61 protein-coding genes and 1 pseudogene (1 of these 62 running past the window's edge) are annotated in these 55,112 nt (G+C 60.4%); 36 read left to right on the top strand and 26 right to left on the bottom strand.

The annotated features are described in order from the left end of the window. Positions 1-1,235, top strand: partial view of a TonB-dependent receptor domain-containing protein gene (locus CKW11_RS03750; protein WP_095136454.1) — the 3' portion only. Its footprint begins 895 nt before the window's first position; only the last 1,235 of its 2,130 coding nucleotides appear in the window; its start codon lies off the left edge, out of view; the stop codon is at positions 1,233-1,235. A gap of 31 nt (positions 1,236-1,266) precedes the next feature. On the opposite strand, the gene CKW11_RS03755 is transcribed toward CKW11_RS03750, so the two are convergent. The 3 genes from CKW11_RS03755 to CKW11_RS03765 form a co-directional block, all read right to left on the bottom strand. Further along, positions 1,267-1,647, bottom strand: a complete 381-nt coding sequence (locus CKW11_RS03755; protein ID WP_253150779.1) for a hypothetical protein — start codon at positions 1,645-1,647, stop codon at positions 1,267-1,269. Between the two features lie 50 nt (positions 1,648-1,697). Continuing rightward, a complete protein-coding gene (locus CKW11_RS03760; RefSeq protein ID WP_003225865.1) occupies positions 1,698-1,994 on the bottom strand; it encodes a hypothetical protein in 297 nt (98 codons plus the stop codon). A 74-nt stretch (positions 1,995-2,068) separates the two neighbouring features. After that, positions 2,069-2,437 (bottom strand): lysozyme inhibitor LprI family protein, encoded by a 369-nt coding sequence (locus CKW11_RS03765; RefSeq protein WP_095136456.1) that lies wholly within the window; start codon positions 2,435-2,437, stop codon positions 2,069-2,071. A 41-nt stretch (positions 2,438-2,478) separates the two neighbouring features. On the opposite strand from CKW11_RS03765, the gene CKW11_RS03770 reads away from it, so the two are divergent. The 5 genes from CKW11_RS03770 to argE all read left to right on the top strand — a co-directional run bounded on the left by CKW11_RS03770 (position 2,479) and on the right by argE (position 6,708). After that, positions 2,479-2,709, top strand: coding sequence for a hypothetical protein (locus CKW11_RS03770; RefSeq protein WP_095136457.1), 231 nt, complete (start codon positions 2,479-2,481; stop codon positions 2,707-2,709). Positions 2,710-2,961: 252 nt separating this feature from the next. Continuing rightward, on the top strand, positions 2,962-4,281 hold the full coding sequence (locus tag CKW11_RS03775; protein ID WP_095136458.1) for an NAD(P)/FAD-dependent oxidoreductase: 1,320 nt from the start codon (positions 2,962-2,964) through the stop codon (positions 4,279-4,281). A 58-nt stretch (positions 4,282-4,339) separates the two neighbouring features. After that, complete coding sequence (locus CKW11_RS03780) at positions 4,340-4,756, top strand: RidA family protein (protein WP_095136459.1); 417 nt, start codon at positions 4,340-4,342, stop codon at positions 4,754-4,756. Between the two features lie 129 nt (positions 4,757-4,885). After that, on the top strand, positions 4,886-5,563 hold the full coding sequence (locus tag CKW11_RS03785) for a DUF1028 domain-containing protein (protein WP_095136460.1): 678 nt from the start codon (positions 4,886-4,888) through the stop codon (positions 5,561-5,563). Then, positions 5,560-6,708: an acetylornithine deacetylase gene (gene argE / locus CKW11_RS03790; protein ID WP_095136461.1), complete on the top strand. Its 1,149-nt coding sequence runs from the start codon at positions 5,560-5,562 to the stop codon at positions 6,706-6,708. The genes CKW11_RS03785 and argE overlap by 4 nt, the downstream gene beginning before the upstream one ends. 24 nt (positions 6,709-6,732) lie before the next feature. Here argE and CKW11_RS03795 read toward each other — a convergent pair whose 3' ends face one another. Next, positions 6,733-7,644, bottom strand: a complete 912-nt coding sequence (locus tag CKW11_RS03795; protein ID WP_095136462.1) for a LysR family transcriptional regulator — start codon at positions 7,642-7,644, stop codon at positions 6,733-6,735. Between the two features lie 395 nt (positions 7,645-8,039). Here CKW11_RS03795 and CKW11_RS03800 point away from each other — a divergent pair, with 395 nt between their 5' ends. Both CKW11_RS03800 and CKW11_RS03805 read left to right on the top strand, forming a co-directional pair. Then, positions 8,040-9,455 carry a cytosine permease gene (locus CKW11_RS03800; protein WP_095136463.1) on the top strand — a complete coding sequence of 472 codons (1,416 nt, stop codon included), beginning with the start codon at positions 8,040-8,042 and terminating at the stop codon, positions 9,453-9,455. Between the two features lie 104 nt (positions 9,456-9,559). Then, entirely contained in the window at positions 9,560-10,183 is a 624-nt protein-coding gene (locus CKW11_RS03805) for a glutathione S-transferase family protein (RefSeq protein ID WP_095136464.1), read from the top strand. A 47-nt stretch (positions 10,184-10,230) separates the two neighbouring features. Here the strand turns inward: CKW11_RS03805 and CKW11_RS03810 are convergent, their stop codons facing one another. Further along, positions 10,231-11,109, bottom strand: a complete 879-nt coding sequence (locus CKW11_RS03810) for a LysR family transcriptional regulator (RefSeq protein WP_095136767.1) — start codon at positions 11,107-11,109, stop codon at positions 10,231-10,233. A 103-nt stretch (positions 11,110-11,212) separates the two neighbouring features. Here CKW11_RS03810 and CKW11_RS03815 point away from each other — a divergent pair, with 103 nt between their 5' ends. Then, complete coding sequence (locus CKW11_RS03815) at positions 11,213-12,604, top strand: aldehyde dehydrogenase family protein (RefSeq protein ID WP_095136465.1); 1,392 nt, start codon at positions 11,213-11,215, stop codon at positions 12,602-12,604. A 163-nt stretch (positions 12,605-12,767) separates the two neighbouring features. On the opposite strand, the gene CKW11_RS03820 is transcribed toward CKW11_RS03815, so the two are convergent. After that, positions 12,768-13,937, bottom strand: a complete 1,170-nt coding sequence (locus CKW11_RS03820; RefSeq protein ID WP_095136466.1) for a DUF1624 domain-containing protein — start codon at positions 13,935-13,937, stop codon at positions 12,768-12,770. Between the two features lie 180 nt (positions 13,938-14,117). Between CKW11_RS03820 and CKW11_RS03825 the strand changes: the two genes are divergently transcribed. After that, the gene (locus CKW11_RS03825) at positions 14,118-14,714 is read left to right on the top strand and encodes a paraquat-inducible protein A (RefSeq protein ID WP_095136467.1); all 597 of its coding nucleotides are present in this window, start codon (positions 14,118-14,120) and stop codon (positions 14,712-14,714) included. Continuing rightward, on the top strand, positions 14,711-15,400 hold the full coding sequence (locus CKW11_RS03830; protein ID WP_095136468.1) for a paraquat-inducible protein A: 690 nt from the start codon (positions 14,711-14,713) through the stop codon (positions 15,398-15,400). Before CKW11_RS03825 ends, CKW11_RS03830 begins: the two co-directional genes overlap by 4 nt. Here the strand turns inward: CKW11_RS03830 and CKW11_RS03835 are convergent. Beyond that, the gene (locus CKW11_RS03835; protein WP_095136768.1) at positions 15,333-18,359 is read right to left on the bottom strand and encodes an FAD-binding and (Fe-S)-binding domain-containing protein; all 3,027 of its coding nucleotides are present in this window, start codon (positions 18,357-18,359) and stop codon (positions 15,333-15,335) included. The two genes, CKW11_RS03830 and CKW11_RS03835, sit on opposite strands and share 68 nt — an antisense overlap. 158 nt (positions 18,360-18,517) lie before the next feature. Here CKW11_RS03835 and CKW11_RS03840 point away from each other — a divergent pair, with 158 nt between their 5' ends. Beyond that, a complete protein-coding gene (locus tag CKW11_RS03840; protein ID WP_095136469.1) occupies positions 18,518-19,402 on the top strand; it encodes a LysR substrate-binding domain-containing protein in 885 nt (294 codons plus the stop codon). A 191-nt stretch (positions 19,403-19,593) separates the two neighbouring features. Here the strand turns inward: CKW11_RS03840 and CKW11_RS03845 are convergent, their stop codons facing one another. Together CKW11_RS03845 and CKW11_RS03850 are read right to left on the bottom strand one after the other, a co-directional pair. Further along, positions 19,594-20,199, bottom strand: coding sequence for a DUF6338 family protein (locus CKW11_RS03845; RefSeq protein ID WP_095136470.1), 606 nt, complete (start codon positions 20,197-20,199; stop codon positions 19,594-19,596). Positions 20,200-20,382: 183 nt separating this feature from the next. Continuing rightward, complete coding sequence (locus CKW11_RS03850) at positions 20,383-20,718, bottom strand: hypothetical protein (protein ID WP_047598287.1); 336 nt, start codon at positions 20,716-20,718, stop codon at positions 20,383-20,385. Positions 20,719-20,904: 186 nt separating this feature from the next. On the opposite strand from CKW11_RS03850, the gene CKW11_RS03855 reads away from it, so the two are divergent. Continuing rightward, positions 20,905-21,144: a hypothetical protein gene (locus CKW11_RS03855; protein WP_095136471.1), complete on the top strand. Its 240-nt coding sequence runs from the start codon at positions 20,905-20,907 to the stop codon at positions 21,142-21,144. 61 nt (positions 21,145-21,205) lie between these two features. Here CKW11_RS03855 and CKW11_RS03860 read toward each other — a convergent pair whose 3' ends face one another. Further along, positions 21,206-21,403, bottom strand: coding sequence for a DUF2188 domain-containing protein (locus CKW11_RS03860; RefSeq protein ID WP_095136472.1), 198 nt, complete (start codon positions 21,401-21,403; stop codon positions 21,206-21,208). A gap of 222 nt (positions 21,404-21,625) precedes the next feature. On the opposite strand from CKW11_RS03860, the gene CKW11_RS03865 reads away from it, so the two are divergent. Further along, on the top strand, positions 21,626-21,988 hold the full coding sequence (locus tag CKW11_RS03865) for an NUDIX hydrolase (RefSeq protein WP_007966809.1): 363 nt from the start codon (positions 21,626-21,628) through the stop codon (positions 21,986-21,988). A 4-nt stretch (positions 21,989-21,992) separates the two neighbouring features. Here the strand turns inward: CKW11_RS03865 and CKW11_RS03870 are convergent, their stop codons facing one another. From CKW11_RS03870 to CKW11_RS03880, 3 genes are all read right to left on the bottom strand, one after another. After that, positions 21,993-22,235: a DUF1652 domain-containing protein gene (locus CKW11_RS03870; RefSeq protein WP_095136473.1), complete on the bottom strand. Its 243-nt coding sequence runs from the start codon at positions 22,233-22,235 to the stop codon at positions 21,993-21,995. A 109-nt stretch (positions 22,236-22,344) separates the two neighbouring features. Beyond that, positions 22,345-23,244, bottom strand: coding sequence for a polysaccharide deacetylase family protein (locus tag CKW11_RS03875; RefSeq protein ID WP_095136474.1), 900 nt, complete (start codon positions 23,242-23,244; stop codon positions 22,345-22,347). A gap of 131 nt (positions 23,245-23,375) precedes the next feature. Next, positions 23,376-24,323 carry an ABC transporter substrate-binding protein gene (locus CKW11_RS03880; RefSeq protein ID WP_095136475.1) on the bottom strand — a complete coding sequence of 316 codons (948 nt, stop codon included), beginning with the start codon at positions 24,321-24,323 and terminating at the stop codon, positions 23,376-23,378. Between the two features lie 292 nt (positions 24,324-24,615). Here CKW11_RS03880 and CKW11_RS03885 point away from each other — a divergent pair, with 292 nt between their 5' ends. From CKW11_RS03885 to CKW11_RS03900, 4 genes are all read left to right on the top strand, one after another. Then, positions 24,616-25,602: an aliphatic sulfonate ABC transporter substrate-binding protein gene (locus CKW11_RS03885; protein ID WP_095136476.1), complete on the top strand. Its 987-nt coding sequence runs from the start codon at positions 24,616-24,618 to the stop codon at positions 25,600-25,602. Positions 25,603-25,662: 60 nt separating this feature from the next. Beyond that, positions 25,663-26,508 carry an ABC transporter permease gene (locus CKW11_RS03890; protein ID WP_095136477.1) on the top strand — a complete coding sequence of 282 codons (846 nt, stop codon included), beginning with the start codon at positions 25,663-25,665 and terminating at the stop codon, positions 26,506-26,508. Between the two features lie 48 nt (positions 26,509-26,556). Further along, entirely contained in the window at positions 26,557-27,237 is a 681-nt protein-coding gene (locus CKW11_RS03895; RefSeq protein WP_095136478.1) for an SOS response-associated peptidase, read from the top strand. A gap of 343 nt (positions 27,238-27,580) precedes the next feature. Further along, positions 27,581-27,853: a hypothetical protein gene (locus CKW11_RS03900; RefSeq protein ID WP_095136479.1), complete on the top strand. Its 273-nt coding sequence runs from the start codon at positions 27,581-27,583 to the stop codon at positions 27,851-27,853. A gap of 43 nt (positions 27,854-27,896) precedes the next feature. Here the strand turns inward: CKW11_RS03900 and CKW11_RS28635 are convergent, their stop codons facing one another. The 3 genes from CKW11_RS28635 to CKW11_RS03910 all read right to left on the bottom strand — a co-directional run bounded on the left by CKW11_RS28635 (position 27,897) and on the right by CKW11_RS03910 (position 29,112). Further along, on the bottom strand, positions 27,897-28,040 hold the full coding sequence (locus CKW11_RS28635) for a hypothetical protein (RefSeq protein ID WP_177439969.1): 144 nt from the start codon (positions 28,038-28,040) through the stop codon (positions 27,897-27,899). A 62-nt stretch (positions 28,041-28,102) separates the two neighbouring features. Continuing rightward, positions 28,103-28,414: an AzlD domain-containing protein gene (locus tag CKW11_RS03905; RefSeq protein WP_095136480.1), complete on the bottom strand. Its 312-nt coding sequence runs from the start codon at positions 28,412-28,414 to the stop codon at positions 28,103-28,105. Next, the gene (locus CKW11_RS03910; RefSeq protein ID WP_095136481.1) at positions 28,414-29,112 is read right to left on the bottom strand and encodes an AzlC family ABC transporter permease; all 699 of its coding nucleotides are present in this window, start codon (positions 29,110-29,112) and stop codon (positions 28,414-28,416) included. Before CKW11_RS03910 ends, CKW11_RS03905 begins: the two co-directional genes overlap by 1 nt. Positions 29,113-29,264: 152 nt before the next feature. Here CKW11_RS03910 and CKW11_RS03915 point away from each other — a divergent pair, with 152 nt between their 5' ends. Further along, a complete protein-coding gene (locus tag CKW11_RS03915) occupies positions 29,265-29,651 on the top strand; it encodes a DUF2784 domain-containing protein (protein ID WP_095136482.1) in 387 nt (128 codons plus the stop codon). On the opposite strand, the gene CKW11_RS03920 is transcribed toward CKW11_RS03915, so the two are convergent. Next, on the bottom strand, positions 29,648-30,175 hold the full coding sequence (locus CKW11_RS03920) for a DUF3087 domain-containing protein (protein ID WP_095136483.1): 528 nt from the start codon (positions 30,173-30,175) through the stop codon (positions 29,648-29,650). The two genes, CKW11_RS03915 and CKW11_RS03920, sit on opposite strands and share 4 nt — an antisense overlap. A 222-nt stretch (positions 30,176-30,397) precedes the next feature. Between CKW11_RS03920 and ppnN the strand changes: the two genes are divergently transcribed. After that, positions 30,398-31,771: a nucleotide 5'-monophosphate nucleosidase PpnN gene (ppnN, locus tag CKW11_RS03925; RefSeq protein WP_027612974.1), complete on the top strand. Its 1,374-nt coding sequence runs from the start codon at positions 30,398-30,400 to the stop codon at positions 31,769-31,771. A 190-nt stretch (positions 31,772-31,961) separates the two neighbouring features. On the opposite strand, the gene CKW11_RS03930 is transcribed toward ppnN, so the two are convergent. After that, positions 31,962-33,356 carry an FAD/NAD(P)-binding protein gene (locus CKW11_RS03930; RefSeq protein WP_095136484.1) on the bottom strand — a complete coding sequence of 465 codons (1,395 nt, stop codon included), beginning with the start codon at positions 33,354-33,356 and terminating at the stop codon, positions 31,962-31,964. Further along, positions 33,357-33,920 (bottom strand): helix-turn-helix domain-containing protein, encoded by a 564-nt coding sequence (locus CKW11_RS03935; protein ID WP_095136485.1) that lies wholly within the window; start codon positions 33,918-33,920, stop codon positions 33,357-33,359. A gap of 85 nt (positions 33,921-34,005) precedes the next feature. On the opposite strand from CKW11_RS03935, the gene CKW11_RS03940 reads away from it, so the two are divergent. From CKW11_RS03940 to CKW11_RS03970, 7 genes are all read left to right on the top strand, one after another. After that, entirely contained in the window at positions 34,006-34,941 is a 936-nt protein-coding gene (locus tag CKW11_RS03940) for a DMT family transporter (RefSeq protein WP_095136486.1), read from the top strand. 247 nt (positions 34,942-35,188) lie between these two features. Continuing rightward, positions 35,189-38,107, top strand: coding sequence for a monovalent cation/H+ antiporter subunit A (locus CKW11_RS03945; RefSeq protein ID WP_095136487.1), 2,919 nt, complete (start codon positions 35,189-35,191; stop codon positions 38,105-38,107). Beyond that, positions 38,107-38,451, top strand: coding sequence for a Na+/H+ antiporter subunit C (locus CKW11_RS03950; protein WP_003225953.1), 345 nt, complete (start codon positions 38,107-38,109; stop codon positions 38,449-38,451). Before CKW11_RS03945 ends, CKW11_RS03950 begins: the two co-directional genes overlap by 1 nt. Next, a complete protein-coding gene (locus tag CKW11_RS03955; protein ID WP_095136488.1) occupies positions 38,448-40,127 on the top strand; it encodes a monovalent cation/H+ antiporter subunit D in 1,680 nt (559 codons plus the stop codon). The genes CKW11_RS03950 and CKW11_RS03955 overlap by 4 nt, the downstream gene beginning before the upstream one ends. Continuing rightward, entirely contained in the window at positions 40,124-40,612 is a 489-nt protein-coding gene (locus tag CKW11_RS03960; RefSeq protein WP_095136489.1) for a Na+/H+ antiporter subunit E, read from the top strand. Before CKW11_RS03955 ends, CKW11_RS03960 begins: the two co-directional genes overlap by 4 nt. Beyond that, positions 40,609-40,887, top strand: coding sequence for a K+/H+ antiporter subunit F (locus CKW11_RS03965; protein ID WP_003225959.1), 279 nt, complete (start codon positions 40,609-40,611; stop codon positions 40,885-40,887). The genes CKW11_RS03960 and CKW11_RS03965 overlap by 4 nt, the downstream gene beginning before the upstream one ends. Beyond that, positions 40,884-41,246 carry a Na+/H+ antiporter subunit G gene (locus tag CKW11_RS03970; RefSeq protein ID WP_095136490.1) on the top strand — a complete coding sequence of 121 codons (363 nt, stop codon included), beginning with the start codon at positions 40,884-40,886 and terminating at the stop codon, positions 41,244-41,246. The genes CKW11_RS03965 and CKW11_RS03970 overlap by 4 nt, the downstream gene beginning before the upstream one ends. 127 nt (positions 41,247-41,373) lie before the next feature. On the opposite strand, the gene CKW11_RS03975 is transcribed toward CKW11_RS03970, so the two are convergent. After that, positions 41,374-41,814, bottom strand: coding sequence for a DUF3995 domain-containing protein (locus tag CKW11_RS03975; RefSeq protein ID WP_095136491.1), 441 nt, complete (start codon positions 41,812-41,814; stop codon positions 41,374-41,376). A 94-nt stretch (positions 41,815-41,908) separates the two neighbouring features. On the opposite strand from CKW11_RS03975, the gene CKW11_RS03980 reads away from it, so the two are divergent. Together CKW11_RS03980 and CKW11_RS03985 are read left to right on the top strand one after the other, a co-directional pair. Next, the gene (locus tag CKW11_RS03980) at positions 41,909-42,298 is read left to right on the top strand and encodes a DUF2946 domain-containing protein (RefSeq protein WP_047598254.1); all 390 of its coding nucleotides are present in this window, start codon (positions 41,909-41,911) and stop codon (positions 42,296-42,298) included. Between the two features lie 92 nt (positions 42,299-42,390). Then, positions 42,391-44,523, top strand: a complete 2,133-nt coding sequence (locus tag CKW11_RS03985) for a TonB-dependent siderophore receptor (protein ID WP_095136492.1) — start codon at positions 42,391-42,393, stop codon at positions 44,521-44,523. A 131-nt stretch (positions 44,524-44,654) separates the two neighbouring features. On the opposite strand, the gene CKW11_RS03990 is transcribed toward CKW11_RS03985, so the two are convergent. The 3 genes from CKW11_RS03990 to CKW11_RS04000 form a co-directional block, all read right to left on the bottom strand. Further along, positions 44,655-45,671: an ABC transporter substrate-binding protein gene (locus CKW11_RS03990; protein ID WP_095136493.1), complete on the bottom strand. Its 1,017-nt coding sequence runs from the start codon at positions 45,669-45,671 to the stop codon at positions 44,655-44,657. Between the two features lie 127 nt (positions 45,672-45,798). After that, a complete protein-coding gene (locus CKW11_RS03995; protein WP_027612962.1) occupies positions 45,799-45,996 on the bottom strand; it encodes a hypothetical protein in 198 nt (65 codons plus the stop codon). Between the two features lie 8 nt (positions 45,997-46,004). Continuing rightward, entirely contained in the window at positions 46,005-46,475 is a 471-nt protein-coding gene (locus tag CKW11_RS04000) for a hypothetical protein (RefSeq protein WP_007966910.1), read from the bottom strand. A gap of 402 nt (positions 46,476-46,877) precedes the next feature. Here CKW11_RS04000 and CKW11_RS28760 point away from each other — a divergent pair, with 402 nt between their 5' ends. Continuing rightward, the gene (locus tag CKW11_RS28760; RefSeq protein WP_095136494.1) at positions 46,878-47,153 is read left to right on the top strand and encodes a hypothetical protein; all 276 of its coding nucleotides are present in this window, start codon (positions 46,878-46,880) and stop codon (positions 47,151-47,153) included. 47 nt (positions 47,154-47,200) lie between these two features. After that, positions 47,201-47,437 carry a DUF2789 family protein gene (locus CKW11_RS04010; RefSeq protein ID WP_095136495.1) on the top strand — a complete coding sequence of 79 codons (237 nt, stop codon included), beginning with the start codon at positions 47,201-47,203 and terminating at the stop codon, positions 47,435-47,437. 6 nt (positions 47,438-47,443) lie between these two features. Here the strand turns inward: CKW11_RS04010 and CKW11_RS04015 are convergent, their stop codons facing one another. The 3 genes from CKW11_RS04015 to CKW11_RS04025 all read right to left on the bottom strand — a co-directional run bounded on the left by CKW11_RS04015 (position 47,444) and on the right by CKW11_RS04025 (position 50,002). After that, positions 47,444-47,644: a hypothetical protein gene (locus CKW11_RS04015; protein ID WP_003225978.1), complete on the bottom strand. Its 201-nt coding sequence runs from the start codon at positions 47,642-47,644 to the stop codon at positions 47,444-47,446. Between the two features lie 112 nt (positions 47,645-47,756). Next, on the bottom strand, positions 47,757-49,361 hold the full coding sequence (locus CKW11_RS04020; RefSeq protein ID WP_095136496.1) for a methyl-accepting chemotaxis protein: 1,605 nt from the start codon (positions 49,359-49,361) through the stop codon (positions 47,757-47,759). Positions 49,362-49,597: 236 nt separating this feature from the next. Beyond that, entirely contained in the window at positions 49,598-50,002 is a 405-nt protein-coding gene (locus CKW11_RS04025) for a TraR/DksA family transcriptional regulator (RefSeq protein WP_003225981.1), read from the bottom strand. Between the two features lie 414 nt (positions 50,003-50,416). On the opposite strand from CKW11_RS04025, the gene CKW11_RS04030 reads away from it, so the two are divergent. The 5 genes and pseudogenes from CKW11_RS04030 (at position 50,417) to CKW11_RS04050 (ending at position 54,900) form a co-directional block, all read left to right on the top strand. Then, a complete protein-coding gene (locus tag CKW11_RS04030; RefSeq protein WP_095136497.1) occupies positions 50,417-51,325 on the top strand; it encodes a MurR/RpiR family transcriptional regulator in 909 nt (302 codons plus the stop codon). A 62-nt stretch (positions 51,326-51,387) separates the two neighbouring features. Beyond that, positions 51,388-51,993, top strand: a pseudogene (locus CKW11_RS04035) (glutathione S-transferase). 2 nt (positions 51,994-51,995) lie between these two features. Next, positions 51,996-53,102: a DNA alkylation repair protein gene (locus CKW11_RS04040; protein WP_095136498.1), complete on the top strand. Its 1,107-nt coding sequence runs from the start codon at positions 51,996-51,998 to the stop codon at positions 53,100-53,102. Positions 53,103-53,456: 354 nt separating this feature from the next. Then, a complete protein-coding gene (locus CKW11_RS04045) occupies positions 53,457-53,675 on the top strand; it encodes a hypothetical protein (protein WP_095136499.1) in 219 nt (72 codons plus the stop codon). Position 53,676: 1 nt separating this feature from the next. Continuing rightward, complete coding sequence (locus tag CKW11_RS04050; RefSeq protein ID WP_095136500.1) at positions 53,677-54,900, top strand: YcaO-like family protein; 1,224 nt, start codon at positions 53,677-53,679, stop codon at positions 54,898-54,900. Positions 54,901-55,112: the final 212 nt, after the last annotated feature.

Consider the following 55,112-nt stretch of genomic DNA (forward strand, 5'->3'; position numbering starts at 1 on the left):
ACGACGATTCGAGCATTCAGACCGGGCTGGTCTATCACGACTACCCGATGGACCTGCGCGAAGGCCCGAACCGTCTGAAAGTGGCCTACACCGACGTCAGCGGCACCTTCGATTACAAGCGCCGCGACACCCTGTTCGGCATGGAAAGCCGCAGCACTGTGGGCCTGCGCACCACCAAACACCTGCCCAACGACGGCGCCAGCGAATTCGTGCGTATCCCGTCCGGCAACACCGCCGCGTATGCGCCGGGCACCCGCATGCGCAACTTCACCTATCAGGGTTCGGACACCGTCCTGCATGTGGGCAACGATCTGGAAATCGCCGACGACCTGTGGCTGACCACCGGCCTCGCCGCCATCTACACTCGCCGCGAAAGCGCCGTCACCTACCCGCAAAGCGGCGGCAAGACCAGCCTGAACGACTGGGATTACGCGCCACGACTGGGTCTGCGCTATCAGGTCACGCCGGACCTGCAACTGTTCGGCAACCTCAGCCGTTCGGTCGAAGCACCGCACCCGTGGTCGCTGATCTACAGCTCGAACATCCGCTTCCCGGCCGGCAACGGCGCGGCGACCGGCACCCAGAGCGACCCGATCAAACTGCAGAACCAGACCGCGACCACCCTCGAACTCGGCGGTCGCGGCGACAGCGCGCTCGGCCAGTGGAGCCTGGCGTGGTACTACGCGCAGGTGCGCCACGAGTTGCTGTCGGTACTGCCGGACGCCAACGCCGTCACTCCGTACGAACTCAATGCCAGCCCTACCGTGCATCAAGGTGTGGAAGCCAGTCTGCAGAGCTCGCTGTGGTCAGCCGAAGACGGACGTAAATTGAGCCTGCGTCAGGCCTACACCTTCAGCGACTTCCACTACCGCGACGACCAGCGTTTCGGCGACAACCGCCTGCCCGGCCTGCCGATGCACTACTACCAGGGCGAACTGCGCCACGACTGGCCGCAGGGCTTCTTCGCGGCGATCAACACACAACTGGTGTCCAAAGTCGCGGTGGATTACGCCAACAGCTACTACGCCGATCCCTACGCACTGTTCGGCGCCACCGTCGGCTACAACGCGCCGAAAAACGACTGGCAGACCTGGCTCGACCTGCGCAACCTGACCAACAAGCACTACGCCGCGACGGTCACACCGGGGTATGACGACAAGGGCCTGGATGCGGCGCGGTCTACGCCGGGCGAAGGGCTGGGGGTTTATGTCGGGGTGTCGTGGAGTTTGCTCTGACGGTTTGCATACTCGGCAACCCGCCGGGTTACTACTCCAACGTAGGCAAATGATTACGCAAAATATTCTCCAGCCCCGGCCGCGTATGTTTCTCCCAAGGGCAAACATCCTGCGCATCGCCTGTGTGCAGATACTCGCCGGCATCAAATGCCTGATAGATGTCAAAGGCTGGCTGGGGCATTTCTTCATGCATCGACACATCAACGATGGGGTTGATAAGTGCATTCATCACTTCATCGCCAAACTCAAAATCACGCGTGTTTGACAGGAAATCTCTGGCTACGGCGATCGCGACTTGATTAAGCAGATCGCGACGCTCGATCTGCAGCCGCTCACAAAAGGGTTGCAGATCGATGTTCAAGCCTTCTTCAATCGCTTCCAGCATGACCAGATAAAGATCGGCTTCCCTCATCGGCCTACTCATCACTCATTTTCCTGCTCTGTTCTTGATGCTCGCCCGGTTCACTCATAAAACTTGCCGGCCAGCAAAATGCTCGCACAGCGCTGCCATACGTTGGCCGAAGAGACATCTGCTGCCACCTGCCTGGAACTGTCGATCGCCCAGGCACCTGCGGCCTCAAAAAACGCATCCACAGATCCATTTTCCCAACCCAAGGCGCCCCGACCATAGGGTGACAGCGGTTCGTTCATTGTCCGCTCACGGGCGAAATCGGCACCCAGTGCCTGAATAAACGTAATGAACGATTGCTCGTCGTTCACGCGTTCCAGCAACTCATCAAGATCATCAGGCGCAGACATCGTGGCAAATTCCTGTTGGTGAATGGGTTTGCCCGGGATGCTGCTATGCATCGACCAGAGGGTCAACCCGTCCGTCAAAACGGCCCCTGCGTCATCACCCGCGTCTCGATGATGCTGCGCAGCGCAACGACCCGCTTCTGATACAGATCGGTCAAACAATCGAGCTTCGCGCCACAGGCCTTGCGGCTTTTGAGGAACTCCTGCTGCTCACCGATCAGCGCATCGCGCCCGCCCATCGGCAGCAGGCGTTTATCGAGGCTGAACAGCTCGCCCATGGTGACGTCCAGATCGTTCAGCGTGCGGTTGGCGCAGACGGCTTTTTCGTCTGCGGCTTTGGCCTTGGCGCAGTCGAAACTGGCGGCGTGTGCCGAATTGGCAGCGATCAGCAGCGCACAGCCGAGGGCGGCTGCGCTCACCCGTGAAATTTCTCGAACTCCCATCATGGCGTCGTATCCAACGTTGTAGGTCAATGGAGGTATGAGAAATGAAAAGCACTGACGATATCAAGCCTGCAACACCTCATAACGCGCCACCGCTCGACTCCTCGGGCAAACCGGTGGATGTGGTGCGCCGCGATCTGCAGGACAGCGACGACGACACCCGCGCCGTGGATGAGGTGATTACACCGACGTCCATTCGCGAAAAGGAACAGGACGCCGAGGAACTCAAGCGCAAGACCGATGAAATCGAACGCAAGGTCGCCGACGGCAACTGACGCGACGCTCCCCGTCCTGAATGTAGAGTTTTCTCCTCTCTGTCCCGGGTCTTCCTGCCCGGGACAACTCTCCCCCCTAGCCTGAAACCCTCGGTTTTATTGGGCTTTTCCTGTCTGCTTCAGCAATTTGTATTCACAGCCCAGCTTAATAATATTTTACCGATACACCCCTCCTGCCTAGTCTGACCGCAAGCAAAACAGACAAGCCTGAAGCGATCCGAATCCACTTGCCTTGCCAGGAAGGATGTAGAAATGACCACTGAAATAATAAAAACAGACACGCTTGTCGTGGGCGCCGGACAGGCGGGTGTGGCGATGAGTGAGCACTTGAGCAAACTCGGTGTGCCGCATCTGGTGCTGGAGCGCAGCCGCATTGCCGAACGCTGGCGCACCGGGCGCTGGGACTCGTTGGTAGCCAACGGTCCGGCGTGGCACGACCGCTTTCCGGGGCTGGAATTCGATGATGTCGATCCAGACGGTTTCGCCCCCAAGGAGCGCGTCGCGGACTATTTCGAAGCCTATGCGAAGAAATTCAACGCGCCGATCCGCACCGGGGTCGAGGTCAAAAGCGTGGTGCGCAATGTCGGGCGTCCGGGCTTCACCGTCGAGACCTCCGAAGGGGTGATCGAGGCCAGCCGCGTGGTCGCGGCAACCGGCCCGTTCCAGCGCCCGGTGATCCCGCCGATCGCGCCGCAAGACCCGCGTCTGTTGCAGATCCACTCCGCCGACTATCGCAACCCGCAGCAACTGCCCGCAGGCGCGGTGCTGGTGGTGGGTGCCGGTTCGTCGGGCGTGCAGATCGCCGATGAACTGCAGCGTTCCGGCAAACAGGTGTATCTCTCGGTCGGCGCTCACGACCGTCCACCGCGTGCCTATCGCAACCGTGATTTCTGCTGGTGGCTGGGAGTGCTCGGCGAGTGGGATCAGGCAGCGATGAAACCCGGCCGCGAGCACGTGACCATTGCGGTCAGCGGCGCACATGGCGGGCGCACCATTGACTTCCGTGGCCTGGCGCATCGCGGCATGACCCTGGTCGGCGTGACCGAGTCGTTCAATAACGGCGTGGTGACCTTCAAGCAGGATCTGCGCGACAACCTCAAGCGTGGCGACGAAAACTATCTGGCGCTGCTGGATGCCGCCGATGCCTACATCGAACGCAATGGCCTGGATCTGCCCGAAGAACCCGAGGCACGCGAAACCTATCCGGATCCCGAGTGCGTGAAACATCCGCTGCTCGATCTCGATCTGGCCAAGGCCGGGGTCACCTCGATCATCTGGGCCACCGGGTTCGCCGTGGACTATTCCTGGCTGCAGGTCGCAGCGTTTGACGACAAGGGCAAACCGCAGCACCAGCGCGGCGTGTCCAGCGAGCCGGGGGTGTATTTCCTCGGACTGCCGTGGCAGTCGCGCCGTGGTTCGTCGTTCATCTGGGGCGTGTGGCATGACGCCAAACACGTGGCCGACCACATCGCCACCCAGCGTAAATACCTCGATTACAAGGATGCCGAGCAGCGTGAAGCCGCCCTGCATTCGACCGCCAGCACCAAGGCCGCCCGTACCGTCGACGCTTGATTTCCCTCTTTCGCGGCGGTGCCCGGTGCGCCGCTGAACACCTAGTCTGGAGCTGTACATGAGCAAGCCAACCCACACCCGCATCCGTATGTTCAACACCAAGGACACCTACCCTAACCAGACCCTGGACAACGACCTGTGCCAGGCCGTGCGCGCCGGCAACACCGTGTATGTGCGTGGTCAGGTCGGTACCGATTTCGACGGTAACCTGGTGGGCCTCGGTGATCCGCGTGCACAGGCCGAACAGGCGATGCGCAACGTCAAACAGTTGCTGGAAGAAGCCGGCAGCGACATGAGCCACATCGTCAAGACCACCACCTATCTGATCGACCCGCGCTACCGCGAGCCGGTGTATCAGGAAGTCGGCAAGTGGCTCAAAGGCGTGTTCCCGATTTCCACCGGGCTGGTGGTGTCGGCATTGGGGCAGCCGCAGTGGCTGATGGAGATTGATGTGGTGGCGGTGATTCCCGATTAACCCTGAAAACCGAGTCGCGACATTCGCGAGCAAGCTCGCTCCCACAGGGAAATACATGCCAACTGTGGGAGCGAGCTTGCTCGCGAAGAGGCCCGCAAGGACAACAAATTCCTCGAAAGGAGTTAGACCATGACCTTTTCAATCGCAGCCCGTTGCCCCGAAACCGGCCAGTTCGGTGTCGCCATCAGTTCCTCCAGCATCGCCGTCGGCGCACGCTGCCCGTGGCTGCTGCCAGGGGTTGGCGCGGTGTCGAGCCAGAACATCACCCTGCCGTCCCTCGGCCCGGAAGTCCTCGCGCTGATGGAGCAAGGCCACGCGCCCGACGCGGCGCTGGACCAGGTGCTGACCCGCAACGGCTACAGCCAGTACCGGCAGATCACCGCGATCAACCACCTTGGCCAGACCGCGCACTTCAGCGGCGCACAAACCCTCGGCGTGCACAACGCAGTCTGCGGCGAGCAATGCGTGGCGGCTGGCAACATGCTCGCCGGGCGTGCGGTAATCGAGGCGATGGTCAGTGCCTTTGAGGACGGCGAAGGCCAGTTGGCCGACCGCTTGCTCAAGGCCTTGCACGCTGCACAAGCCCTCGGTGGCGAAGCCGGCCCGGTGCATTCTGCCGCTGTGGTGGTGGTCGGCGAACAGACCTGGCCGATCGTCAATTTGCGGGTCGACTGGGCGGACGCAGACCCGATCGGCCAGTTACAAAAACTCTGGGACGCCTATCAGCCGCAGTTGCAGGACTACATCGACCGCGCGCTCGACCCGGCCAAGGCACCGGGCTATGGCGTTGCCGGTGATGATCGATGAACAGCGTCGCGTTGCTCAGGACGCTGGTGGGCTTCGACACCACCAGCCGCGAATCCAACCTGCAATTGATCGAGTTCGTGCGCGACTACCTCGCTGGCTTCGATGTGCCGTGCGAGCTGATCTACAACACCGAGCGCAGCAAGGCCAATCTGTTCGCGACGATTGGCCCGGCCGAGCAACCGGGCATCGTGCTCTCGGGGCACACCGATGTGGTGCCGGTCGATGGTCAACCATGGACAGTAGCGCCGTTCGAACTCAGCGAACACGACGGCAAGCTGTTCGGGCGCGGCACCGCCGACATGAAGGGCTATATCGCCTGCGTGCTGGCCTTGGTGCCGGCGCTGGTCGCTGCAGACCTGCGCATGCCGGTGCACATCGCCCTGTCCTACGACGAAGAAGTCGGTTGCCTGGGGGTGCGCTCGCTGCTCGCCGAGCTGCAACAGCGCCCGGTCAAACCGCTGCTGTGCATCATCGGTGAACCCACCGAACTGAAACCGGTGCTCGGCCATAAAGGCAAACTGGCGATGCGCTGCGACGTGCACGGGCATCCGTGCCATTCGGCCTACGCACCGCTGGGGGTCAACGCCATCGAATACGCCGCCGAGTTGATCGGTGAGCTGGGGCGCATCGGCCAGCAACTGAAGGCCCCCGAGCATCACGACGCACGTTTCGATCCGCCCTACAGCACAGTACAGACCGGGGTGATCAGCGGCGGCAAAGCGCTGAACATCGTACCCGCCGATTGCCGCTTCGACTTCGAAATCCGTGCCCTGCCCTCGCAGGATCCGACCCTGGTCGCACAGCAGCTGCAAACCTACGCCGAGCAGCAAGTCCTGCCGCGCATGCGGGCAGTGAGTGAGCACAGCGCGATTCGTTTCAGTGAGCTGTCGGCCTATCCGGGCCTGGCCACCGATGCGCAGAGTCAGGCCGCGGAGCTGATCGCGGCGTTTTGCGGTTCACGGGAATTCGGCACCGTGGCGTTCGGCACCGAGGGTGGGCTGTTCGATGCGGCGGGTATTCCCACCGTGGTCTGTGGCCCCGGCAGCATGGATCAGGGGCACAAACCTGACGAGTTTGTCAGTCGTGCGCAACTCGATGCCTGCGATGCGATGCTGCAACGGATGCTGGCCTCGATTCGCGCCTGATCCTTTCGGCCTGACTGCCTGCCTTCAAGCGTGCAGTCGGGCCAATTCCTCACGGCAATGATCAACGAACAACTGCACCGGTTTGGTCAGTTGCACCCGACGCAGCCAGGCTGCCGACAAGCCCGAGCCAGTCACGGTTTCCGCCAGCGGCACGCACACCACTTTCTGCCCGTCGTAGGTGTATTCGCCGAACGGCCGGGTCACCAGAATCGAAAAGCCAAAACCGCGCCCGACCATGCCGCGCACCATCTCGATCGACGGTGAGCTGAAGACGATGTGCGGGGTCAGTCCGCGCTCCTCGAAAATGCTCACGAAGTAGGTGCGGCTGGGCACCACGTCGAGCAGGATCATCGGTTCCAGCACCAGATCGTGCAGCGAGACTTTCGCCTGTTGCGCAAAACGGTGGTCGGCCGGTAGCAACGCGTAAGGCTGCTGCGGCGGCATCAGCGGCGTGGTGTCGATGGTGGTGTCGAGGTCATGTTCGAAGAGCATCGCCACATCGATGCTGCCGGCGGTCAGCGCCTGCACCAGTTCCTGTTGTTCGCCATCGCGAATGCGGATTTCCACCCCTGGCCAGCGCTGCTTGAACCCGGCGATCAGGCGCGGCAGGTACAGCGGTGCCACCGTTTCGAAACAGCCGATATCGATCTGCCCGGAGACCACGTCATTGTCGGCCAGCGCGTTCTGCTCGAACTCATGCGCCACCCGCAGCAATTCCAGCGCCTTGCGATAGAAACGCGAACCACTGGGCGTCAGCGACACGCCTTGGGCGTGATGGCGGATGAACAGCTGCACGCCGAAGCTCTCTTCCAGATGCTTGATCGCGGTGGAGACCGACGGCTGGGCGATATAGAGCTTGCGCGAGGCTTCGGCGACGCTGCCGCAATCGGCGGTGGTGACGAAGTATTTGAGCTGGCGCAGGTTGTAGGCGGCCATATGAACCTCTGCAAGTGAGACGACGCTTTTGTGGTGAGGAGATTTATCTGTGGTCAGGGCATTTGTCTGTAGTCAGGGGTTCTGTGGTGAGGGGATTTATCCCCGATGGGGCGCGAAGCGGCCCCTGTTTCTAAAGTCAAAAGAGGGGCCGCTTCGCAGCCCATCGGGGATAAATCCCCTCACCACAGACAGCGTATATCCAGAAAAGAGAGAAGGTTGAACATACCGGACAGGCCCCCAGCCCGCGGCATATATTTTTTAAGGTCTGAAGCAACAAACTTACTAATTTATCTATCCCGAGCCTTTGCACATGATCGCTTCAACAAGAAATGCGCCGTCCGTGTCGGCGCTTACCGAAGTACGTCCACGTACTCATCCTTGCCTTGGAGTTCGTCATGTCCACCTCTGCAACAACATCCGCGCCGCTCATTGAAAAACACACGATAGGATACGTGCCCCCCGAAGATCGCCACGGAAAGGTCAGGGATCTGTTCACGCTGTGGTTCGGCGGCAACATCGCGCCGCTGCCCATCGTCACCGGCGCGCTGGGCGTGCAGTTATTCCACTTGAATCTGGTGTGGGGCATCGTCGCGATTCTGGTCGGGCATCTGGTCGGCGGCGTGCTGATGGCGCTGCACTCGGCGCAAGGCCCGCAGATGGGCATTCCGCAGATGATCCAGAGCCGCGCGCAGTTCGGCTCCCTCGGCGCGTTGCTGGTGGTGCTGATTGCCGGGGTGATGTACATCGGCTTCTTCGCCTCCAACATTGTGCTGGCCGGCAAGTCGCTGCACGGCGTGGTCGACAGCGTGCCGGTGCCGGTCGGCATCGTCATCGGTGCCCTCGGCTCGGGGATCATCGGCATCATCGGCTACCGCTTCATCCACGTGCTCAACCGCATCGGCACCTGGGTGCTGGGGATCGGCATCGTCGTCGGGTTCGGCTACATCTTCACCCATATTCAAACCGACGACTTCCTCACCCGCGGCAGCTTCAACCTCTCCGGCTGGCTCGCCACCGTGTCGCTCGCCGCGCTGTGGCAGATCGCGTTTGCGCCTTACGTGTCCGACTATTCGCGTTACTTGCCGGCCGACGTCAAAGTCTCCTCGACGTTCTGGGCCACGTATCTGGGATCGGCGCTGGGTTCGAGTCTGGCGTTCATCTTCGGTGCCGTCGCCGTGCTTGCGACACCCGTGGGCATGGACACCATGGATGCGGTCAAACTCGCCACCGGCTCGATCGGCCCGCTGATGCTGGTGCTGTTCCTGCTCAGCGTGATCAGCCACAACGCCCTCAACCTGTACGGCGCGGTGCTGTCGCTGATCACCCTGGTGCAGACCTTCGCCTACCGCTGGATCCCGACCGCCAAAAGCCGTGCGGTGATCTCGATCATCGTGCTGCTGGCCTGCTGCTTCGCCGCCGTCGGCGCGTCGAAGGACTTCATCGGTCACTTCGTCGACATGGTGCTGGTGCTGCTGGTGGTTTTGGTGCCATGGACCGCGATCAACCTGATCGACTTCTACGCCATCCACAAGGGCAAGTACGACATCCAGTCGATCTTCCAGGTCGACGGCGGTATCTACGGGCGCTACAACCCGCAGGCACTGCTGGCCTACGCGATCGGCATTGCGGTGCAGATCCCGTTCATGAACACCCCGCTGTACGTCGGCCCGGTGTCGGCGCACATCAACGGCGCGGACCTGTCGTGGCTGGTTGGGCTGCTGGTGACTTCGCCGCTGTACTTCTGGCTGGCCAATCGTGACAGCGCCTATCGGCGGCGGATGATGGGCGAGAAACTGGTGGGCAGTCTCTGAGATTGATTCGATGTAAAAAGTAGGCCCGCCATACGCGGGCCTTCTGCGTTGTGGTGTGGTATTTCTTGATGCCCCGACAGGCACCCACGAGACAGGGAAAACTCATGCTGCGAATTCTGGGCAAGGCGTCATCGATCAACGTGCGCAAAGTGCTGTGGACCTGCGCTGAACTGCAGATCCCGTTCGAGCGTGAGGATTGGGGCTCGGGCTTCAAATCCACCGACACACCTGAGTTTCTCGCCCTCAATCCCTGCGCCATGGTGCCGGTGATTCAGGACGGCGATTTCACCCTGTGGGAATCGAACACCATCATTCGTTATCTGGCGGGCAACTATGGCGGCGCAGACCTTTACCCCACCGAGGCGCGAACCCGCGCGCGGGTCGATCAGTGGATCGACTGGCAGGCGTCGGAGCTGAACCGCTCCTGGTCGTATGCGCTCATGTCGCTGGTACGCAAGTCAGCGGATTACCAGGACCGCGCCGCGTTGGCCAGCGGCGTCGAACAGTGGTCAAAGACCATGAGCATCCTCGATCAGCAGTTGCAGAAGACTGGCGCCTACGTCAGCGGCGAGCAGTTTTCCCTCGCCGATATCCCCATCGGGCTGTCGGTCAACCGCTGGTTCGAAACGCCGCTCGCGCATCCGGACTATCCCGCCGTCAGGGCGTATTACGAGCGTCTGAGTCAACGCGAAGGCTTCCGTCTCTACGGCAGAAACGGTACGCCGTGAAGCATGACCGTTGCTGCGTTGCGGCATGAGTGAAGTCGTCGACGCAGCTACTCTTCTGCACGCACCACCCCGCGCTCTTCCAGCAAACGCACGAACATGCTCAAGCTGCGCGACACCGTACCCCGGCGCCACACCAGCCAGGTGGTCAGGTAGCGAAAATCCGCCGTCAGCGGCCAGACACTGACCGTGGCGCTGCCGGGCATGCTCTGCAACATTTTGCGCGGCATCAGCGCCAGTCCAGCCCCGGCGCTGACGCAGGCGAGCATGCCGTGGTAGGACTCCATCTCGAAAATCTTGCCCGGCACGGCGGCGTCGGTGCTGAACCATTTTTCGAAGTGATGACGATAGGAGCAGTTGGAGCGAAACGCGTAGATGTTCTCGCCGTTCACATCCGCCGCGCGCTGCACAGGGGCGTGATTGAGTGGCGCGATGATGACCATTTCTTCCTCGAACGCCGGCACGCCTTCCAGCGCCGGGTGCAGCACCGGGCCATCGACGAATGCCGCCGCCAAGCGCCCGGCGAGTACGCCGTCGATCATTGTCCCGGACGGGCCGGTGGACAGATCCAGATCGACCTTGGGATGCAACTGGTTGTACGCCGCGAGCAGTTCAGGAATCCGCACCGCTGCGGTGCTTTCCAGCGAGCCAAGAGGAAACGCGCCCTGCGGCTCTTCACCGGCGACGGTGGCCCGCGCCTCCTGCACCAGATCGAGAATGCGCCGCGCGTATTCGAGAAAACTCCAGCCGGCGGGCGACAGGCGCAGACGGCTTTTCTCGCGAATGAACAGGTCGACGCCCAAGTCCTGCTCCAGCTGTTTGATCCGCGTGGTCAGGTTCGATGGCACGCGATGAATCTGCGCCGCCGCAGCGCTGATGCTGCCGTGCTCGGCAACGGCCTTGAAGATTTCCAGCTGCACCAGATCCACAGTCATTCTCCAATCGTGAAAGAAACGATCTTTATTATTCAGTTTCCAGAAAACAAACGCCACCCTACTCTAGGCCCATCCACTGAACTCGCAGGAGCCAGCCATGAGCCAGATTTCCAGCCAGACCCACGCCATCTCGATCAACCCCGCCAACGGCGAGCAGATCGCTCACTACGCCTTTGAATCCGCCGAAGCCCTCGACGCCGCGCTGACCCGCGCTGCGTTCGGTTTCTCGAAATGGAAACGCAAGCCGCTGCAGGATCGCTCCCGCGCCCTCACCGCCCTCGCCGGCGCCCTGCGCGAAACCGCCGAAGCCATGGCCAGCATGATCACCCTGGAAATGGGTAAGCCGATTACCCAGGCCCGTGGCGAAATCGAGAAATGCGCCAAGCTCTGCGAGTGGTATGCCGAACACGGCCCGGCGATGCTCGACGCCGAACCGACTCAGGTCGAAGGCGGCAAGGCCCGCATCGAGTACCGGCCGCTCGGCCCGATCCTCGCGGTGATGCCGTGGAACTTCCCGATCTGGCAAGTGCTGCGCGGTGCCGTTCCGGCGCTGATCGCCGGCAACACTTACGTGCTCAAACATGCGCCAAACGTGATGGGCAGCGCCTACCTGCTGCGCGACGCCTTTAAACGCGCCGGTTTTGCCGATGGCGTGTTTGAAGTGATCAACGTCACCCCGGAAGGCGTTTCCAGCGCCATTGCCGACCCGCGCATCGCCGCCGTGACTCTGACCGGCAGCGTGCGCGCCGGTATGGCCATCGGTGCTCAGGCCGGCGCCGCGCTGAAGAAGTGCGTGCTGGAGTTGGGCGGTTCCGACCCGTTCATCGTGCTCAATGATGCTGATCTCGACGAAGCCGTGCAGGCCGCCGTGATTGGCCGCTACCAGAACTCCGGCCAGGTCTGCGCCGCCGCCAAGCGTCTGATCATTGAAGAAGGTGTGGTCGAGGAGTTCACCCGCAAATTCGTCGAAGCCACGCGCAAGCTGAAAGTCGGCGATCCGCTGTCCGCCGACACCTACATCGGCCCGATGGCGCGTTTCGATCTGCGTGATGAACTTGATCAGCAAGTGCGCGACACCCTCGAAGAAGGTGCGACCCTGCTGCTCGGCGGTGGCAAGACCCAAGGCCCGGGCAACTACTACGAGCCGACCGTGCTGGCCGATGTCACCGACCGCATGACCTCGTTCAAACAGGAACTGTTCGGCCCGGTGGCGTCGATCATCACCGCCCGCGATTGCGCCCACGCCGTGGCCCTGGCCAACGACAGCGACTTCGGCCTGACCGCGACGATCTACACCGCCAACGTCGCACTGGCCCAGCAACTGACCAGCGAACTGGACACCGGTGGCGTGTTCATCAACGGCTACTCCGCCAGCGACCCGCGCGTGACTTTCGGTGGCGTGAAGAAAAGCGGTTTCGGTCGCGAACTGTCGCACTTCGGCGTGCGCGAGTTCTGCAATGCACAGACCGTGTGGCTGGATCGTAAATAACCCGAGACAACATCGTCCCTGTAGGAGCTGCGGCACGCTGCGATCTTTCGATTTTGATTTTTGAAGATCAAGATCAAAAGATCGCAGCCTCGTTTCACTCGACAGCTCCTACAGGGTGTTAAGTCGCGCATTGATTACGCGCGAGCGCAGTTGCCTTTAGGGCTTACAGATATTTCAGCCAGGCGATGTCACGGCGCCGCGATTTCAGCGCGGAAAACCAGCGCACCGCCGGATACAGCGTCACCGCCAACAGCAGCGACACCAGCCAGATCGTCGGCACCGAGTCGAAGCCGAAATAGCTGCCCTGATTCAGTCCGAACAGCGCCACGGCAATCACATATAGCACCTTCAGCACGTACAGGTGCAGCAGATAGAAGAACATCGGCGCTGAACCGAAGACCGTCAGCCAGCGAATCCAGCGCCGGGTCTGCAGCCGTTCGAACGCCAGCAACAAGAGCAATCCAATACTCACCGTCAGGGTGATGAACAGCAGCGACGGCGGGTACTTGGTGATGTTGAAAAACGCCATCAGCGTTTGCACGGTCGTGTCTTCAACCGCCCAGGGCTTTTCGCCGTATCCGTTGAGCAGCCGCAGCCCGACGAAACCCAGCAGTCCGGCAACACCGCCCAGCAACAGACTCTGCTGACGGCTACCGGCATCGGCCACACGGGCGAACCACGGGCCCAGCGCATAACCCAGACCGATCACGCCGATCCACGGCAACAGCGGATACGAAGTGCGCAAACGCAGACTGTCACCGACGTCGATCCAGCCCCGGTCATGCAGGATCGCCCATGGCACATGCAGTGCCGACTCCGGTGCGAAATGCAGGCCATCCAGCAGGTTATGCCCGGCAATGATCGCGAGGCTCAGCGTCAGCAGCAGCCAGCGCGGCAACCAGACCAGCAGCGACAAGGCGATCATGCTCAGGCCAATCGCCCAGATCACCTGCAGATAGATCACGCTCGGCGGCAACTGAAACGTCCACGCGAAGTTGACCAAGGTGAATTCCAGCACCACCAGAAACAGTCCACGCTTGAACAGGAAGGCACTGACATCGGCCTTGCCTGCGTACTTCTCGCCAAACAGCCACGCGGACAATCCGGTCAGCAACACGAATACCGGTGCGCACAAGTGCGCCAGGGTGCGACTGAAAAACAACGCTGGCTCAGTGCTGGCGATGTCCATCGGGTCGGACACCTGACGGTGCAGCAGAAACGTCTCGCGCACGTGATCCAGCAACATGAACAGGATCACCAGACCTCGTAGCGCATCAATGGACAGCAAACGGCCGGTCGGCGGCGGGTTGGAACGGGCACACGTAATCGTCATGGACATTTCGCCATCGAGTGGATGAATCGGGGATCGCGAACACAGGACCCGCCAAAAATTGGCGTTACTCTATAACATAAAAGGTCGTTTCCCAAGCCAAACGACATTTGCCCAATCACGTCAGGCTTCTATAGTGATCAGGCGCCCCCTGCCCTTTGCGCCTGCTGTCGAGCGTTGGCCATGACCTCAACCGAACACCTGATCATCTGCGAGCACTGCGATTGCGTGTACGAAAAAGTCGTGCTCGGCAAACACCAGAAAACCCTCTGCGTGCGGTGCGGCGGCGTGCTGCAGCGCTATAACGGCCTGACCGTCGAGCAGCGGCTGGCCCTGACGTTTACCGCCGCCATGCTGTGGCTGTTCGCCAATTTCTACCCGGTGATGAGCATCAGCATGAAGGGCCTGAAAAACAGCGCGACGCTGTGGGATTCGGTGCTGGCGCTGAGTCAGGGGCCGATCACCTTCATGGCGATGGTCGCGGCGATTTCGATCATCATCGCCCCGGCGTTTCAACTGGTGCTGCTGATCTGGGTGCTGGGTTTCGCCCTGTCATCGCGCCGGGCACCGGGCTTCAAGCTGTGCATGCGCTGGCTGGAAACCCTGCGCCCGTGGAGCATGCTCGAAGTGTGTCTGCTGGGGGCGATGGTCGCGGTGTTCAAACTCGCCGGGCTGCTCGATGTGTTGCCGGGCATCGGCCTGTTCGCCCTGGCGGTGCTGAGCCTGATGATGATCCGCATTGCCGGCCGCGACATTCGTGATCTGTGGGACATTCTATGAAGCGACCCGCGACCGCCAGCGAACTGAATCTGTGCCTGTGCCACAGCTGTGGGCTGGCTTGTGACATGACCGACGAGCCGCACGAGTGCCCGCGCTGCGATGCACCGCTGCATCGGCGCAAGACCAATTCCCTGACGCGCACTTGGGCCTATCTGTTCGCCGCGCTGGCGTTCTACGTACCGGCCAATCTGCTGCCGGTGATGAACACGGTGATGCTCGGCAACGGCGCCGACAGCACGATCATGAGCGGCGTGCTGGAGTTCTGGGAGGGCGGCGCGTGGGACATCGCGCTGATCATTTTCATCGCCAGCATCGCGGTGCCGGGGATCAAGTTCGTCGCCCTGTCGCTGCTGCTCATCACCGTGCAGCGGGGCAGCGACTGGGCGCGCCGCGAGCGTTCCAGGCTGTTCCGTTTCGTCGAGCTGATCGGCTACTGGTCGATGCTCGACGTGCTGGTGGTCGCACTGGTCGCGGCGCTGGTGAAATTCCAGGCGCTAGGCGATATCGAGCCACGCCCGGGCATCCTGTTTTTCGGCATGGTGGTGGTGTTCACCATGCTCTCGGCGATGAGTTTCGACCCACGGCTAATCTGGGACAACGCCCCGGACGACGAACCGCTCAGCGACGCACCATCTCAAGCAGCACCTGCAACGGATGGCGCAGCGCCCGATCCGACTGGCGCTTGACCTGACTGCGGCACGAATACCCGGTGGCCAGTGCTTCGCCCTGCTCCGCCGGTGCCTCGACCTGCCGCGCCCACGATTGCTCGTAGATCACCGCCGAAGTTTCGCGGTTGCGCGCTTCATGGCCGTAGGTGCCGGACATGCCACAGCAACCGGTGGCCTGCGTCGCCAGTTTCAGCCCGACTCGCTCGAACACTTGCTCCCACTGGCGGGTGGCGGCCGGCGCGTTGGTTTTCTCGGTGCAGTGTGCCAGCAGACGGAATGACCGGGCCGCGTCGGCAGTGGCCTGCTCCGGCATCACCTTGAGCAACCATTCCTGCACCAGCGCGACTTCCGGGCATTGGTCCATGCCGGGCACTTTCAGGTATTCCTGGCGATAGACCAGCGTCATCGCCGGATCCAGCCCCAGCAGCGGCACGCCGAGGTCGGCCAGCTCGCGCAATTGCCGGGCATTGCGCAACGCCGCGCGGTTGAACGCTGACAGGAAGCCCTGCACATGCAACGGCTTGCCGTTGGCACTGAACGGTGCCAAATACACCTGATAGCCGAGCCGCGAAATCAGCTCCAGCAGATCCGCCAGCAGCGGCGCCTCGAAGTAACGGGTAAAGGCGTCCTGCACCAACACCACACTGCGCTCGCGCTGGGTCGGGGTCAGCGCCGACAGATTGGTGACCGTCGCCGGCTGCACGTTCCAGCGGCGCAGCGCAGCGTGGAAATCAAAGCGGCTGAGCAACGGCACATCGACCATGCCACCGAGACGTTCCAACTGTTTGCGCACAAATGTTGCGCCCATCAAACCGTTGTACAGCGCCGGAATCCGCGCCATGTACGGAATGCTGTACTCCAGCGAAGCAATCAGATAATCCCGCGCCGGGCGCAGATAACGACTGTGATACAGCTCCAGAAACCGCGAACGAAACTCCGGCACGTTGACCTTGACCGGGCACTGCCCCGCGCAGGATTTGCACGCCAGGCAACCGGCCATGGCGTCATACACCTCATGGGAAAAGTCTGCGCTCTGCCCACGGCTGTTGCGCCAGCGCGTCAACAGGTTGCGGAAAAACGCCGGACGCCGGATCGCATCGGACAGCACATCCACCCCCGCCTCGCCTTGCAAGCGCAACCATTCGCGGATCAGCGACGCGCGGCCCTTGGGCGATTGCGCACGCTCGCGGGTGGCTTTCCACGACGGGCACATGGCGTCGTCGGGATCGAAGTTGTAGCAGGCGCCGTTGCCGTTGCAATGCAGGGCCGCGCCGTAGCTTTGCCAGACTTTTTCGTCGATCTGCCGGTCGAGTTCGCCGCGCAGGGTCACTTCGTCGATCTTCAACAGCTGCGCATCGGTATTGGCCGGGGTGGCGATCTTGCCCGGGTTGAACTGGTTGAACGGGTCGAACGCGGCTTTGAGTGCCTGCAACGCCGGGTACAACTCACCGAAAAATGCCGGCGCGTATTCCGAGCGCAGCCCCTTGCCGTGTTCGCCCCACAACAGGCCGCCGTAGCGCTGGGTCAGCGCGGCGACACCGTCAGACACCGGACGCACCAGCGCCGCTTGCTGCGGATCCTTCATGTCGAGAATCGGCCGTACGTGCAACACGCCGGCATCGACGTGGCCGAACATGCCGTACTGCAAACCGTGGCTGTCGAGCAGTTCACGCAGTTCGGCGATGTACTCGGCCAGGTGCTGCGGCGGCACTGCGGTGTCTTCGATAAACGGCTGCGGCCGCGCTTCGCCGGCAACGTTGCCGAGCAGGCCGACTGCGCGCTTGCGCATGCCATAGACCTTGTTCACTGCCGCTTGGCCGACCGCCAGCGTATGGCCGAGGCGTTCGACGGTGGTGTCGCTGCTCAAGTGTTCGAGGAAGGCTTCGACCCGGCGTTGCAGATCTTCAGGATCGTCACCGCAGAATTCCACCAGGTTAATCCCCAGTGTTGGCCGCTCGGCGCTTTCCGGGAAGTACTCGGCGACGCCGTGCCAGACGATGTCCTGCATCGCCAGCAGCAACACCTTGGAGTCCACGGTTTCAATCGACAGCGGCTTGAGCGCCATCAACGCCCGGGCATCGCGCAACGCATCCATGAAACCGGCGTAGCGAATGTTCACCAGCATCGTGTGCTTGGGGATCGGCAGTACGTTGAGCTTCGCCTCAACCACAAACCCCAGCGAGCCTTCAGCGCCGCACAGCACGCTATTGAGGTTGAAGCGATTGTCCGCCTCGCGCAGGTGCGCCAGGTCGTAGCCGGTCAGGCAGCGATTGAGATCAGGGAAACGCTGCTTGATCAGCTCACCCTGCTCATCAATGATCTGCCGCGCACAACGATAGACTTCACCCACCCGATCTTCACGGGCACACAACGCTGTCAGGTCGTCTTCCGCCAACGCGGCACCGTGCAGGCGTTCGCCGCCGCGCAGGATCATGTCGAGTTCCAGCACGTGGTCGCGAGTCTTGCCATAGGTGCAACTGCCCTGGCCGCTGGCGTCGGTGTTGATCATGCCGCCGACGGTGGCGCGGTTGGAGGTCGACAGTTCCGGGGCGAAAAACAGTCCGGCGGATTTCAGTGCGGCATTGAGCTGATCCTTGACCACCCCGGCCTGCACCCGCACCCAGCGCTGCTCGGCGTTGATTTCCAGAATACGGTTCATGTGCCGCGACAGGTCAACGACGATGCCATCGGTCAGCGACTGGCCGTTGGTGCCGGTGCCGCCGCCACGGGGAGTGATCACCACTTTCTGATAAGCCGGCTCGGCGATCAGCCGTGCGACCCGCGCCACATCCTCCGCATCCATTGGAAATACCGCTGCTTGCGGCAGACGCTGATAGATCGAGTTATCGGTGGCGAGCACTACGCGACTGGCGTAATCGGCACTGATCTCGCCACGAAAACCACTGGCTTTCAGGGCTTTGAGGAACTGTTGGTAATCGGCGGTCAATGCAGTGGCGGGCGACAGCTGGGCAATCATCGGTCGGGAAATCTCGGTCAAAATCGGGCGTGTGGCGGTGAACAGTTGTGCGCAAGGAATGATTGCGTCACGCTCCCGCCATCTCATGGTGCTTATGTTCATTACTTGGCGCCGTCGGGACAAACGTAAAATCGACCCGCAATCCATGACTAAAACGAATGAATCCGCGAACGCTTACCCCTTCCATGTCGTTGCTGCTGGCTTTCGAGGCCGCCGCACGCCATGAAAGCTACACCCGCGCCGCCCACGAACTGTCGCTGACGCAGAGCGCGGTCAGCCGTCAGGTGCAGATTCTGGAAAAGATGCTCGGCATGCGCCTGTTCAGCCGCGAAGGCCGGCAAGTGGTGCTCACCGATGTCGGGCGCATGTATCAGCGCGAACTGGCCGAAGCCCTCGGACAGATTCGCAGCGCGACGTTGCAGGCCATGGCGTTCGGCTCGGGCATCCACAGTCTGCGCCTGGCGACGCTGCCGACCTTTGGCTCGAAATGGCTGCTGCCGCGACTCAAGGACTTCTACACCGCGCACCCCGGCATGACCGTGCACTTGCATTCGCGCATCGAAGCGATCGACTTCGACACCAGCGAAATCGATGCGGCGATCTGTGTCGGTGCGGGGGACTGGCCGGGCCTGAGCGCCCTGCCCCTGCACACTGAAGAACTGGTGGTGATTGCCAGTGCGCAATTGTCGTTGGCCGAGCGCGATGAAGCGGAACAGCACATCGCCGGGCAGTTACTGCTCAACGTCAGCAGCAATGCCCAGGCCTGGACGGAATGGTTCACGCATCATGGTCTGCCACACCGCAGCATGCGCATCGGGCCGAGCTTTGAAATGACCTCGCACCTGATTCAGGCGGTGCGAGCGAACATTGGCGTGGGTCTGGTGCCACGGATTCTGGTGGAGGATGAACTGCTTAACGGCGAGCTGCTGCAACTGGGGAAGCCGATCACCAGCCGGCGCAGCTATTACCTGGTGTATCCGCCGCGTAATGAGGCGTTACCGTCACTGAAAGCGTTCAGGGACTGGTTGGTGGATACGCTCTGACCGGTGACCCCACAAATGCCAGACATAACGAAACGCCGCTTGATGAGCGGCGTTCAGTCAATCCCGGTACTGGCGCTTTAGCGGTGGCGGCGCACTTGGCCCTTTGACAAGGGGCTTGGCCAGCAGCTTGCCGTCCGGGCCATAAAAGAGGCGCCTGACGCCAGGCGGCATGGGAGTAGGCTCTTTTGCGCTCATGATGAAACCTCTTCGACAGAACTGAATTCGCCCCACTGAACTTTCGAGGAATCTATCACCAATAGTTCGGCGCCAAAAGGCAACGCCACGCCATCCTCCCCCAGCCAGCCTGGATTCAGCATGATGAACTGTCCTTCCAGAGGGCCTGAAGGCCACTCGACGGGCCAGCCGAACAATCGCCTTTCATCCGTCAAATGCAGCGTTACCAGGCGATTGTGCCGGGCAAAGGTGCTGTACCACTCGCTGGGGTATGAGTTTTTATTCGTTACATTTTTACTTCGTAACCATTTGTGCAGTTTGTCATTCGAGGCCAGAGCACACGACAACAAGCCGAGCCCCATGGAAACCATGAACGCCCACACAGCCTGGGCTTTGCCATCCCACTTTCCGACAGAAAAGCCTTTCGAGCCTACCCATAGACCAATAGCCCCGATCCCCAAAACCACCCCATGAATCACAAACGTGAAAATCAACGCCTGCACAATCTGCCCAAACGTATCAGGCCGCTTGAATGAAGTGAGCGTGTAAAAAATCCAGGTCGAGACAAATCCGGGAATCAGATACTGCAACAACGGAATAACTTCTTTGACCAGATCATCCATGATCCGTGGCTCCTTGAAAGGCATGCCCCTCCGGTTACCGGGCGGCACTCAAAAGCCTAGCGCACAGTGGAAAACGCCTCGTGCCGATCTGTCACAGCGCATTTCGCAAAGCAAAAAAAAGCAGAAACCGTTGATCCGGTTTCTGCTTTTTTTACGGCTGACTTTTGCTGCTGAGACTGGGTTTTACAGGCAGTCACGCACCGATTTGCGCAACGACCCGGACTTGGCCCATGGCGGCCCCTGATACAGGGAAACCCGGCTGCCGTCCTTGTATTTGATGATGTCGAGGATCTCGTCGGCGGTGACGAGGCTCGGCGCCTTGATCCGGTAGCCATTGGAAATGGACGTCTGCGTGGTCTTCGGAACGTCCTGCTGCCACAACGGCAACAAGCACGCGGCATAGTCTTTAGGCGCTTTGGTGGTGGTTTTGCTGAGATTTGGCTCGCCCGGCACCAGCGACGCTGGCAATGAGCAACCCGCCAGCAATGCCAACGCCAAACTCCCGATCCATATCCGCATGGTGTTTCCCTGATCTGAAAAAACGCGAATGTAACGTGTAACCGGGCGTACATCCAGCGCGGCACGTCACCCACAAGGCAGATTGGACAAATATTTACAGGCATGCAGCTCGGTGGCAGACGAGCTGCACATCACCGAAGAAAAATGCGACTACTCTGTTCTACCGAGAATGTTCCGGAGGTGATCATGCGGCTCAATGAATACGAACACGAACTTCAGCGCGACCTGCAAGCCGTTGCATCGGATCTGAGATGGTCGGCGGTCGACCTCAAGCGCATCGCCGAACAGCTGCGCAAGAGCGGCAATGAAGCGGATGCCCAGGCGGTACTCAGGTCCTGCGAGGTGCTGCAAAGTGATGAAGAACGCCTGCAGCTGTATGCCAAGGAAGTGAAGACGCGCTCCATCAGCCGGACAAAGGTCCACTGATACCACCCCCTGCCCTCAACAAAGCCCCGGTAATCACCGGGGCTCTTTCGTTACAATTGCTTCAACTTGCAGTGTGACTTCGCGCTCGCACCGAGCGTTTTCTGTAACCCGGCAACGCAGCGGCATAGGCCAGCGCTTCCTCTCTGCTACCAAACGACGCAAGCCGGTCGCCTTGAGTACAAACCCGCCATGGGCCGCTGTTCACGCTGAGTACGTCGTAGCCGTTCATGTGCATTTTGTTCAAGACCGGAATGCTCATGGGCACCTCCTTTTTGCTGACAATGGATTCAGCTCTGCCTTTTTAACTTACACCCGGATGCCGCAGTTGTGCCGACCGGGTGTCGCCATCGCGAGGCGCCAAGGCTCTGGCACTTTCAGCCACGCCAAACACTCAAAACCCCAAGGGAACCTTTGAATCCGGGCCCGGCTCGAATATTGCAGTTTTATTTCATTTATGTGACAGGCAGTAAACAGGTAACAGATGAAAGTACGCGCCACCGTTATTTGCGAGCAGGATCGACACGTTCTCCTGGTGCGCAAACCCCGCTGCCGCTGGACATTGCCCGGCGGCAAGGTCGAGCCTGGGGAAACCAAAGCCGGGGCGGCGACGCGCGAGCTGCAGGAAGAAACGGCACTGGATGCCGAGCAGATGCTGTATCTGATGGAACTGCACAGCGGCAGCACCCAGCATCATGTCTATGAGGCCTCGGTGCTCGACCTTGAGCAGTTGCGTCCACAAAACGAGATCATCGAATGCATCTGGCACCCGCTGGACGCGGTGCAGAATCTGCCCACCAGCGACGCGACGTTGCGCATCGTGCAGGCGTTTCAGCGGCGCTTGTGAGGGATCAGCCGGCGAATGCCCGGCGCCCGGCGCTCATTTCCGTGCGCAATTCACCGATGAAGTTGGAAATATCGCGGATCGTCACCAGATGTTCCGGCGACACACCATTGAGCAACAACTCGACTCGCCCGGACTGCGGCTCGTACACCTTGATCCGCAGCAGCCCCTGCTCCACTTGTGTGCATTCGCATTCAAGCGACGGAAAGCCGGATTCGACAATCCGGCAGATGTCGGCAATGGCTAGCATGGGCGCACGCCTCGCAGGCGATGAGTCGGTCGACCGATTCAGCATAGATGAGCGATCAATAATCTGCCGCCCCGGCAAGTGCCAACCCGATCACATTTCCAGCGCGGCCTCAGTGGTCGTCATGATCCCAAATCCAGTTCCACATCCCCGGCAACTGCACCGGCTCCGAACTCTGCTGAACCGTGCGCGCCAGCGCCGCTTTCTGCAGCGCCGCGGGATCATCGTAGAAGGGTTTGTCGGCCAGTCTCACGCCCGTGGCGGTGGCGCTGTCGAGCAGGATCTGCAGGTACTCGCGGGTATGCCGTGCGGTGTAGCGGTTGAGATCATGAAAGGTCACCACCACCGGAATCACCCCGTCCACAGTCGGAAATTCGCCGAGGGCAATGCGCTCGCGGACTTCCGATAGCTGGCGCAGCATATTCGCCCGACGTCGGGGACTGGCATTGAAGCCCCAGATCTTGCCGTCGTTCGCGCTCAAGTCAGTCAACAACACGTGCAAGCCATGCTGCTGATAGGCGGCGAAGGTGCGCTTGTCGTAATTCCAGAATGGCGGGCGCAGCAGGATCGGCGCAGCTCCGGTGATCGCGGCGATGTCCGCCGTGCCATTGCTCAACGACTGCTCCAGTGCTTGCGGATCCAGCGAGCGATGGTTGGTGTGCCAATGGGTGGCGGTGTGGAATCCGAGGATGTGCCCTTCGGCATGCTCGCGACGCATGATGCCGCGACCAATGTCACTGTTGCCCGCACGCGGCGCACGGGTCTGGACGAAGAACACCGCTTTGATGTTCGCTTGCACCGGGTTGACCTTGAGGCTGTCGAGCACTGTCGCCGACGGATTCCAGAAACTCGACGCGCTGGGGCCGTCATCGAAGGTCAGCAGAAAACGCACCGGCGCCTGGGCCTTGAGTCGGGTTTCGGTTTGCGCGGTCATCTCGATCGGCGCGGCAATGCAGCCGGCCAGCCCTAACGCGATGGCCGCTGCACAGAGAAGGTTGAACGCGTATTTCATGTTTTGCCTTGCGCCTGACCGTTGCGGCCCTGTTGTCGTCCGGCAAAACTCCCTCGCCCTGATCCATCCCTGCGCCCGGCTTCGCGAGCCAGGTCTGGATAGGGTACACAGGCTTTGGTTCCGGCGCTCGCTCAGTCAGCCAGTGCCTGTTGAAACGAGGTATCGATGACCCCGGCGGTGGCCAGCGGCGCCGGCAGTGCCTTGACCTTGAACAGGAAGTCCGCGGTGCCTTGCAGGTCGGCCGCCGCCTGCTGATCCACCGGCCCGACAGTCATGTGCGCCTGGCGCAACCAGTGCCGTGAAACCTGCTGATCGAGATTGGCTTTCTTCGCCCAAAGATCCGCGTATTCGTCGGTGTGGCTGTCGACCCAGGCCCGCGCCCGCTTCAACCGTCCGAGAAAATCGGCGATCGCTGCACGCTTGCTGTCGATCGACGGCGCCGACGCGGCAATCGCGCTGAGGCCCGGCATCAGGTTTTTCGCGGTGAGAATCGGCCGCGCCCCGGAGAACACGATTTGCTGGGAAATGTACGGTTCCCATACCGGGAAGGCGTCGATGCTGCCCTGTGGCAATGCCGCCGCCGCATCAATCGGCATCAGTTTGACGAAATCGACGTAGTTTTCCGGCAGACCGCCCTGCTCCAGGGCGCGCAAGGTCAACTGCTGGCTCCAGGCGCCGGGCCAGTAGGCGACTTTCTTGCCCTTCAGATCAGCGATGGTTTTCACCGGCGAATCCTTCGGCACCAGCAAGGCGATGGTGTCCGGGTTCTGCCGCGACACCCCGATCAGTTTGACTGGCGCCTGTTTGGCGGCGAGAAACAGAAAACCCGAATCGCCGAGAAAGCCCAGATCCAGCGAGCCGGTCTGCAACGCCTCAGCCAATGGCGCGGCGGCCTGGAAATGCTTCCAGTCGACGCTGTAAGGCGCGTCTTTCAACACGCCGGACGCTTCGATCGAGGCGCGGATGTTGTAGTAGTTCTGATCACCGATGTGCAGGACCAACGGCTCCGTAGCGTAGGCAAACGGAGCGGCGAACAATGCGGTCATCAGTGTGTTGCGGAGCAAACGGGAAAGCTTCATGGAAGGTCCTGCGACGGGATTTTGCATAGACCATAACGCTGTTGATAAACCGATTTTAAATTCGATTAATGCATAAGCTCAGCGCTCGGAATGCTCACTGTCCGCTGCGCAACAGTGCCTTGTCACAATGTTTCCCGAGCAACAGCTGAAAGGCGCTAAAACCGTCGAACCCCCCGTAAACATGGGGCCAAACGTACATGGCACAGAGCCTGCAATATTCCATTCATGCAGGATGCCGTCGATAAAAATATATTTTTTGACATAACAACCAGAGCCTATGCCGGAGCGCCCCATGACATCGTTCTTACCGTTTACCCGCCTCAAAACGCTACTGGTCGCCAGCGCCATGGCGTTGAGCCTGCAACCTCTAGCCCACGCCGCCGAAGCGCCACCTGCGGAAGTCCATCTGGATTACGCCTACTACTCACCCGTGAGTCTGGTGCTCAAACATTTCGGTTTTCTAGAAAAGGCCCTGCCACAAACCAAAGTCAGTTGGGTGCTGAGTCAGGGCAGTAACCGTTCGCTGGAATACCTGAACAGTGGCGGCGTCGATTTCGCTTCCAGCGCCAGCCTCGCTGCCGTGCTGAGCCGGGCCAACGGCAGCCCGATCAAATCGGTTTACGTCTACAGTCGTGCCGAATGGACCGCGCTGGTAGTGCGCAAGGATTCGCCGTACCAGAGCGTCGCCGACCTCAAGGGCAAGAAAATCGCCGCCACCAAAGGCACCGATCCGTACCTGTTCACCCTGCGCAGCCTGCAACAGGCCGGGTTGAAGAAAGACGACGTGGAACTGGTGCACCTGCAACATCCGGACGGTCGCACCGCACTGGAAAAAGGCGATGTCGATGCCTGGGCCGGACTCGATCCGCACATGGCCGCCAGTCAGGTGCAGGCCGGTTCGCGTCTGCTGTATCGCAACCCGGCATTCAACAGCTACGGCGTGGTCAGCGTCACCGAGCAGTACGCCAAGGAGCATCCGCAAACCATCGACACCGTGATCAAAGCCTACGAGCAGGCGCGGGACTGGGCGCTGAAAAATCCCGATGAGTTCGCCGCGTTGCTGGCCAAGGAATCCGGTCTGCCGCTGGACGTGGCCAAACTGCAGTTGTCGCGCACCGACCTGAGCAGTCCGCAACTGACCGCCAACGATGTGCAGGCTTCGAAGGCGGCGGCACCGATTCTGGTCTCCGAGGAACTGGTGCGGCGTGGAGTGAATGTCGATCAAGTCATCGATCAGTTGCTCGACAGCGGAGTGCAGCAAGCCGTCGCCCGCCAGTAATCGACCAGACTCACAGCCCATCCGCGCCCGACGCGGATTCGCTGTGAGCGGAGCCCACTTATGACCACTCGCAGTAACGAACTGCCCGCGCCGCCTCGCAGCTTGTCGAGGCCGCGTCCTTCATCTCTCAACCCGACATGGCGCCGGCGCCTGAAAGGTCTGGCCCTGCCGCTGCTGATCGTGGTCGTCCTGGAATTCATCGTGCGTCTCGGCTGGCTGCCGTCCTATCAAATGCCGGCGCCCAGCGAGATCGCCCTGACCCTCACCGACCTCGCCGAAGGCGCACTTTGGAAACACATCGGCGCCAGCCTGCTGCGGGTGTTGCTCGGTTTTGCGATTGGCGCCAGCCTCGCGCTGGTATTCGCCGCCTGGGTCGGTTTGAGCCGCGAGGCCGAGGCGTATCTGGAACCGACGTTCGCCGCGCTGCGTTCGATTCCGAGTCTGGCCTGGGTGCCGCTGTTGCTGCTGTGGCTGGGCATCGATGAAACCTCGAAGATCGTGCTGATCGCCATCGGTGCGTTCTTTCCGGTGTACGTCAATGTGGTCGCGGCGATTCGCAACATCGATCGCAAACTGGTCGAGGTCGGGCGCATCTATGGCTTCAGCCGCCTGCAACTGGTGCGGCGCATTCTGCTGCCCGCCGCCCTGCCCGGCTTGTTCACCGGGCTGCGCAGCGGCATGAGCCTGGCGTGGATGTTTCTGGTGGCCGCGGAGCTGATCGCCGCGACCAAGGGCCTGGGTTATCTGCTCAGCGACGGCCGCGAAACCTCACGGCCGGACATCGTGCTGGCGGCGATCATCGTGCTCGCCGTGCTCGGCAAACTCAGCGACGGCCTGCTCGCGGTGCTGGAACGCCGTTGGCTGGTCTGGCGCGACACGTTCACCGGTCAGGAGGCGCAGGATTGATTGGCCAGAGCCAACTAAGCTAAAAGCGTCCAACCGGAGATTCGGCGCATGTGCGGAAGACTCTCGCAATACCGCGGCATTCACAACTTTGTCGCGGTGCTGAGCATTCCCGATGCGCTGATCAATCACGTCGGCGACGCCGCGCTGGAACGCTACAACGCGGCGCCGACCACGTCACTCGCGGTGCTCCATCAACATGATCAACGCTTGTATGCCGACAACCTGCGCTGGGGCTGGCGCCCGCACTGGGCCAAGGATCGCGCGGCGCCGATCAACGCGCGCGTGGAGAAAGTCGCCCATGGCCCGTTCTTCCGGGCGATCTGGCGTCATCGGCTGATCGTGCCGGTCGACAACTGGTTCGAATGGGTCGACGGCCCGGACAAAACCCGACAGCCGTGGCTGATCCGTCGTGCCGATCACGGGCCGGTTTTCTGTGCGGCCATCGGACAGTTTCCGACACCCGGCAGTGATGGTCGGGACGACGATGGATTCGTGATCATCACCGCCGACAGCGTCGGGGGCATGCTCGATATTCATGATCGCCGACCGGTGGTCTTTCGTGCGGACCTGGCTGCCGAATGGCTTGATCCGGCAACACCTGTGGAGCGTGCCGAACAGATGCTGCTGTTCGAAGGTGAAGCCAGTGAGGCATTTGCCTGGCACAAAGTTGGCAAAGCCGTCGGCAATTCACGCAATCAGGGTGCCGGGTTGATTGACGAAGTGGCTTAAAGATCCGTGATCTCACGCGTTTACCCTGTAGGAGCTGCCGAAGGCTGCGATCTTTTGATTTTTTAAAAGCAAGATCAAAAGATCGCAGCCTTCGGCAGCTCCTACAGGTGATTACAGGTGACACTCGATCTTTACAGCTGGTGTTTCATCGTTGAAACACCCGGAAAAAAACAGTCGTTTGAGCGAACTAACCGCCTGTCTGACATTTCAACCGTCATACATACATTTAGATGCACTACGGATAGCATGCGCGCCGCATTTCCATTTGGCATACCAGTTGACCAAAGAGTCAGCAAAACCAGGAATCCCCTACAACTTTTACCAAGCCTTGCAGAGAACTAAGTTGCGCGACGATTTTGCAATCAAACAGGCCAACGGCCTGGAGTGTATTTATCTGTCCATGACAGAACGCTTTCAACTCGACTGTTTTATCGGCCACTACATCAAGACCCGAAACCTGCGTTCGGTGCCGGACATCGAACGCGTCTTGCGCACGACCCTCCAGAGCTATCCCGGGCACCCACCGGTGATGGTCAACGAGCTCAATGCGTGGCTCGACAAGACCCTGGGCTATCGGGCTTCACACCCGGACTTCCCGCACCTGGAAGACCTCTGAAAAAAAGAAGCCCCGTTGCTGCGGGGCTTCTTGCAGATGGCTCTCAGAGTTTCACGTCAGGCCCGGTGAGCTCCCTGCCATCGTCGTGCTTCCACGTCTGTTCCTTGCGTTTCTCACGCTCGATTTCTTCTTCGCTGGGCTCGTCTACTTCTTCATCTTCATCCGCACGCTGTTGCTCGGTAGTCATGTGCACCTCGCTTTGTCGCAACTAGTCATCCAACAAGCGTAGAACAGTTTTTTCCCGCCAACTTACAGCCACCAGCGCAACAAAAAGAAAAACGCCATGCTCAGGAGCATGCTGAGCAAGGTATTGCGGGTGTACAGCACCAATCCGATCGCCACCAGCGAACTGAACAAATACGGATTATCCCACTGCAAATTCAGCTGTTTGTCCGGCATGAACACGATCGGCCCGCAGATCGCCGTGAGCATTCCCGGTACGGCAAACCCGAGAAACTGCCGTGCATTGCTGCTCAAGCGCAGCGGCAGGCGCGGTTCGAGAAACACGTAACGGTTGAGGAACACCAGAATCCCCATGCCGAAAATCACTGCCCAGACCATCATGCGCGCCCCCGATATAGCTTGTTGCAGACAAACCCTGCGGTCATCCCGGCCAGCCCCGACAGCACCAGTGCCGAGCCCCACTGCCAATAACTGAACAGCACCGAGCAGAACAGCGACACCGCCACGCAAACCAAGGTCGGCACGTTACGCACCACCGGGGTGATCAACGCGATGAAGGTGGCGGCAATCGAGAAGTCCAGCCCGAGGTGCTCGAGTCCCGGAATGCTGCTGCCCAAGACAATGCCGGCCAGGGTGAACAGGTTCCAGGCGATATAGAACGTCAGGCCGACGCCCAAGGCGTACCAGCGATTGAACTGCTGACGATCATGCTGGCTGGTCAGGGCGAACAGTTCATCGGTGAGCAAAAAGCCCAGGCCGATACGCCAGCGTCCGGGCAGCGGCGAAATCACTGAACGCATGCTCATCCCGTACAACAAATGCTGCGAGGTCAGCAGCAGCGTGGTCAGCAGGATCGAGAAAATCCCGGCACCGCCCTTGAGCATGCCGATCGCCACCAGTTGCGCGGCCCCTGCGAACACGATGCTCGACAGGCCCTGCCCCTGCAACGGCGTGAGATTGGCCTCGATCGCCATGGAGCCGGCCAGCAGCCCCCACGGCGCCGTCGCCAGTGATAAGGGCATGATCGCCGCAGCGCCGCGAAGAAACGCATGGCGCGGCATAAGTGAGTCAGACATAACGCTCTTCAACCGAGGAAACGGTCGCAGACTCTGCCAGCAAATTCCCCTTCGCGGCTTGAACAATCTTGCGCACTTGCACTAAATCGCCGCGCCCGGGGTCCGCTGTCGGCGTACCATGGAGGCCTTCACAACCGCGTCAGGGAGACGACATGCTGTACCGAATCGCAGCCGACGGGCTGGTGCTGTTTCATCTGTGCTTCATTCTGTTCGTGCTGTTCGGCGGGCTGCCGGTGCTCAAATGGCCACGCGTGATGTGGCTGCATCTGCCAGCCGCCGCATGGGGCGTGGCAGTCGAGGTGTTGCACCTGACCTGTCCGCTGACCTACTGGGAAAACCTGATGCGCCACGCCGCCGGGCAGACCGAATACGCCGGCGGCTTCATCGAGCACTACATCTGGCCGATCATCTACCCCGCCGGGCTGACGCCGCAGATCCAGTTGGCGCTGGGCAGCGTGGTGCTGGCGATCAACCTGCTGGTTTATGCACGCCTGATCCGTGCGTGGAAACTGCGCCGCGCCGGCCGTATTCCGTTTTAACGCGCGGCAGGTTTCAAGGTTTGCAGCCAGGCCGGATCCAGGCGTTTCTGGTCGATCTCCAGACCCAACGCCTGCATCCGCGCCTTGTGCGCTTCGACTTCCCGGTGCAATTGCGCGTGATCGCTGGAGTTGCCGTCCAGTTCGTGCATCTGGGTCAGCCCCAGATGATAGAAGCGCAAGACCTTCATCGCCGTCGGATCGTTCTGTTCCACCGCAGCGGTCACCTGATGCATCACGTTGGTCACGCTCATCAGGCTGCGTTTGAGCCGCCAGCTATAGACCGCCGGCGCCATCCACGCCTGCTGCCAGAACTGCCCGCGCAACAGCGCCGCCGTCAGCAGAAACGCGACGAACACCCCACCGACATTGAACCGCAGATTATCGCCGCCGGGCTCGCCGAACAGCGCCACCGCCGCCGTCGACAGTGCCATTGCCAGCACCAGGAACAGCACGGCAATGATCAGCGTGCTGCGGCGCGTCTGCTGGCGAAACGTTGCTGGGTCCATCGGCTGGATCTCGAACATCAGGCATGACTTCCTTGAGCGATAAAAAGGGCAACGGAAAAAACTCGCTGCGCATTATCGCCTCTCTCTGCGATTTAGCTATGCTGGGGGCCCTTTTCATCTTTTCAGCGTCCAACGGGGACATGGCGGTACAGCGCAGATCGTGCCATCTTCATTCATGGATACACACTATTCGGATGCCATTTTCCTTCACTGGAATGACATCGTTTTAAGGATCATTGCATGACCCAACGACACGTAATCAACGCCTCGGTCAGCCCGAAAGGCAGCCTGGAAACCCTTTCTCAACGTGAAGTTCAGCAACTGAGCGAAGCCGGATCCGGCAGCACCTACACCCTCTTCCGCCAGTGCGCCCTGGCCATCCTCAACACCGGCGCGCATGTCGACAATGCCAAGACCATCCTCGAAGCCTACAAGGACTTCGAAATCCGTATTCACCAGCAGGATCGCGGTGTGCGCCTTGAGCTGCTGAACGCCCCGGCCGACGCGTTCGTCGACGGCGAAATGATCGCCAGCACCCGCGAGATGCTGTTCAGCGCCCTGCGTGACATCGTCTACACCGAAAACGAACTCGACAGCCAACGCATCGACCTCAGCACTTCGCAAGGCATCAGCGACTACGTGTTCCACCTGCTGCGCAACGCGCGCACCCTGCGTCCGGGTGTGGAGCCGAAAATCGTCGTGTGCTGGGGCGGTCACTCGATCAACACCGAAGAATACAAATACACCAAGAAAGTCGGCCACGAACTGGGCCTGCGCAGCCTCGACATCTGCACCGGTTGCGGCCCCGGCGTGATGAAAGGCCCGATGAAGGGCGCGACCATCGCCCACGCCAAGCAGCGCATTCACGGCGGGCGCTACCTCGGCCTGACCGAGCCGGGCATCATCGCCGCCGAAGCGCCGAACCCGATCGTCAATGAGCTGGTGATCCTGCCGGACATCGAAAAACGTCTGGAAGCGTTCGTGCGTGTCGGCCACGGCATCATCATCTTCCCGGGCGGCGCCGGTACCGCCGAAGAATTCCTCTATCTGCTGGGCATCCTGATGCACCCGGACAACGCCGGCCTGCCGTTCCCGGTGATCCTGACCGGGCCGAAACATGCCGCGCCGTATCTGGAGCAACTCGACGCGTTCGTCACCGCCACCCTCGGCGATGCGGCGAAGCAGCACTACGAGATCATCATCGACGACCCGGCCGAAGTCGCGCGGCAGATGACCGCCGGCCTCAAAGCGGTGAAGCAGTTCCGCCGCGAGCGCAACGACGCGTTCCACTTCAACTGGCTGCTGAAGATCGACGAAAGCTTCCAGCGCCCGTTCGATCCAACCCACGAAAACATGGCCAACCTCAAGTTGCACCGCGACCAGCCGCCCCACGAACTGGCGGCCAACCTGCGCCGCGCGTTCTCCGGGATCGTCGCCGGCAACGTCAAGGACAAGGGTATTCGCCTGATTGAAGAACACGGGCCGTACCAGATCCGTGGTGACGCGGCGATCATGCAACCGCTCGATGCGCTGCTCAAAGCCTTCGTCGCCCAGCACCGGATGAAACTGCCGGGCGGCGCGGCGTATGTGCCGTGCTATCGCGTGGTGGCGTAACTCTTCCGGCCCCCTAATGTGGGAGCGGGCTTGCTCGCGAAAGCGGTGTGTCAGGCAACGTTGATGTTGACTGACACGGCCTCTTCGCGAGCAAGCCCGCTCCCACAGGATCTGGTGTGTGGCGCGCAGGGTATTTCCAAGCAGAGTCCCCTGCGGGAGCGAACCTGCTCGCGAAAGACCAGCATCAACCTTATCCCACCAATCGCGCCGCCAACGCCTTGGCCTGCAACGCCACATCCGTTACCGCCGTGCTCTCCCACCACATCCCGCGCAACGGTGGCCCCATCGCGAACAGTCGGCCGCCGGCCTGCCCTTCAGCGTCCAGCACCGCACCCTCCACCGTCGCTGCAATACCCAACGCCAACGGCCCCGGCCGCACCAGCCCACGCGCCAGCAACTGCTGCGGCAGCGGTCGCGCGACGCGGCGCCAGTCGTACTCGATGCCACTGGAATTGATCAGCGCCGCACCCTGCACCACACAACTTTCTGCCTCGCCGCGACGCCGAATTCGAATGCTCACACCCTCGCCCGCCAACGGCTCAAGCCCCTGGAACGACGCCGCCTGAATCCGCAACCGCCCCTCGTGGTACAAGCGCTCAACGAACGCCGCACTCAACGGCGGCGACCGGTGATGATGACTCTCCCACCACGGCCGCACATGGCGTACGAATTGTCGACGCTGCAGGTCAGTCGCCTGACTCCACAGGCGTCCGATATGGACCCGCACCGTGTCCAGCGGCGCCTGCCAATCGATGCCCTGAGCGATCGCCTCGCGACAATGCCTGCGCAGCTCGCGCAACAACTGTCGAGGTGTGCGAATGCTCTGATCTTCGGCAAGAAAATCCACCCACGCCGGCGGTTGCCGCCGCACATGGGGCAACAGTCCGTGACGGGAAAACACTTCGATCGGCCCGCGATGCCCGGCCTGCTCCAGTGAAACCACGGCATCGACCATGGTCAGACCGGAGCCGATGATCAGCACGGTCGATTGCGGATCGAGCTGACGCATGGCCGCGACATCCCACGGATCAAGCGCAGCAGTATTCAGACCGCTGGATTCTTTCTGCGGCGTGCGCGCGGCGGGGAACATGCCCGTGGCGAGCACGGCATAGGCGCCGCGCAACCGTCGACCGTCGTTCAAACTCACTTGCACCGAATCGGCCTCGCTTTGCAGATCGACGGCTTCGGCACAGATGTGCTCGACGGTCGAACCGTGCCGCGCACCAACGACTCGCGCCTCGGCCAGGCGCTGCTGCACATACGCGCCAAACAGCCCGCGCGGCGGGAACAGCTCACTGATCGGCACATTCTGCTCGGCAGACTCCGGCCAGCCACCGGCAGCGATGTGCGCGCTCAGCCATTGAGTCAGGTCATCGGGATTATCTGGGTCGACACTCATGCGCGCTGCATTGCCGTTGAGTGTGTGGCCCAGTTCGACGGCGCTGTAGGCTTCGCCACGACCGAGTTCGGCGCGCGGTTCGATGATCAGGATCCGGCGCTGGCCGGGCAGTCGCAGCAATTGCACGGCCAGCATCGTGCCACTGAGGCCACCGCCGATGATCAGGATGTCTGCGCGCTGATGCATTCAAATCACCACATTGCGCACAAAACGCACCGCTACCGGCCCGTCATTGCGATAGCCATGCGGCTGGTTGCTGGCAAACATGAAAAACTCGCCGGTCGCAATGGTATTGGTCACATCCCCCACCGTTAGCGTCAGGCAACCTTCGAACACGTAGATCTGTTCGCTCCAGCCATCGGCGTCGGGTTGCGACGGATAGACCTCGCCCGGCTGCAGGCACCATTCCCACTGTTCGACTTCACGGGTGGCGGTGGCCTTGGACAGCAGCACCGCTTTGCTTCCGGGAATGGAGCCTGCCCATGCTACTTCGTTGATGCGGCTCGGGTCGCGCGCGTCGGGGGCCTGGATCAGGTCGCTGAAGGCCACATCGAGCGCTTCGGCGACGCGGTCGAGGGTGGTCAGGCTGACATTCTTTTCCCCGGCCTCGATCGCCACCAGCATGCGCCGACTGACGCCGGACTTTTCGGCCAGCGCGGTCTGGCTCATGTCAGCGGCGTGGCGCAGGCGCCGGACGTTGTGGCTGACGTGTTGCAGGACGGACGCCCGTTGGCTGGAATCTTTGTGCACTATATTGCTCACTCGGTGGGGTTGGGCAGTATACTGCGCAACGTTGGACGCATTGTGCGTCCTGCCTTTTATAGTGCGCAAGGACATGACGTCAGTGAACAGCTCCCCCACGCCTCTTCGCTTCTCCCGTTTCAGCAAGGCCGAGTGCGTGCTGGTGCTGATCACCATGGTCTGGGGCGGTACGTTCCTGCTGGTGCAACACGCAATGACCGTCAGCGGCCCGATGTTCTTTGTCGGCCTGCGCTTTGCCGCTGCGGCCGCCATTGTCGCGCTGTTCTCCTGGCGCCACTTGCGTGAACTGACCCTGTTCGAGCTCAAGGCCGGATCCTTCATCGGGGTGGCGATCATGCTCGGTTACGGCTTGCAGACGGTTGGTCTGCAAACGATCCCGAGCAGTCAGTCGGCATTCATCACCGCGCTGTACGTGCCCTTCGTGCCGTTGCTGCAATGGCTGGTGCTGGGCCGTCGGCCGGGGTTGATGCCGAGCATTGGCATCATGCTGGCGTTTACCGGTTTGATGTTGTTGTCCGGGCCGTCCGGGGCTGCGCTGAATTTCAGCCCCGGCGAAATCGCCACGCTGATCAGCGCCATCGCGATAGCCGCCGAGATCATTTTGATCAGCACCTATGCCGGTCAAGTCGATGTACGCCGGGTGACCGTGGTGCAACTGGCGGCGACCTCGGTGCTGTCGTTTCTGCTGGTGGTGCCGACCGGTGAAGCGCTTCCGGATTTTTCCTGGACCTTGCTGGTGACCGCACTGGGTCTCGGCGCGGCGAGTGCGGCAATTCAGGTGGCGATGAACTGGGCGCAGAAAAGCGTTTCGCCGACCCGGGCGACCTTGATCTACGCCGGTGAACCGGTGTGGGCCGGGATCGTCGGGCGGATTGCCGGGGAGCGTCTGCCGGCGATTGCCTTGGTGGGGGCAGGGTTGATTGTGGCGGCGGTGATTGTCAGTGAGTTGAAGACCAAGGGTAAGGTTGTCGAAGAAGACGCTGAGCTGGAGCGGGAAACCCAAGGTTAATCCGCAATATTTTTAGTGCCTGAACCGTAGCTATCGCGAGCAGGCTCACTCCTACAATTGAAATGCGTTTCCCCTGTAGGAGTGAGCCTGCTCGCGATGAGGCCATTCCAAGCAATATCCATCTACCTGAAACAATGCCAAACCAAATTTTTCAGACTACTTTGTAGGATTCTGAGACATCCTCGGGTTTGGTAATCAGGGAGCTGGCACGTATGATGCTTCACAAACTTCCGCAGATTAGAAGCCTATGTCCCTGATAGTTCTACTGCTTCTGCCATTCATTGGCAGCTGTCTGGCAGCGGTGCTGCCACACAACGCGCGTAATACCGAATCCCTGTTGGCAGGTCTGGTCGCTCTGATCGGCACCGTGCAGGTCGCGCTGTTGTACCCGCAAATCGCCCACGGCGGGGTGATCCGCGAAGAATTCATGTGGCTGCCCAGCCTCGGTTTGAACTTCGTCCTGCGCATGGACGGCTTTGCCTGGCTGTTCTCGCTGCTGGTGTTGGGCATCGGCGCGCTGGTCTCTTTATATGCGCGTTATTACATGTCGCCGGACGATCCGGTACCGCGCTTCTTCGCCTTCTTCCTGGCGTTCATGGGCGCCATGCTCGGGCTGGTGATCTCCGGCAACCTGATCCAGATCGTGTTCTTCTGGGAGCTGACCAGCCTCTTCTCGTTCCTGTTGATCGGCTACTGGCACCACCGCTCCGATGCCCGACGTGGCGCCTATATGGCGCTGATGGTCACCGGTGCCGGGGGACTATGCCTGCTGGCGGGGGTCATGATCCTCGGCCATGTCGTCGGCAGCTATGACCTGGACAAGGTCCTGGCCGCCGGCGATCAGATTCGCGCACATGCCCTCTACCCTATCCTGCTTCCCCTCATCCTTATCGGCGCCCTCAGCAAAAGCGCGCAGTTTCCCTTCCATTTCTGGCTGCCGCACGCCATGGCGGCGCCCACCCCGGTTTCGGCTTATTTGCACTCGGCGACCATGGTCAAGGCCGGGGTGTTCCTGCTTGCGCGCCTGTGGCCGTCGCTGTCCGGCAGTGAAGAATGGTTCTACATCGTCAGCGGCGCGGGGGCATGTACGCTTCTGCTCGGCGCGTATTGCGCGATGTTCCAGAACGATCTCAAGGGCCTGCTGGCCTACTCAACCATCAGCCATCTGGGCCTGATCACCCTGCTGCTGGGCCTGAACAGTCCGCTGGCAGCTGTTGCCGCGGTGTTCCACATTCTCAACCACGCGACCTTCAAGGCCTCGCTGTTCATGGCCGCGGGCATTATCGACCACGAAAGCGGAACCCGTGACATCCGCAAACTCAGTGGCCTGATCAAACTGATTCCGTTCACCGCGACATTGGCCATGGTCGCCAGTGCGTCGATGGCTGGCGTGCCGTTGCTCAACGGCTTCCTGTCGAAAGAAATGTTCTTCGCCGAAACCGTGTTCATCAACGCCACCGCGTGGGTCGAAGCAGCGTTGCCGATTGTCGCGACCATCGCCGGTACCTTCAGCGTCGCGTACTCGCTGCGCTTTACCGTCGACGTGTTCTTCGGCCCGACCGCTACCGACCTGCCGCACACCCCGCACGAACCGCCGCGCTGGATGCGTGCGCCGGTCGAGCTGCTGGTGTTCACCTGTCTGGTCGTCGGGATCTTCCCGGCCCAAGTGGTCGGCCCGCTGCTCGCAGCCGCCGCGCTGCCGGTGGTGGGCGGGACCTTGCCGGAATACAGCCTGGCGATCTGGCACGGGTTGAACGCGCCGATGATCATGAGTCTGATCGCCATGTCCGGCGGCATCGTGGTCTATCTGCTGCTGCGCAATCAGCTCAAGCGTGGTCGCTTCAAATATCCGCCGCTGGTGGGCCGCTTCAACGGCAAGCGCCTGTTCGAGCGCAGCCTGGTGCTGATGATGCGCATGGCCCGTCGGGTCGAACGCCGCCTCGGCACCCGCCGCCTGCAAATGCAACTGTTCCTGATGGTTTTGGCGGCAGTGCTCGCCGGCCTGATCCCGATGCTGCACAGCAGCCTGAGCTGGGGCGACCGGCCGAAGATTCCGGGTTCCATCGTGTTCGTCACCCTGTGGCTGCTGGCGATTGCCTGCGCCCTCGGCGCGGCATGGCAGGCCAAGTATCACCGTCTCGCAGCCCTGACCATGGTCAGCGTCTGCGGGCTGATGACCTGTGTGACCTTCGTCTGGTTCTCGGCGCCGGATCTGGCCCTGACGCAATTGGCGGTGGAAGTGGTGACCACGGTGCTGATCCTGCTCGGCCTGCGCTGGCTGCCACGGCGGATCGAAGAAGTCTCGCCACTGCCATCGAGCCTGCGCAAGGCCCGCGTGCGGCGCTTGCGCGACTTGCTCCTGTCGATTGCCGTCGGTGCCGGCATGGCGCTGTTGTCCTACGCGATGCTGACACGGCAGACGCCCAACGACATTTCCTCGTTCTACCTCAGCCGCGCCATGCCCGAGGGCGGTGGCAGCAACGTGGTCAACGTGATGCTGGTGGACTTCCGCGGCTTCGACACCCTCGGTGAAATCACCGTGCTGGTGGCCGTGGCGCTGACCGTGTTCGCCCTGCTGCGCCGCTTCCGCCCGCCGAAAGAAAGCCTGCAGTTGCCGGCCCAGCAACGTCTGCTCGCGCCGGACGTGGTCACCGATCTGGTCAACCCGCGCAGCGCCAGCGACACCGCGCTCGGCTTCATGATGGTGCCGGCGGTGCTGGTGCGCCTGTTGCTGCCGATTGCGCTGGTGGTGTCGTGCTACCTGTTCATGCGCGGCCACAACCAGCCGGGCGGTGGTTTCGTCGCCGGACTGGTGATGTCGGTGGCATTCATCCTGCAATACATGGTCGCCGGGACGCAGTGGGTCGAGGCGCAAATGAGCCTGCGACCGCTGCGCTGGATGGGCACCGGGCTGCTGTTCGCCACCGCCACCGGTCTCGGCGCGATGGCGGTTGGTTATCCGTTCCTGACCACCCACACCTGGCATTTCGCCTTGCCGCTGTTGGGTGAGATCCATATCGCCAGCGCGCTGTTCTTCGATATCGGAGTGTACGCCGTGGTGGTCGGCTCGACGCTGCTGATCCTCACCGCCCTCGCCCACCAATCGGTGCGGGGTCACAAGACCGCGTCGCTGCCCAAGTCCGTCGCCAGCAAAGGAGCCGTCTGATGGAAGAAGTCATCGCAATCGCCATCGGCGTACTCGCCGCCTCCGGGGTCTGGCTGGTGTTGCGGCCACGGACGTTTCAGGTGGTCATGGGCCTGTGCCTGCTGTCCTACGCGGTCAACCTGTTCATCTTCAGCATGGGCAGCCTGTTCATCGGTAAAGAACCGGTGATCAAGGATGGCGTGACCCAGGACTTGCTGCACTACACCGATCCACTGCCGCAGGCACTGGTGCTGACGGCGATCGTCATCAGCTTCGCCATGACCGCGCTGTTCCTGGTGGTGCTGCTGGCGTCGCGGGGCCTGACCGGTACTGACCACGTCGACGGCCGGGAGCCCAAGGAATGATGGCGATGACTCACCTGATCGCCGCACCGATCCTGCTGCCGCTGCTGACCGCCGCGATCATGTTGATGCTCGGCGAGAAGCACCGGCCGTTGAAGGCGAAAATCAACCTGTTCTCCAGCCTCGTCGGCCTGTTCATTTCGGTGATGCTGCTGCAATGGACGCAAACCACTGGTGTACCCGGTTCCATCGGCGTGTACCTGCCGGGCAACTGGCAGGCGCCGTTCGGCATCGTGCTGGTGGTCGATCGCCTGTCGGCCTTGATGCTGGTGCTGACCGGGATCATCGGCGTCAGCGCCCTGCTGTTTGCCATGGCGCGCTGGGACGGCGCGGGATCGAGCTTCCACGCGTTGTTCCAGATTCAGCTGATGGGCCTGTATGGCGCCTTCCTCACCGCCGACCTGTTCAACCTGTTCGTGTTCTTCGAAGTGCTGCTCGCGGCCTCTTATGGTCTGTTGCTGCACGGTTCGGGTCGGGCGCGGGTATCGTCGGGGCTGCATTACATCTCGATCAACCTGCTGGCCTCGTCGCTGTTCCTGATTGGCGCGGCGCTGATCTATGGCGTCACCGGCACTCTGAACATGGCCGATCTGGCGCTGAAGATTCCGCTGGTGCCGGAAGCCGACCGGGGCTTGCTGCACGCCGGCGCGGGGATTCTCGCCGTGGCATTCCTGGCCAAGGCCGGCATGTGGCCGCTGAATTTCTGGCTGGTGCCGGCCTATTCCTCGGCCAGCGCACCGGTGGCGGCGATGTTCGCGATCATGACCAAGGTCGGTGTCTACACCCTGCTGCGTCTGTGGACGCTGCTGTTTTCCGGGCAGGCCGGGGGCTCGGCCTTCTTCGGTGGCGACTGGCTGATCTACGGCGGCATGGCGACCATCGCCTGCGCGGCACTGGCGATTCTGGCCGCGCAACGCCTGGAGCGCATGGCCAGCCTGAGCATTCTGGTGTCGGCCGGGATTCTGCTGTCGGCGGTGGGTTTCGCCCAGCCAAACCTGATCGGCGCGGCGCTGTTCTATCTGGTCAGCTCGACCCTGGCACTGAGTGCGCTGTTCCTGCTGGCGGAGTTGATCGAGCGTTCGCGCTCGGCCAACGAAATCCCGCTGGAGGATGAAAGCGAGTTGCTGCCGCGTCCGCAGGAATCGCTGCAACCGCCCAAAGGCATCAACCTCGATGACGAGCAGAAAGCCGTGGTCGGCCAGGTCATTCCGTGGACCATGGCGTTTCTCGGCCTGAGCTTCATCGCCTGCGCGCTGCTGATCATCGGCATGCCGCCGCTGTCCGGATTCATCGGCAAGCTCAACCTGATCGGTGCGCTGCTTAATCCGTTGGGGCTGGGTACTGAAGCGCCGATCTCGAACGCTGCATGGGCGTTGCTGGCGCTGCTGATCCTGTCCGGGCTGGCCTCGTTGATGGCATTCGCGCGCATGGGCATCCAGCGTTTCTGGACGCCAGAGGAGCGCCCTTCGCCGCTGCTGCGCAAGCTCGAATGCGCACCGATCTTCCTGTTGCTGGGGCTGAGCATCGCGCTGACCTTCAAGGCCGAACCGCTGCTGCGTTACACCGAGGCTACCGCCGACGCGCTGAACAACCCGCAGCAATACGTGATGGCGGTGCTCGGCACCCGCGCCGTGCCCAGCCCTGAAGCCAAAGCGGCGATGCTGGAGGTGCAGCCATGAAGCGCGTGTTTCCGGCTCCATTGCTGTCACTGGCGTTGTGGGTTTTGTGGCTGACGCTGAACCTCTCCGTCAGCCCGGGTAACCTGCTGCTCGGCGCAATCCTCGGCTTCGCCGCACCATTGATGATGCGCAAGCTGCGTCCGAAACAGGTGCGCATTCGCCGCCCGCTGACCATCCTGCGCCTGTTGGTGATGGTCGGTCGTGACGTGATTCTCTCCAACCTGATCGTCGCCTGGGGCGTGCTCAACGCCGGTCGCCGCCCGCCGCGCTCGCGCTTCGTCAAAGTCCCGCTGGACCTGCGCGACGCCAACGGTCTGGCAGCGCTGGCGATGATCTGCACCGTGGTGCCGGGCACCGTGTGGTCGGAGCTGGCGCTGGATCGCAGCATCCTGCTGCTGCACGTCTGGGATCTGGATGACGAGGCGCACTTCATCCACCACTTCAAGACTGCCTACGAGCAGCCGTTGATGGAGATTTTCGAATGAGCCCGCTGCTGTCGAACGCGATTCTACTGACGCTGTTCCTGTTCTCGCTGGCGATGGTTCTGACCCTGATTCGCCTGTTCAAGGGGCCGTCGGCACAGGATCGGGTACTCGCGCTGGATTACCTGTACATCGTCGCCATGCTGATGATGCTGACGCTGGGCATTCGTTATTCCAGTGACACTTACTTCGAGGCAGCGCTGCTGATCGCGCTGTTCGGCTTCGTCGGCTCGTTTGCCCTGGCGAAATTCCTGCTGCGTGGCGAGGTGATCGAATGACTGCTGAATTGTCGCTGTGGGTGGAGATTCCGGTGGCGATCCTGCTGGTGCTCAGCGGGGTGTTTGCGCTGATTGGCGCGACCGGATTGCTGCGCATGAAGGATTACTTCCAGCGCATGCACCCACCGGCGCTGGCCTCGACGCTGGGCGCGTGGTGCGTGGCGCTGGCTTCGATCATCTGTTTTTCGGCACTCAAGTCCGGGCCGGTGATGCATGCCTGGCTGATTCCGATTCTGCTGGCGATCACCGTGCCGGTGACCACGTTGCTGCTCGCGCGGGCAGCGCTGTTCCGCAAGCGCATGGCGGGGGATGATGTGCCGGCTGAGGTGAGTAGTCGCAGGACCGAGAGTGGTAGTTAGTTTCTACATCTAGGGTGTCTGAACTGGCCTCTTCGCGAGCAAGCCCGCTCCCACATTTGGAATGCATTTCCCCTGTGGGAGCGGGCTTGCTCGCGAAGAGGCCGGTACTGCCAACACATGAACCGGGTCAGACCCAGGCCACCGCCAACAACCCCGCCCCCAACACCAGACACAGCGGCGAATACACCCAGGTATCCAGCCGCGCAAACCGCGACCCCTTCACTTCCTTGAAAAACCCCACCAGATTCGAATCGCCGATCGCCCGGGCGAACATCAACAACGCAATCGCGGTGATCACCCATTGCAACGCCTTGTGATGCACCGCCGGCATGCCCCAGCCGACGCGCATGCACACCAGCGCGGCGATCACCAATAATGCCGCCGCCACCAGCAAGGTGATCCAGCCTGACGGTTTGAACGCCGGTCGCACCGTCGCCACCAGTCCTCGCACCGGCACTTGCGGTACCGCCGCCACCGCCGCCCATTGCCCACCCAGCGCCCAATACACGTGTACCAGGGCGATTGCCGCAAATATCGTCACCAGCCATTGAGCCAACACAAAGGTCATGGTCAAGAATCCTTTCGAGGGATTTGAACAAAACATCCTAGTTGGCATTTTTTGAAGTGCACGACCGATCAGCGGTACGGTAAAGTGCCGCCCCATGAAATTCACCCGTTCCGATCGCTCACTGCTGGCCTGGATGCTTTATTGCTGCGTCCTGTTCAACGTGTTCGCCTGCAGCATCGGTCACGGGCAAATGGTCGGGATGCAACTCAACGGCATCGGCGGCCAGTTCTGTACGGTCGACCCGGCCACTCAAGCGCCGCTGACCAGCAATCCCAGCGAAGAACAATTGCCGACCCTGTCCAAGGCGTTCGGCTGCCCGCTGTGCTCGGTCGGCGGCGGCATGGGCCCGGCGTTCAACTCCAGCCTGACCCTCGCGGTTCTGCCCGAGCAACACAGCCCGCCGCTGGCGCCCATCGTCAGTGCCGACCTCCCTGCCCGCTTCACCTGGCCTTCGGCCAATCCTCGCGCCCCACCGCTCGCCTGAGTGTCCTTGCCTTTTTGATTTTTCAGCTCACTGCGCCAACGCGCGGCGTTCGCCTGTGCGCTGATTCCTAGACAAGCATTCAGGATTCAACGATGAAACATATTCCTTTGCTGGCGAGCCTGTGCGGCTGCCTGTCCCTTAACGCCTGGGCGCAATCCACCGTGGATCTGGCGCCGATCACCATCGACGGCGAATCCACCAGCGAACCGGGCCTGAGCCTCGACCAATCCAGCGGTATGGCTTCGCGCCTCGGCTTGAGCGTGCGCGACACGCCGGCCTCGGTGGCCGTCGCCAACCGCAACGACATCGAACGTCACGGCGCACAGAACTTCCAGGATGCCGCCAACACCCTGCCCGGGGTCAATGCCAGCGCACCGCCGGGCTTTGGCGGATTCGTCTCCTATCGCGGTTTCACCAGTAGCCAGATTACCCAGATGTTCAACGGCGTCACCGTCTCCGGCGGCCTCGCCCGGCCAGTGGATTCATGGATCTATGATCGAGTCGAACTGGTGGGCGGCCCGTCGTCGCTGATCAACGGCGCCGGCTCTGTCGGCGGCTCGCTGAACTACGTGACCAAACTGGCGACCCGCGAAGAACAAGCCGCTGAAGGTCGCATCAGCTACGGCAGCTACGACACCACCGAAACCGCGTTCGGCCTCAACCATGCGCTGACCGACCCGAGCGCCGACGCGCAGCACTACGCGCGGCTCGACGTCAGTCACAACACCAGCAACGGCTACATCGACCGTCAGGAACGCGATGCCTGGAGCGTGGCGTTTTCGTTGCTCAGCGACCTCACGCCGGATCTGTCGCACACCCTGGCCCTGGAATATCAGGACGAACACGAAGACAGCCCTTACTGGGGCACGCCGGTGCTCAACCCCAAGGCCGGCGAGTTGAAGATCGACAAACACAACCGCTTCAACAACTACAACGTCGAGGACGGGCGCTACGAACAGCGCACGATCTGGGTGCGCTCAATCATCGATTACCGGATCAACGACAGCACCACTCTGCGCAACACGCTGTATCACCTCGACAGCCAGCGCGATTACCGTAACCTCGAAACCTATCAGTACAACGCCGACAACACGGCAGTAAACCGCTCCACCGCCTATCAAGTGCGGCATCAGGGCGAACAAAACGGCAACCAGTTCGAACTGCGCCACGACAACAGCCTGTTCGGCCTCGACACCACCTGGTCCGGCGGTTTCGAGTACAAGGTCAACCAGACCACCAACTCGCCGCTGAATATCAAAGGCGCGAGCACGGTCGATCCGAACCACTACCGGCCCGGGCACTTCTACGACATTCCCGGCACCAACCCGGCGCTGATCAGCGACAAGACCAACGAGGTCACCACCAAGGCGCTGTTCGTGGAAAATCGCCTCGCACTAACCGACAAACTGGCGCTACTCACCGGCCTACGTTACGACGGTATCGACCTCGACGTGACCAACCATCGCACCGTGACGGCCGCCAATCCCAAGCACCTCAAACGCAGCTGGGAGCCGGTCACCGGGCGCGTCGGTCTGACCTACCAGTTCATCCCGTCGGCCAACGTCTACGTGCAATACAGCACCGCCGCCGAACAACCGAACGGCACGCAGGACTTCGATGTTTCAACCGGCAAGCAATGGGAAATCGGCAGCAAGTTCGACTACCTGGAAGGCCGTGGCTCGGCGACGGTTGCCGCCTACACCATCGAGCGCAAAGACTTTGCTGTGACTGACCCGCTGGACCCGACCACCAGCATTCCGGTAGGTCAGCAAGCCTCGAAAGGCATCGAGATCGCCAGCTCCCTGCGGATCACCGACAAGCTGTTGGCCGAAGGCAACTTCGCCTGGGTCGATGCGCAATACGATGACTTCACCGAAAAGAACACCGCTGGTGTGGTGGTGTCTCGCAAGGGCAATACACCGACCAACGTTCCGGACCGGGTCGGCAATCTATGGCTGACGTATGATTTTTCGCCGCAATGGCAAGGTGGGGTCGATGCGCGGTATGTGGCGTCAGTGTTTGCGGACACGGCCAACACCATGACCGTGCCGTCGTACACGCTGTTCGGCAGCTTCCTCAGCTACAAGGTCGACTCGCACACCACCGTTACCGGGCGAGTGCGTAACCTGACCAACGAGGTGTATGCCGAATTTGCGCATGTATCACCGGCTTACTATCTGGGTACGCCGCGTACCTTTGAATTGGCGGTGCAGACGAAGTTCTGAGTCGACACTTATCCTGTGGCGAGGGAGCTTGTCGAATCGTCGCACCGTCCCGCTCGGCTGCGAAGCAGTCGCCGATTTGGGGCTGCTTCGCAACCAAGCGGGAGCAAGCTCCCTCGCCACAGAAGCCCATCTCATTTCAGATCAGCCGCCACCTTATCCGCCACATCCTTCGGCACCCACGCCTGCCACACCTCCGGATGCGCCTTCATGAACGCCTCAGCCGCCTGGCGTGGTGCGGTGTGTTTCTCACTCATCTCGGCCAACGCCTTGTTCAGCGGCTCGATCGGGAAATCCACCTTGCTGAAGAATTCGGCAATCTGCGGATACTGCTCCTGGAACGGTGTAGACACGCCAATCGACAGTTTCGACGCCAGCGAACGGGTCGGTTTCGGATTGGGGTTATCGGCATCGGTCAGGGTCTTCCACGCCTCGGCATCGAACGGTGGCTCTTCCAGCTGCACCAGTTTGAATTTGCCCAGCAGCGGCGTCGGCGACCAGTAATAGAACAGCACCGGCTTGCCCCGACGGATCGAAGAGCTGATCTCGGCATCCAGCGCCGCACCCGATCCACTGCGGAAGTTGGTGTAATCGTCCTGCAGGCCGTAAGCGGTCAGTTTCTGCTTGTTCACCACTTCCGAGGTCCAGCCAATCGGGCTGTTGAGAAAACGGCCCTTGCTCGGGTTTTCCGGGTCCTTGAACACGTCCTTGTATTTCTTCAGATCACTGACACTGCGCAAGTCCGGCGCCAGCGGTTTGATGCCCTTGGCCGGGTCACCCTTGATCACGTATTCCGGTACCCACCAGCCTTCAGTGGCACCCTTGACCGTATCGCCGAGACTGACGACCTTGCCCTCCGCTTCAGCCTTGACCCACACCGGACTGCGCCCGGCCCACTCTTCGCCAATGACCTGAATGTCATTGTTGGCCAGCGCGGTCTCAAGCGTGATGGTGGTGCCCGGCAGCGTATCGGTCGGCAGGCCATAGCCCTTCTCGACGATGATCCGCAGAACATCGGTGATCAGGCTGCCGCTTTCCCAGTTCAGGTCGGCAAAATGAATCGGTGCCTGTGCCGCCGCTGCCGGCTGCGCGGCCGTCAGCACACCGAACGAAACCACGCTGGCGGCCAATAGCCGTCGAATTCCTTTCATGCTTTGCACCTCGTGCTGTTCACAGCAATAGCAGGATGGCCTGGCAGAAGACCGCAAGCCTCTGAATACTCAGTCAACTGACTGTAGCCGAGGTTCCTGCTTTTTCCGGGGGCCAACCCCGGCGAGGTTATGTTTCAGACTTTTCCTGCAAGCTTTGCAGCTCGCGTCTGACCATGCTGGCGTATTCCGCAGGCCGCAAGGTGTAGATCTGCGCTGCCACCCAGTTCAGCCACGCGCCCTGCAATTCGGCTTTGGCGTTGAACAGGCGCAATGCCTCCTCACGCGCACGGTCGAGGTTCTGCGAATGGAAGTCGGCGCGACTCACACCACCGATCACTCGCTGGCCTTGAACGTGATCAGTTCGCCCTTGCGCCACTTCGCCGCTTTACCGGTAACGGCTTTCAGGGTCTTGGTCAGGCCTTCCTGCAGTTGCTGATGTGCGGCAAACACCGTCACCACGCTGTGGCCTTCCTTAAACAGGATCGCGTGACCGTCCGCTGTATCGACAAACGCGTAATCGCCGAGGCCGTATACCGTCAGTTTGATTTCGCGAAAGCGGATATCCATCTTGCCGCCTTCACGGCTGGGCAGAACGGCCGCGCTGAAATGATCGCCGACCTTGAGCTTGAGCCCCGGTTTGTCATCGACCACCAACGCACTTTCGGTGTCGATCTCGGCCACGTAAATGCCTTCGGCGTTCTGTTCGGTGATGTAAACAAAACGCGACTGGAACAGCTTGACCAGCTTTGCACGCAAATCACCCAACACGAACAAAGCATGCATATCGAGGTTACTGACTGCCAAAGAAACATCCCCACATCTGAAAAAGTACCCGGCGCCAAAACGCGCACGGCAAAAAAACGGCCAGGCCGATGCTCTTACCGAATGACTTCAGTACACCTGAAACAAGCGGAGCGCCCATACATCACAAGTTCGCAAGACTACTGGAAAGTCAGGCGAGAAACTTGCCTCGACGTTCGCCAGGCCTTGAAGGAAAAATCTTCATTGAAGCGCAACGAAGACGGACTACAAACTTTAGGGAAAAAACTGACGAAAAAAAGCCCTTTTCCGACATATCGCCGGTAAAAAATTGCTTTAGATAGGCACCTGTCGCCAGCAGACACTGGCGATTCTAGAGCAGCGATGCTCCTTCCGACTACCCGAACCGGCCCTTAAACGTCGGTCAACTCATGAAAAGGACTTCATATGTGCACTCTGACCCACTTTGCCCAGCCTTCCAACCCAGGTGTCGACACGCCGTTCGTACTGCAAGGCACCCATCTGGCTGAACTTGCGGAGCACGGAGCAGGCAATCACAGACCGCGATTTCAGGTAGTTCCGGCGGGTAACGCGTTCTTTCATATCAAGGAATCTTCCACCGGTCGTGTAAGAGGTTTCCGCGAAGACCACAACGAAGCGTGCGCCCTCGCCCGCTTGCTTGAATCACGGATCGAACTCTTGTCCAACGGCTGCCTCAGATAAAGAGCGAGCGACAGCGCCATTCCGGCACACGCAAGAAGGAGTACACGATGGAACTGCCTGCATATGATCTGAAAACCCTGTTCGACCAACTGGGCCTGCCGTCGGAAAACGGGGCAATCGACGATTTCATCGAAGCGCATCCGCTGGACGCCAAAACCAAGTTGATCGATGCCGACTTCTGGACGCCACAACAGGCGCAACTTCTGAAGGAGTGGCTGCGCGCCGACGGCGAAGAAGCGGTGATGGTCGATGAATTGAACGTACGCCTGCACGACGGACGTTAATAAATGTCAGTGCAGGCTGTCGCCAGGCTCGGCCATCAGTTGCGCGAGCCAGGCAGCCTTGCACTCCTCCGCCTCATCGCGACTGGCGAACGCGGTGCCACGCCGCTCACCGTTGAGCAACACCACCCAGCACACGCTCCGGCCCATTGCGCGCAATCCGGCGGGCACACCACTGCCAATCATCACCGCGACATCGACTCTGCACATACTGACCTCTCGATTTCATTAGCTACCTAACTAATAGCCATGTTAATGACTTCGTCGCGGAGGAAACAGCAACCCACGTGCACAGATTCATTGCGCGAGCGGTAACAATCGATCAGCGCGGATTCTCTGGTTTATAACCCAGGCGCAAACCGCCCCAATGCCGGCCCTTGACCATGATCGGCACCGACAAGTCGTGCATCAGCTCGCCGGTGTCGCGGGTGTAGGTCTGCAGCAACACCGCCTGTTGATGGCTGCCGCAGCGAATCCCGGTGCGGTCGGCGAACTTGCGTTTGGTGCGGTTACCCACCGCGTCCACCTGCTGGTCACCGGTCAACGGCTGACTGAACGCCAGGTTGTGCGTCGGCACATAACCCTGCTGCGTGCAGGTGATGGCGAAGACCAACCCCTCATGGCGCGGCAGCAGGGGCTCCTGAATCGCCGGCAATACCTGATCGGTGTAGCGGTCGAAACGGGTCTGAAACTTCGCCGGTTGCGTTCCGGGAATCGGTTGATATTGACGGTCGAACAAATCTTCAAGGCTGATCCGCCCCTGCTCGACATCCGCCTCGAACCGCGCCGCAATCTGACTCGCGCCCTCACGCGCCAGGTCATAGACGCGCTGGTGATAGTCATCCAGACCGACTTCGGCCAGACGCTCGCTGATGGTTTCCGCCTGCCCTTCCATCTGCACAGCGGCCTCGGCCAGACGGCGGGTCTGCTGATCGCTGATCGCCAGATCACTGCGCATCTGCTCGATGGCCTTGAACAGGCTGTCGAGTTGCTCGCGATTGGTTTCCGCACCACGGGCGATTTCGCCGACCTGAGTTTCTACGCCCGCCGCCAGCCGCGCGATGTTTTCCAGATGCTGGCCAGTGTTTTCAACTTGTTCGACACCGATCTGCAGATCGCTGGACAGCTCGCGGATCTGCTCCACCACTTGCGCCGTGCGCTGCTGAATATCGGCAACCATCTCGCCGACCTCGCCGGTCGCCGAGGCCGTGCGGGCTGCCAGACCACGCACCTCATCCGCCACCACCGCAAAACCACGGCCATGCTCGCCAGCCCGCGCCGCCTCAATCGCGGCGTTGAGGGCCAGCAGATTGGTCTGGCTGGCGATGGACTGAATCACCAGCGTCACCCGTTGAATGTCGTCGCTGCGTAGGCTCAGAGCTTCGATCAGCTCACGGCTGGCGTTGGCGCGTTGACTGAGTTGATGCATGCGTGCAATCGAATCCACCAGCTCGGTGCGCCCCGCCGCGCTGCTGTGATGCGCCTCGCTGGCGGCGTCCAGCGCTTCACGACTGAGCTGCGAAGTGGCGTGCTCGGTGGCGATCATCACTTCGGCGTTGCTGACAATCTGCGCCGCCGCGTCGAGTTGCGATTCGAGTTTGCTCGCCAGTTGCTTGACGGAAAACGCCACACCGGCAGCTGACAGTGCGTTATGACTGGTGGTGTAGGAAAGATCGCGGGTGAGTTCGGAAATCGCGCTGCCGGCATCGACAGGCGCAGCATCAGGGGTGGCCCGCGAGCGCAGGCGCGGCAGCCAGACAATCAGCACCGCCAGCGGCATGCCGATGTACAGCGACCATCCACCCAGCGTCATGCCGGCGAGCAACAGCATCAGGGCGATGCTTTGCAGGGTCGGAGCGATCCAGCGGTTTTTCGGCAACAGCACTGGTGCGGGCAAAGCCCCAACCAGAGATCCATCTCTCGTCATATTCAACACCCCACGCTTGTTCTCATTGTTGTGACTGCATTAAACGCCACTAGAACGCCACTAGAACGCCATTATCCATGGTCCGTTAGTCGTGGAGTCTGCAGCAGGTCAATGGAACGACGCGCAAAATATCGCAGACGAGCAAAAGCAAAGATCGCAGCCCGTCAGCTCGTGTAGGAGCTGCCGAAGGCTGCGATCTTTTGCAGGCGCCCCCGATTCAGGGGGCAGCCATGGAATCAGGCCTGACGCTGGTGCTTGTCGATCTGCTCGTGACGCTCTTGAGCTTCGATGCAGTACTTGGTGGTCGGGCTGATCAGCAGGCGTTTCAGGCCGATGGCCTCGCCGCTGTCGTCGCACCAGCCAAAACTGTCTTCCTTGATGCGCTCAAGGGCTTGTTCCAGTTGCGGCAGCATGCGCTGGTCGCGATCGATCGCGTTCACCAGCCAGGTGCGCTCTTCTTCAACCGAAGCCGCGTCCGCCGGGTCGGCCGGAGTGTCCAGGCTTTCGATGGCGATACGGTTTTGCTCAATGCGCTCGTGGGTTTCGACTTTCATGTTCTGCAACAGCTCAGTGAAGAAAGCGTGTTGCTCGGCATTCATGTAGTCATCTGCCGGCATGGCCAGCAACTTGTCCTTTGTCATTGATATCTCTATAAAAAAACGTGCATTAAGGCGAAATAGGGAGCGTTCCGGCGAACCGTGTCCGGTCGACGAAAAGGCATCGTTTATTGCAAACGCCACCCGGCACTCAATTTACGAAGGGGCGGCAGTCTAAGGCCCGTTTGAGGCCTCAGCAACTGTAAATACCGGGAATTTGTCCGACAACAGCCGTAAACAGCTCTGACACAGGCTTCATGGCGGTCATCGGAGTGCGTTTATAGCAAGAAATTCAGTCGAGCGGCTGTATATAGAAGACAAACGGCTAACCGCTGGTGCCTCATCGCGAATTTTTCTTCTCCCGGTGCATCGTTTCAGCCAAGCAGAACCCCAAAAGCCCTCCTAACATCAGGCACATCCCAGCACTTTGTGTGATTTGATCAGCCTGAAGGAAGACTTATGCCCCGCCCCGATCTGCCGGCCAACGACGAGCGCCCCCTCGCCAGCCCCCCGATCAATGCCGAGCGTCTGCTGCAACTGATCACCGACGAATACGACACCCTGCCGCGCCAACTCAAGCGCATCGCCAGCTACATGAGCCAGCAAAGCGACCGGATCATGGTCGACCGCATCAGCGACATCGCCCGGGAATGCGAGGTGCATCCGTCCGCCATCGTGCGTTTCTCGCAGCGCTTCGGCTTCAGTGGCTTCAGCGAAATGCAGGCGCTGTTCCGCGCCGCCTACACCCACAAAGCCTCGCCGGTGCACAACTATCAGCAACGCATGCGCAGCATGATCGCCAACCAGTCGCAACAAGCCAGCGACGGCGACCTCGCCCGCGAATGCATCGACGCCACCCGCTCCGGCATCGAACGCCTGGGCCGTGAACTCGACGACGTTGCCTTCGAAAAAGCCGTCGACCTGATCGTCAACGCCGACAACATCTATGTCGTCGGCGTACGCCGCTCCTTCGCCGTCGCCGACTACCTCGTTTACAACTTGCAACACACTCACAAGCGGATTCACCTGGTTTCCGGGCTGGGCGGCAGTTATCGCGAACAGATGCGCAGCGTGCGTAGCGGTGATTTGGTCATCGCGATCAGCTTCACCCCCTACGCTAAGGAAACCCAACACTGCCTGCGCTACGCCCGCCAGCAACAGGCCAACACCCTGATCCTCACCGACAGCCACCTCTCGCCTTTGGCCAAAAACGCCAACAGCCTGCTGCTGGTGAATGAGGGCAGCGCACTGGCGTTTCGTTCGCTGAGTGCGACCTTGTGTTTGTGTCAGGCGTTATTTGTGGCGGTGGCGTATCGGCTGGAATTGAATGTGGACGAGATTCACGAACAAGCCGGTTTTGACGACTGACATTTACCTCAGGCTCGGCTAGGTTATGCCTTCCCCACCGGTTCGACTTGAAGGAACGCGTCATGAAACTGATCGGCATGCTGGACTCCCCTTACGTGCGCCGCGTGGCGATCTCCGCCAAACGCCTCGGCATCGACCTCGAACATGAGTCAGTCTCGGTGTTCCGCCACTTCGAGCAATTCCAGCAGATCAACCCGGTGGTCAAGGCGCCCACGCTGATCCTCGATGACGGCGTTGTTCTGATGGACTCCACCCTCATCCTCGACTACCTCGAAGCCGCCAGCGACAAAAGCCTGCTGCCGAGCGACCTCAAACAACGCGCCCACGCTCTGCGCCTGATCGGCCTCAGCCTCGCCGCCTGCGAATAAGCCGTGCAGCTCTATTACGAACGCAACCTGCGCCCGGCCGACATTCAATACCAACCGTGGGTCGAACGCGTCGAAGGCCAACTCGCCGCCGCCTTCACCGCCCTCGAACAGGAACTGGAAAAAACCGGCCTGCCCACCGACGGCACCCTCACCCAGGCCGGCATCAGCCTCGCCGTCGCCTGGAGCTTCACCGACCTCGTCGTCCCCGACCAGATCGACACCCGCCGCTACCCGCACATCGCCCAATACACCGCGTACGCCGAAACCCTCGAAGCGTTCGTCAGCACCCCGATGACCTGACCATGAGCACCACCGACACCGCCGCCCCGGCGTTAAAGGAAATCTTCAACGCCGAACGCCTGCAACACATCGCCAGCGAAATGAGCGCCGTGTACCCGGCGTTCAAGGCCAAGGCGTTTCTCAAGCACGCCAACCAAGGGCTGGCGGAATTGTCGGTGATGCAACGCATGGCCCGCGTCAGCGAAAGCCTGCACGCCGTGCTGCCACTGGACTACGAAGATTCCCTCGAAGTCCTGCGCCAACTCGCCCCCCGCCTCAACAGCGGATTCGTCAGCATGTGCCTGCCGCACTACGTCGCCAGCTACGGCAGCCACGCCTTCGATACCTCCATGCAAGCGCTGAAATACTTCACCACCTTCGGCTCCTCCGAATTCGCCATCCGCCACTTCCTGCGCAGCGACCTCGAACGCTCGCTGGAACTCATGCACGACTGGACCCAAGACCAAAACCACCACGTCCGCCGCCTCGCCAGCGAAGGCACCCGCCCCCGCCTGCCCTGGTCATTCCGCCTGGAAGCCGTGCAAGCCAACCCGCAACTGACCGCCGGAATCCTTGATCGGTTGAAAGCCGACGAAAGCCTGTACGTGCGCAAATCCGTGGCGAACCATCTGAATGACGTGACCAAAGAGCATCCTGAATGGGTGCTGGACACGATTGAAGGCTGGTCGCTGGAGAACAAACACACGGCGTGGATTGCCAAGCATGCGTTGCGCAGTTTGATCAAACAGGGCGATCTGCGCGCGCTGACGGTGATTGGCGCGGGGGCCAAGGCTGAGGTTGAGTTGCTGGATGTGCGGGTTGAGCCAGCGGTGGTGAGGTTGGGTGAGGCGATTACGTTGTCGTTTACGGTGAAGTCGACGGTGGCGCATGAACAGCGGTTGGTGATTGATTATGCGATTGACTATGTGAAGGCGAATGGCGGGGTGTCGGGGAAGGTTTTCAAGTTGAAGACGGTGGAGTTGGCGGGATTTGGGGAAGTGGTTGTGGGGAGGCGGCAGGTGATTAGGGATTTTACGACGCGGAAGCATTTTGTGGGGCGGCATGGGGTTAGGGTTTTGGTTAATGGGGAGGTTTTGGGGGGTGGTGCGTTTGAGATTGTTGCTGATTGATACCGGTAATAGATTCCGTTGATCTGGCGGGACTCGGACTGATAGGGAATTACGGATGGGGCTGCTTTCGGCCAAGAGCCGCCCTTGGAAAATGGCATGAAAGCCAGTAGGAGCCATTCCAGGCCTGGTAAAAATCAGTTGTAAATTTGCTGTTGTCATCACATCAGATTCCGGCACCGAACAGGTCGCTCACCAATATAGAAGACGCTATATCGCAATATTTTCTAAGCGCAAGCAAGCAGGAATTCTTATATTGGCTAAAGTGATACAAACTCAGATCTGCAAAAAAAATGCGGATTCATACTGAATCCAAAATACAATTTTTTACACCGCATATTTTCGACGGAGATGAAAATGGGCAAATTATTTTTTGAAACCAGAGGGAAAGGGCAAGCACTTTCGGCTGAGGCGATGCTTGGGCAATTACATGAGGCGTTTGTCGAGGCAGGAAAATCAGACAACACTCCTGTAGACATAAAGATTGTTATTACAGGAAGCAAGGAAATAACACTAAATTTCAACATTAAGGAAGTAGACGAATTGATATCAATCTTGGAGCTAGGAAAAGATTAAAATGCTATGTTCACATCATGACGTTGAGAGATGTATTAATGTAGAGTCAGCAATTGTAAAAGCAAAATCATTCCTTGAAAAAAAAGGATTTTCAATTAACTCAATAAGTCTTGGCGACGGCATTGCGACAACTCACCTAGAAATATTGAGCAAGGATGGTTATCGCACGAATGGGTGTGGAAAAGGAATCTTCAGGCAATCCATGGCTTCGGCCATTTTTGAAGCTCTGGAGCATGCATACACCCAATCCTACAATGAAGAGGACGACCGCAGTCCTAAAATTGTAGATCTAAACGGAACAGATAAATATCTATCCGAGGGGGCGCCATACTTAGAAAAAATTGTTAGAAACGATGAGTTGTATTTCTCCAGACTCCCATTTGTGAACATTTCAAATCTTGAGAAAATAGATTACCCCGCATTCCTCATCCATCCTCGTTATAAAGCAACTCATGCTGAGGAGCTGGCTTCTATCAATAATTACAGTTTGATGAGGTACAGCTCAAACTCCGGATCTGCTGCGGGCGTGAACATCAACGAGGCGACGCTGCATGGAATTCTAGAGTTGATAGAGCGAGACGCTATTGGCGTAGCGTTGCTTAAGTCAATCTTCAAATCTCCCCCTGAGCCGGTTAAATTAGTTCGACTATGGACTCTGCCGGAAAGCATTCAACGGATACTACATACTATTAGCAGACAAGAAAACGTCAAAATTGAGATCTTCGATATAGCCACTGATGACAGCGTGCCATCTTTTATGTCCTTCATCGAAGCAGTCTCCACCGGAGAAAGATTTTTCGGATCTGGAACATCCACTAGCTCAGAATATGCGATTGAAAGATCCATACTGGAGTCTTTGCAGTATCTTCATATTTCCAGGCATATCGGCAGGCCCGCGCCGAGACGCCGAAAACCTTCGATTGTTACTGGAATAAAATATATTTCTGCTTATTTGGAGGGCGGAGTTTTTCAATATAGAGGAGGAACAAAATTAATTGATTTTACGGCGGTCAGCGACGACTCCACCACCCTAGATTCGAAAATCAAAAATATTATCAGTCGATTCAAAACAAAAGGAGCAGATTTTTACAGGAGAGTGATAGTTGACGACGAGGTGGCTGTTGTTCAGATTGTAGCGCCAAAGTTAGAACGGTTTCATTTAGTTGCACGAGGGGTCATAGTGCTTCCGGGGCATCGAGGTTATCAAATCCTAGCGAAAAATTAATGTTGTTACTCATTCTCTCCATGTCGATCATGCCTATTCCACGCGCTGCTGCCTTCCCTTTCAAGACTCTCTGGATGATCTATCCTTGCCCCGTGACCGACCGATTTGGGTCGATGTCAGCCCTTCGTGGCAGGTAGCACCCGGCGAGCAGCGTGCACTTAGACCTTCTCTGGATTTACTTGGTTGTGTAGATAACGCCGCGCCCGCGAGTA

Source organism: Pseudomonas sp. Irchel s3a10 (genome assembly GCF_900187525.1).
Lineage (GTDB): Bacteria > Pseudomonadota > Gammaproteobacteria > Pseudomonadales > Pseudomonadaceae > Aquipseudomonas > Aquipseudomonas koreensis_G.

Coding starts and splice junctions, on each gene's coding strand:
- CKW11_RS03755 (WP_253150779.1), bottom strand. CDS start 1,647: ATGAGGGAAGCCGATCTTTATCTGGTCATGCTGGAAGCGATTGAAGAA.
- CKW11_RS03760 (WP_003225865.1), bottom strand. CDS start 1,994: ATGTCTGCGCCTGATGATCTTGATGAGTTGCTGGAACGCGTGAACGAC.
- CKW11_RS03765 (WP_095136456.1), bottom strand. CDS start 2,437: ATGATGGGAGTTCGAGAAATTTCACGGGTGAGCGCAGCCGCCCTCGGC.
- CKW11_RS03770 (WP_095136457.1), top strand. CDS start 2,479: ATGAAAAGCACTGACGATATCAAGCCTGCAACACCTCATAACGCGCCA.
- CKW11_RS03775 (WP_095136458.1), top strand. CDS start 2,962: ATGACCACTGAAATAATAAAAACAGACACGCTTGTCGTGGGCGCCGGA.
- CKW11_RS03780 (WP_095136459.1), top strand. CDS start 4,340: ATGAGCAAGCCAACCCACACCCGCATCCGTATGTTCAACACCAAGGAC.
- CKW11_RS03785 (WP_095136460.1), top strand. CDS start 4,886: ATGACCTTTTCAATCGCAGCCCGTTGCCCCGAAACCGGCCAGTTCGGT.
- argE (WP_095136461.1), top strand. CDS start 5,560: ATGAACAGCGTCGCGTTGCTCAGGACGCTGGTGGGCTTCGACACCACC.
- CKW11_RS03795 (WP_095136462.1), bottom strand. CDS start 7,644: ATGGCCGCCTACAACCTGCGCCAGCTCAAATACTTCGTCACCACCGCC.
- CKW11_RS03800 (WP_095136463.1), top strand. CDS start 8,040: ATGTCCACCTCTGCAACAACATCCGCGCCGCTCATTGAAAAACACACG.
- CKW11_RS03805 (WP_095136464.1), top strand. CDS start 9,560: ATGCTGCGAATTCTGGGCAAGGCGTCATCGATCAACGTGCGCAAAGTG.
- CKW11_RS03815 (WP_095136465.1), top strand. CDS start 11,213: ATGAGCCAGATTTCCAGCCAGACCCACGCCATCTCGATCAACCCCGCC.
- CKW11_RS03820 (WP_095136466.1), bottom strand. CDS start 13,937: ATGACGATTACGTGTGCCCGTTCCAACCCGCCGCCGACCGGCCGTTTG.
- CKW11_RS03825 (WP_095136467.1), top strand. CDS start 14,118: ATGACCTCAACCGAACACCTGATCATCTGCGAGCACTGCGATTGCGTG.
- CKW11_RS03830 (WP_095136468.1), top strand. CDS start 14,711: ATGAAGCGACCCGCGACCGCCAGCGAACTGAATCTGTGCCTGTGCCAC.
- CKW11_RS03835 (WP_095136768.1), bottom strand. CDS start 18,359: ATGATTGCCCAGCTGTCGCCCGCCACTGCATTGACCGCCGATTACCAA.
- CKW11_RS03840 (WP_095136469.1), top strand. CDS start 18,518: ATGAATCCGCGAACGCTTACCCCTTCCATGTCGTTGCTGCTGGCTTTC.
- CKW11_RS03845 (WP_095136470.1), bottom strand. CDS start 20,199: ATGGATGATCTGGTCAAAGAAGTTATTCCGTTGTTGCAGTATCTGATT.
- CKW11_RS03850 (WP_047598287.1), bottom strand. CDS start 20,718: ATGCGGATATGGATCGGGAGTTTGGCGTTGGCATTGCTGGCGGGTTGC.
- CKW11_RS03855 (WP_095136471.1), top strand. CDS start 20,905: ATGCGGCTCAATGAATACGAACACGAACTTCAGCGCGACCTGCAAGCC.
- CKW11_RS03860 (WP_095136472.1), bottom strand. CDS start 21,403: ATGAGCATTCCGGTCTTGAACAAAATGCACATGAACGGCTACGACGTA.
- CKW11_RS03865 (WP_007966809.1), top strand. CDS start 21,626: ATGAAAGTACGCGCCACCGTTATTTGCGAGCAGGATCGACACGTTCTC.
- CKW11_RS03870 (WP_095136473.1), bottom strand. CDS start 22,235: ATGCTAGCCATTGCCGACATCTGCCGGATTGTCGAATCCGGCTTTCCG.
- CKW11_RS03875 (WP_095136474.1), bottom strand. CDS start 23,244: ATGAAATACGCGTTCAACCTTCTCTGTGCAGCGGCCATCGCGTTAGGG.
- CKW11_RS03880 (WP_095136475.1), bottom strand. CDS start 24,323: ATGAAGCTTTCCCGTTTGCTCCGCAACACACTGATGACCGCATTGTTC.
- CKW11_RS03885 (WP_095136476.1), top strand. CDS start 24,616: ATGACATCGTTCTTACCGTTTACCCGCCTCAAAACGCTACTGGTCGCC.
- CKW11_RS03890 (WP_095136477.1), top strand. CDS start 25,663: ATGACCACTCGCAGTAACGAACTGCCCGCGCCGCCTCGCAGCTTGTCG.
- CKW11_RS03895 (WP_095136478.1), top strand. CDS start 26,557: ATGTGCGGAAGACTCTCGCAATACCGCGGCATTCACAACTTTGTCGCG.
- CKW11_RS28635 (WP_177439969.1), bottom strand. CDS start 28,040: ATGACTACCGAGCAACAGCGTGCGGATGAAGATGAAGAAGTAGACGAG.
- CKW11_RS03905 (WP_095136480.1), bottom strand. CDS start 28,414: ATGGTCTGGGCAGTGATTTTCGGCATGGGGATTCTGGTGTTCCTCAAC.
- CKW11_RS03910 (WP_095136481.1), bottom strand. CDS start 29,112: ATGTCTGACTCACTTATGCCGCGCCATGCGTTTCTTCGCGGCGCTGCG.
- CKW11_RS03915 (WP_095136482.1), top strand. CDS start 29,265: ATGCTGTACCGAATCGCAGCCGACGGGCTGGTGCTGTTTCATCTGTGC.
- CKW11_RS03920 (WP_095136483.1), bottom strand. CDS start 30,175: ATGTTCGAGATCCAGCCGATGGACCCAGCAACGTTTCGCCAGCAGACG.
- ppnN (WP_027612974.1), top strand. CDS start 30,398: ATGACCCAACGACACGTAATCAACGCCTCGGTCAGCCCGAAAGGCAGC.
- CKW11_RS03930 (WP_095136484.1), bottom strand. CDS start 33,356: ATGCATCAGCGCGCAGACATCCTGATCATCGGCGGTGGCCTCAGTGGC.
- CKW11_RS03940 (WP_095136486.1), top strand. CDS start 34,006: ATGACGTCAGTGAACAGCTCCCCCACGCCTCTTCGCTTCTCCCGTTTC.
- CKW11_RS03945 (WP_095136487.1), top strand. CDS start 35,189: ATGTCCCTGATAGTTCTACTGCTTCTGCCATTCATTGGCAGCTGTCTG.
- CKW11_RS03950 (WP_003225953.1), top strand. CDS start 38,107: ATGGAAGAAGTCATCGCAATCGCCATCGGCGTACTCGCCGCCTCCGGG.
- CKW11_RS03955 (WP_095136488.1), top strand. CDS start 38,448: ATGATGGCGATGACTCACCTGATCGCCGCACCGATCCTGCTGCCGCTG.
- CKW11_RS03960 (WP_095136489.1), top strand. CDS start 40,124: ATGAAGCGCGTGTTTCCGGCTCCATTGCTGTCACTGGCGTTGTGGGTT.
- CKW11_RS03965 (WP_003225959.1), top strand. CDS start 40,609: ATGAGCCCGCTGCTGTCGAACGCGATTCTACTGACGCTGTTCCTGTTC.
- CKW11_RS03970 (WP_095136490.1), top strand. CDS start 40,884: ATGACTGCTGAATTGTCGCTGTGGGTGGAGATTCCGGTGGCGATCCTG.
- CKW11_RS03975 (WP_095136491.1), bottom strand. CDS start 41,814: ATGACCTTTGTGTTGGCTCAATGGCTGGTGACGATATTTGCGGCAATC.
- CKW11_RS03980 (WP_047598254.1), top strand. CDS start 41,909: ATGAAATTCACCCGTTCCGATCGCTCACTGCTGGCCTGGATGCTTTAT.
- CKW11_RS03985 (WP_095136492.1), top strand. CDS start 42,391: ATGAAACATATTCCTTTGCTGGCGAGCCTGTGCGGCTGCCTGTCCCTT.
- CKW11_RS03990 (WP_095136493.1), bottom strand. CDS start 45,671: ATGAAAGGAATTCGACGGCTATTGGCCGCCAGCGTGGTTTCGTTCGGT.
- CKW11_RS28760 (WP_095136494.1), top strand. CDS start 46,878: ATGTGCACTCTGACCCACTTTGCCCAGCCTTCCAACCCAGGTGTCGAC.
- CKW11_RS04010 (WP_095136495.1), top strand. CDS start 47,201: ATGGAACTGCCTGCATATGATCTGAAAACCCTGTTCGACCAACTGGGC.
- CKW11_RS04015 (WP_003225978.1), bottom strand. CDS start 47,644: ATGTGCAGAGTCGATGTCGCGGTGATGATTGGCAGTGGTGTGCCCGCC.
- CKW11_RS04020 (WP_095136496.1), bottom strand. CDS start 49,361: ATGACGAGAGATGGATCTCTGGTTGGGGCTTTGCCCGCACCAGTGCTG.
- CKW11_RS04025 (WP_003225981.1), bottom strand. CDS start 50,002: ATGACAAAGGACAAGTTGCTGGCCATGCCGGCAGATGACTACATGAAT.
- CKW11_RS04030 (WP_095136497.1), top strand. CDS start 50,417: ATGCCCCGCCCCGATCTGCCGGCCAACGACGAGCGCCCCCTCGCCAGC.
- CKW11_RS04040 (WP_095136498.1), top strand. CDS start 51,996: ATGAGCACCACCGACACCGCCGCCCCGGCGTTAAAGGAAATCTTCAAC.
- CKW11_RS04045 (WP_095136499.1), top strand. CDS start 53,457: ATGGGCAAATTATTTTTTGAAACCAGAGGGAAAGGGCAAGCACTTTCG.
- CKW11_RS04050 (WP_095136500.1), top strand. CDS start 53,677: ATGCTATGTTCACATCATGACGTTGAGAGATGTATTAATGTAGAGTCA.